Source organism: Mucilaginibacter rubeus, assembly GCF_014643835.1.
GTDB classification, from domain to species: Bacteria; Bacteroidota; Bacteroidia; order Sphingobacteriales; family Sphingobacteriaceae; genus Mucilaginibacter; species Mucilaginibacter rubeus.
Genome location: NZ_BMKD01000003.1, coordinates 807401 through 848457, shown reverse-complemented (window position 1 = coordinate 848457; position 41057 = coordinate 807401). Strand labels below are relative to the sequence as shown.

The following is a 41057-nucleotide window of genomic DNA, read 5'->3' as shown; positions in this document are numbered from 1 at the left end:
TGCCTTGCATGTCCTTAATATACAAAACAAATACCTGATTGTCAAATGTTTATAAAAAAAATAACCCAATCGAACTTTATTCGACTGGGTTATTTGAAAACCTCAGTTTAGTTGCGCAACGGCCACGAATATACCGGGCTTACTATTTCATATTTTGATGATCTTACCGCCTTTTTGCCCGGAAGGTTTAGGCGAATCAGGTTTGGGAATATGTTTTATAATGTAGATAAGCGTATGGGCTATTGCGCTTATAGCTTTCACACCAAAATGTACAAAAGGCTTCATCACTTGCCAGGCATTGCTATGCTGATGCTGTACCTGCGGACCGTTTTTGCCTATCCTTTTTATATCGTTGGTTGCCATAATCTTAGTTTTAATGTTTCATATAAAAAGCATAAAAACCTTGCCACAAATCAAGCCCGATAAATCAAATCCGTATTTTATAACGTTACTACCTTTTTCTTCAGCTCAATAACCGTAACCTCAGGCCAAATACCTAATCTTCCAGAAAATGCCAGGAAACCAAAACCACGGTTTACGTACAGATACCGGTTCTTTTCATTAGCTAGGCCGGCCCAGTCAACATAGCGGTATTTTACCGGGCTCCACCTAAAGCCGGGGACCTCCACCCCAAACTGCGCACCATGAGTATGCCCTGATAGGGTAAGATGGATGGTTGTTGGGTTATAACGAACCTGTTCTTCCCAATGGGTAGGGTCATGCGAAAGCAGGATTTTAAAGGCATCCGGAGGTACGCCCTGAAGCGCCTTATTCAAATCGCCTATCTGGATGAAACCTCTGCCCCAGTTTTGGATCCCGATCAGGGAGATCGATTGTCCGCCTTTTTCAATGGTTACATTTTCATCCAGCAGCAAACGATACCCTAAAGCTTTGTGATGTTGTTTAAGCTTATCGAGGTTGGCTGCTTTTTCCTGCAGGCTATCCCAATGGATATAATCACCGTAATCGTGGTTACCTAAAATGGAAAACTGTCCGTAGGGCGCTTTAATTTGACCGAACCTGTCGATATAAGGCTCTATTTCTGATGCTGCATTATTCACCAGGTCGCCGGTAAAAACAAACAGGTCGCTTTTTTGCGCTTTAGCCAGGTCGATACCGCGTTGCATAGCCTCGGTATTATCAAAGCTTCCCGAATGGATGTCAGAAAGCTGGGTGATGGTAAAGCCATCGAAGGCATCGGGCAAATCATCAAAATAAAGGGTGGTTTTATGCAGCTTATAATCGTACTTACCTTTAAGCATGGCATAAAAAAACGAAGTAAAAGGCACGGCAGCCGCCAGTACCGCTATTTCACTGATAAACTTACGCCGGCCCGGAAAAGCCGATTGCCCGACGCCCCCGCCCGAACCACTGATCAAATTGAATACACCTACGAAAAACCGCCCGAGATCGCCAAGGGATAATACGATTATGAAAACCAATTTGGTAATAAAAAACGTCAGGAACAGGCTTAGCATCCACTCATGAAACGGGCGCATGCCGCTTGCTGTGCTAAAAGCGCCAAAGCCAAATAAAAATAAAGCAGTTACGCCTACAGATATGATCAGGTACCCCCATAAAACAACATTGCGCCACAGGTTTGATGGCCAGTCGGCAGTTAAGGTTTTAAGGCCGGAATGGATGTACCAATCAAACAACAAACTAATCAACGCAATAATTGCGAATACCTTCAAAAAACCACTACTGTGCATATAAATCCATATAAGACTGCAATTTAAAAAAGTAAAGGTAATTAGAGGGTAAAATTGCAGATGCAGGCCAGGTTCAACGATTTTTAGAAAGACAGGAACTTACTTCATGCAAAAATAGAGACCAATAACTAATAGTAGTTGGATACAAATTGCCGCGAAAAGTCGTTTAAAGCCATTTATTTTGAGTGGGCCCAATACATATACCGCCCAGGATAGCAAAAATAAAGCCAGTGCCAAGCCTCCAACTATTAAAAGATTTGGGCCTTCAGAGTCATTAAAAAGAAAGAACAGCAGCCTGGAGCAAATGATAGCCGTTACCGCCAACATTATTAATGAAGTCTGTTTTGACCTGAAATATAAATTTGTTGTGTTATTACCCATAACCTTAAGATGAGTATTACACAAATATAACAATGTAAGCAGAGATTCTTCATCTGTTTATTTGTCAATGTATTTTAGTTTCAAACCGGGACGCTGCTGTAAAATTATGATCGCAATTGGTAAAGACTAAGTTCCTCTCATTCAATTTATCTACCTTTAAACCCTTATCTCACACACCACTAATGAAACTAAAACACCTGCTGCTGTCAGTTCCGCTTTTATTAACGTTACAGGCATTCGCTCAAACTAACACTAAAACCGATACTGTTTTTTTCGAAGATTTTAACAACCCCGCCCTCAACAGGAGCAAATGGAATGTTGAAGTTACAGGCAATACTGTTAACGACGAGCAGCAGGCCTATGTTGATTCGGCGGCTACCATTTATATGATAGATGGTAAAGCCGAAGGTGCCGAAAACGGCGCACTTGTTTTAAAGGCTTTATATAAACCCGGCTTTACCAGTAAACAGCAGCGTAAATATGATTTCATTTCAGGCCGCATTAATACCCGTGCTAAAATGGAGTTTACATATGGCACGGCCTCATGCAGAATGAAAATGGCGGCAGGCGCAGGCTTATGGCCAGCTTTTTGGTTGCTTGGAAACGGTAAATGGCCCAATTGCGGCGAAATTGACATAATGGAAACCGTAGGCGACTCAAGCTGGGTAAGCCACGCTTTGCATGGACCCGGCTATTTCGGCGATACGCCGCTTGCAAAACGGGTATTTTTCCCGGCAGGCATTGATGTTACCCTGTGGCATGTATATTCGGTAGACTGGTTGCCTGAGAGCCTTGTTTTTAAGGTTGATGGCAAAATCACCTATACGGTAACAAAAGCAATGGTTGAAAAATATGGCCGCTGGGCTTTTGATAACAAAAAATTCATCATCCTTAATTTTGCATTAGGCGGGGGTTATCCCGGTGGTGTTAACAAGGTTACCAAACCCTATCATGGTTTATCAGAAAATACAGTTAACAAAATCAAAACCGGAGATGCCAAAACCATTGTAGACTGGGTACTGATAACTAAAACCGTGAATTAATATTGTTGATACATTTGTAAAATAAAGGTTATTTAAATTTTACTTTCATAAAACATTGGGTAAATTTTATTACCATATTTTTGAATTATTAAAAATAACATCATCTACCCATGGCAATATTAACCGTACAAATACCCGACTCAGAGATCTTTACTTTATCAAGTATAGTTGAACAGATATCAGGCAGCATCATCAAAGTTACTGCCGAAGAAGACATCAATCAGGGCGATTGCATTTTACATAAAGACGACCTTATAATTAAAAACAAACTGGAAGGCAGCCTTCATTCACGGCACCTCTGGAACGATTGATCTGCCATAAACGATCCCGGTTTTTAAACGCCATAAACAAAACAGGCCGTGCTTCATCAGTGCGGCTTGTTTTGTTTTATTTACCTGTTTAATTATGTATAACTACGCGTTCGTGTACACGAACCCTTTCATCGTGTCGTCGCCTGTGTCGTTCCCGGTATTCGGCCGAACAGCTGGTAAAGCCCATTGCTGCTAATATTAATAATGAAATTGAGCGTGAAACAGTAGTTTTCATAGCAAATGATTTATTAGTTTTCGATAGATAAACTATGGCCAAACAGTTATCATGCCATAAGAGTGCGGCAACAAAGCCGTAAAAGGAATGTTACAGTAGGATACTCATCAGTCGACAACTATTTCAAGCGACAACTCAGGAATTCCGTGGCGCCATAACCCGGTTAATCCAAATAAACAAAAAACCGATGGACAGAAAGGCTATAAGCATCAATAATGATATTGCTCCATAGCTGTTTGCAGCGTTAAAACACTATAAAACGGCCCTGTAAAATACAAACAAACTATTATTATCCCTTAAATAAATAATAATCTGCAAAGGGCGGTAACATAAATTCAGTTTCATACGTATTATATTTTCATGGAGGATTTTATTCTCAATTAGCATTTTTTTAACTTTTGGGGATAAAATACGAGTACTTTAACAAGTTGATTGACCTGATAACTAATCGCAATTAAAAACTTAATTAAACGCCGGATGAAGTATGAGGGGCTATGTAAATATACCAGGATCGGTTGATTGTAACTGCTGCAAGGTTTGCGGTGCAAGACCAATAATTGTGCTGATTAAAGATATTGGATATGTAGTAAAATGCCCTGTTGATGACAGTCATTACAGGACCGATGCGGGCCTTATTGATATTAATGACTGGAATTTACACAATATCAATTGTATTAATCCCCTGGACGAAAGATTGATATTCAGTTTTCATTGAATGCTTGTGTAATTTATTTGTGCATTACTTTAACCATAATGCTAAACCTATATCTTTAGGCATTTAAATTACTAATCCTAACAATGAGATCTTTATCAATAATTTTTAAAACAGCCAAACTAACCACGTTGCTGCTGGCAATAACTGTGCTTTTACCTGTGGTTTGCAAAGCGCAAAACGGCACCGATATCTCACCGGTAATTGATCATATCGCCATTACTACCGGTAACCTTAAAAAAAGTACCGAATTTTATACCAAAGTATTACACCTTAAAAAAGTTGACAACCCCTTTGCCGATACCGTACACCAATGGTATAGTCTTGGCAATAATGTAAAACTACACGTTATACAGGCCGAACGGAACGAAAAACAGGTTAAAGGCGTACATCTTTGCTTCAGTGTTTCGTCGGTAAAAGAGTTTGCAAAAACGCTTGATCAAATGAATATCCCTTACTCAAACTGGAAAGGTGACAGTAAAGAACCTACCTACCGGGCAGATGGCGTATTGCAACTGTATTTCCAGGATCCGGATGGCTACTGGATTGAAATAAACAGCCCGGCCAAAAAATAAGCCGGGCTGCCAAACAATCACTTAACTAAATTTTTGTATTCTTTTTAAACCAATAGCCTTTCCACAGCCAGAAGCCCGAAAGTACTATTATTGGGAAGAATACCCATTTTACCGCCGCAGCCGCGTTAGGAATTTGAGCCACCGGGCCATAAATATACCCTACAACTGGGATGCTTAACAAGATATGGACCCATCGGATCAGCTTACGTTCAAGCGAGGCTGTCATTGTAAACAGGTATTAATAATCAAGCTCCTGGCAATGGATGCCGGCCTTTTGTAACAACGATTCGATATAACGTGGTGAAAGATCCTCAGCCTCCACCCGTAAAATATTATCGCAGTCTTCCAGGTCAAAGTTCCATTGGGCTATGGCAGGTATTTTGGTTAATAAATTTTGTACCCGGCTCACCTGCCGTCTCTGCCGTACACTTGTTGCAAATACCAGTACATCCATTGTTATGTTATTTGAGGTAGATAAATATTTATTTATAAAGCTGAAAGCGGAATGCACAAAGCTTAAAGCCGGACATGCTGATTGCTTACTCAGTCTTCTTTTCTTCGTTTGTGGTAGTCTTAAAATCGTCCCAGTCACGGCTAAACCTGCCATGCCCGTGGCCTTTCCATCCGCACATGCGGTCCTCCCACTGAGCGCGGAACTTATCTCTGTCTTCAGGGCTCATATTCTTAAAACGTTCGGCCATACGTCCGCGCATCCAGGGCGCTCCTCCTCCGCCTTTAGGGCCACCTTTCCCAAAACCAAACAAAATCTTGCATAAAATAAATATGCCAACGGCCTGCCAGTAAGTAATGGTTGTTACATGTAAAATATCCGGCAGTAAGTTGTTCCATAGCTGCATTACTATAAAGCTAATAATAGCCAGGCAAGCGACTACCCCAAGCGGGATGAAGAAAAATCGCCTTTTATAAAAAAATGGTTTCATGTTATATAATGTCTTAATTTTTAATATTCAGTAATTTCCGTGTAAAGCTGGGCAAGCCGTTTGCGCAAGTGTAGTACGGCGTAACGTTTTCTTGATACCAGCGTGTTGGTATTTAGCCCGGTACGTTTGGCAATTTCCTCAAAGGGGATATCTTCAAGCTCATGCCAAACAAATACCTGTTTTTGTTCTTCGGACAATTCATCCAGCGCAAAAAATAACTGCTCCCAAAAAAGGTTGCGCAAATACTCGGTTTCGGGAGTGGTAGCTTCGGTAAGGAGTATGGCTTTAAAGTCCGGTGCCTCATCGTCATAATCCTCATCATCGGCCAGCATATCATCAAGCAGGGTTTCCGTCTTTTTTTTATGCTTATCAGTTATTTTGTTCCGGGCCACCCGGTATAGCCAGGCGCTGGTTTGTTCAATCGGTTCAGAATTGATCACAGCGCTAAACTGGTACCAAACATCCTGGAGTATATCCTCGGCATCGGCATCGTTTTTTACCCTCCGGCGAATAAATCCCAACAGGCTTTTACCATACGAAGCAATTGTTTGTATGATGTGGCTGTTTTTGTCCTGGGGCATTATCGCTGTTGTCAATTTCTTTATCCTTTTTAAAGATAAAGACGATTGTGATTTAAAAACATTTTAATTTTTTTTCAAAAAAATCTATTGCGTATCAAAAAGTCATTTCAGACAGCTAAACAGTATTTATTTGATTGCAGAAGCGACTTAAGCAACTGATGTTTAAACATCATAAAGATAGTTTTGTCGAATTAAATTCATTTTAATTAAAAATATTTGAACTTTATTCAATTTATATCGAATATTACTGTATGATTAACGAACCGGAAATTATTTTAGATAAAACCGACCTGCATATTTTGCGATTGATGCAGGAAAATGCCCGGATCTCTAATGCCGACCTGGCCCGTGAGCTTGGCATGGCGCCATCCGGCATACTTGAGCGCGTAAAAAAACTGGAACAAAAAAATGTGATCCAACAATATACAACGCGCATCAATCCGGCGGCCCTGCAGCAAAAAATGCTTGCTTTTATATTTATGAAAGCGGCCGATGGGCCAGGAAGCGATGCTACATCAAGCGAACTGGCCAAAATACCCGAGGTGCAGGAAGTGCACCACATAGCCGGCGACGACTGTTATTTAATAAAAGTGCGTACTTATGATTCGGCATCGCTAATGAATTTAATGCGCACTCATTTCAGCAAGATCCCTAATATTTTGAGTACTCGAACCACTATAGTGCTCGAAACCAAAAAAGAACAACAACAACTGGTTATACCCGAAAAATAAATATATCATGGCACCTGCTACCGCAAAATCCACTTCGCCCATATTAGTTATTATAGCTTTCGCTATTGTTTATATAGTATGGGGCTCTACCTACTTTTTTATAAAAATTGCAGTAGCCGGTTTTCCGCCGCTGCTGTTGGGCGCGCTACGTTTCTTCACAGCGGGTTTGCTGTTAATGGCGTGGTGTGCAATTAAGGGTGAAAGGATTTTTGTAAGACAAAACATATTGCACGCGGCGGTAAGCGGTTTTCTGTTGCTGGTAATAGGTAACGGCGCCGTAATATGGGCCGAACAAACTTTACCAAGCGCTATGGTGGCCATTATGGTAACATCGCCGCCAATTTGGTTCGTGCTGCTTGATAAACCCAGCTGGAGCACCAACTTTAAAAGCAAAAGCACCATTATCGGACTTGTAATAGGCTTTATAGGTGTGATACTGTTATTCCGTGATCAGATTGCAGATGTATTGGGGTCATCGGCAGGCCCCTCAAAATTACCAGGGATGTTATTGCTTTTATTTGGTACGCTAGGTTGGGCATCCGGGTCGTTATATTCAAAACATTATAACACCAAAGGATCGGTATCGGTAAATACGGCCTGGCAAATGCTTGGGGCCGGCATATTTTTTATTCCCGCAAGTTTTTTAAACAACGAGGTACAAACCGTACAATGGCATGCTATACCGGCACAAAGCTGGTATGCCCTGGCTTATCTCATTATATTTGGATCGATAGCGGCATTTAGCGCTTATGTATGGCTTTTACAGGTGAGACCGGCCACCCAGGTTGGTACCTATGCCTATATTAACCCGGTGATAGCCGTATTATTGGGGGTAATTTTTGCAGGCGAACATGTAACGCTGATCCAGGTTATTGGACTGGTTGTAATATTGAGTAGCGTGTTGCTGATCAATTTATCGAAGTATAGGAAGGCGAAACATGGAGAGCTGGCAGTAGCGAAATGAGAGCTTAAACCAATGTGGTCATATCCATAAAATCATTTACCTTTATGGATATGCCTTTGCCATTTTTGATATCTTTCCGCCCCTGAAGTATCTTTGAAACAAATTTCTCGTTATAGTTTGATTCTATTTGATAATCAATCTCCATTAGTTTTAAGAAAGTCTTTAAAGCAACAAGCTGCTCTTTAGTTTTGGGTTTAACTGTAAAAACTTCCATCGTTTAGATAAATATAATTCATTTTAGATAAAGAACCGCCTATCAACTCTCCCACTTCCCAAATTCAAAATACTTACTGATACTAATGCTCACTTTACTACCAACGGGGTACTTACGCCTGTCGTAATTGAGTACCCGCAGTGTTAAACCACCTTTTTCAACAATAAGTTCTTCAAAAAAGCCTTTGAACAACACCATTTTCACCAGCCATTTGCTGCCCAGGCTACTTATTTTAATATGCTCCGCGTAAACCACTACTACGCTGCGTTTACTTTTTATGCCGCAAACTTTTGCCTGGGCCGATGTTAGCCGGGTACAACTGGCCAGTATTTGTGCTGTGTACAATAATTTAGGCGAATGATATAACTGCTCGGGACTGCCGTTCTCCACTATTTCCCCTTCTTTAAGTACAATAAGTTCATCGGCCATGGAAAGGATCTCGGCAGGATCATGCGATACTAATACTACGGTAACTCCCCATTCCTTTACAATATACCTGATATCGTGCTGTAAACCTTCCCGGTAGGTGGCATCTACCTGGTTAAAGGGTTCATCAAGCAGTAAAACTTCCGGGCGGCTAATCAATGCTTTGGCAATGGTTACGCGCTGCTTTTCACCACCGCTTAATTTACCAAAGGGCATTTCCCTAATGGTGTAGATATTTAAAAGGTTCAAGGCTTCGGTAACATGATGGATAGCCTGACTTTGATCTTCGGCAGGCAAACCTTCACATATAGTGTCCCATACCGATATTCGCGGATCAAGATCGTTATCGTGCTGCGCTACCATCCTCATAACCTTGTGGGCATGCTGAATACCTTTTTGCCTGCTTAATACCTGCTCTTCCTTAAAAAACACCTCGCCATGGTCGGGCTCCAGGGTACCATATAACAGATTAAGCAAAGTGGTTTTCCCGCTGCCGCTTTCACCTACTATCGCTGTTATCTTTCCTTTCGGAATAAAAATGGTAACGTTATTAACCCCCGAAGACTTATCCCCAAAAAAGTTTTTAGTAACCGATATGGTTTCCAGTATCAGATCATCTTGCATCTACGGTAATTAATTTTCAGGATGTTATTGGAAAACCATTCACCCCGGATCCAGGCTTCTAATCTAAAGAAAAGTTGAAAGCAAAAAAACTTAATATGCCAATCTGAACGACAAGCGCAAAACAAATAGTAACTAAACGCTATTTATTATAGATAACCAAATTATATAACCATGAACAAAGCCATAGGGATTGTACTCATTATTGTAGGTGCGGCCATGCTCATCTGGACAGGCTTTACTTACACCAAAAAAGAAAAGATCATTGATGCCGGCCCTATACAGGTATCGGCCGACAGGGAAAAAACTGTTAACTGGCCGCCCTACCTGGGCGGATTATTAGTTATAGGCGGTATTGTTGTAGTTGCTACTTCAAAAAAATAGGGGCTTATTTATTATCTGCAGCTTTAAGTGAGCTAATGTCCTTACCGGCAAGCAGTTGCTGATAATTGATCAGCTGAAACTTTTTACCCTTCATTGCTGCAAACTCGGGCGAGAGCAAGGCATTAAGTTCGGTTTGGCGGTGCAAACTGGTAAGGGGCTTACCCTCTTTTGAGTTCATCATGTTACTGTTCATATCAACCAGTACATCCATCTCGGGGCTCGGGGTAGCGGTATGCAGCACCATCATATTGGGCTTATAGGGATTTAGCTTGCTTATGTAAACTAAAAACGCTTCTTTTTTTGTAGCGATAGGCTCACCCCACATTTCTTTATAGGTTTCGCCGAAATAAGTTACACTGCTTAGGGTTGATATAGCCAGGTTATATTTACGAGCCAGTTTTTCGGTAAGGGCACGCAATTCGGGTGTTGAAAGCGCTATGCCCATATGCGGATCGATATAGGTTATTTTTAATCCTGATGCCTGCGCCCTTTCAATCTGGGCCGACAACTCGGTTTCAATTTCGCTAAGTTTATAGCCGCTTTTAGCAAACGCCCGCGTTGATTGCGGAAAATACCCGTTTGAATCAACCAGGCTCGGAACAGCCGTACGGCCGGTAACAGGCCCCCAGCGATAATTTTTCCATTCGGAGGTCAATGTAAGATGAACCCCAACCGTAACATTAGGATACTGCTTTAGTATTTCAACTGCTTCCTGATACCACGGGCACGCAAACTGCACCGAAGCCGAAAGCGGCATGCCTGTTTGAGCAGCCTTAAGCAAAGCCATATTTACAGAATGGTTCATGCCGATATCATCCAGCCTGATGAGTAACCGCGGCAAATTACCATTTAGTGACTGCGCGCGTACTTCCTTGCTTCCTAAACAAGTCATCAGCATAAGTAAACAAAACAATATCCGTTTCATCATTTTATCTTCAATAAAAAAATTCACAAACGTGAGGTCGGCAGGAAACCGGCTCCAACTCAACATTATAAATATCTTATTATGAGGCTTAATAAAACAAACTAAATTGAACATGATAGCATATTGTTACATACAGGCGAAGCGCTCTTAAACTCTAAAAGAAAGACCAGTCATATCAATAAAATAATTATAAAAAAGAAGGCCACATCATTTGTTTCATGATGGGGCCCCTGGCGTGCAGTACTCAGCAATTTAATATCATTGGGCCGAAACCAGGTCGGGATTATGGTTTACCTGGCTAATGGTGAGGGCCTGCTGAATGTTGAGCCCGGCACCCTGCTGGTCCGACATCCATTTTTGGATCAGTGCATTTAACGTGTTCAGCTGGCTGGCATAAGCATCGGGATTGGCGCCTTTCAGTTTTGCTAAATAAGCCACCGCGTCGGCTATTTTTTGCGCATCTGTTTTACCATCTTCCTGTACAGCCCAGTTTAAATCTGTAACCACTTTGGGCAGCCATAATTTAATGCCATTCACAATTACTGCTGATGCCGGCACCAGGGTTTCCAGTGTCGTTTCCAAAAACTGGCCAGCCTGGCTTGCTTCAAGGTTTTTGAGTCCGTTAGCAACTTTGTCGGCTACGGTAATGATTTCATGTACAACGTCTGAAGCGTTATGGAACAGGGATTTTACGTGATCCCACATTTTTGATAAAAAAGACATAGGTTGTAGTTTTAAGTTTATATAATTTGATTGTTGGTTCACAAACATTTAAAGCCATATACAGGCGGTCCGAACACTATAAATACTATTGCTTCAAGCTATTTGCTGATTCAGAAAACTGCAAATAGCCTCCGGGTTAAATGGCTTTAATTAGAGAAGATAAAATTGACGATAAAAACACCCGGGTAACATAGTGTTTATACGCTTTCGGGATGCGGTTTTTACGTTATTTAATGAATATCAGCCGTATTACCAATGTTTTATTGTGTTAAAGCCACGGCTTAGTTCGGGTTTTACCCTCTCATATTTATATTTTTCAAACTAAAAGCTCTATATTCAAATCTAAAACCCTCACTATGAAATATATAAAACGTAATTTTATTTTCGGCGCGTTGTTGTTTGCCGGCACCGGCAGTTACGCCCAGCAGGAAGTTATTGATACCGCGGCTTTCGGCCGTATCCGTAAGGCAGAACTTAGCAGCTCACAAATTCCGCAGATAGCGCATTATTTAACCGATGTATCCGGTCCGCGGTTAACCAACTCACCGGGTTATGCCCGGGCAGCAAGTTGGGCGGTTGCCACCATGAAAAAATGGGGAATGACCAATACAGCTACCGAGCCCTGGGGCACTTTTGGCAAACAATGGGAAGTGCAGGATTTCAGCATGATGATGCGCGCACCCTATAATGCACAGATCAGGGCTTACCCTAATCCCTGGAGTCCGGGCAGTAACGGCCTGCTGCAAGGTGAAGTTATGGTAATTACATCGGCACAGGCTATAGATACTACTTATCTGAATAGTCACGCTACCGGGTTTAAAGGCAAATTTGTGCTGGTTACCGGTGATGCGGCTGATTATAAAAAGGACTTTGAGCCATCGGCTGAAAGACTGGCCGACACCGCGTTAGCCAACCTGAAGGATACTTATATGGTGTCCCGCTCCATGATCGACATGTATACTACCAAATACCTGAAGATCTTTAAAACAGCAGACCGCATATTGAAAAACGCCGGTGCTCTGGCATTCATTAGCGCGGGCCGCGGTAATGTTAACGGAACCGTTTTTGTGCAAGGTCGCTACGGCTATAAATTAACTGATCCGGAAACTGTACCGCAAGTTAGCATGGCTTCAGAGGACGGGCAAAAGATCAAACGGCTGATCCAATCGGGTCAGAAAGTTGAGCTGGCCATGAGTTTTACAGGCAAAACATCTACCGAAGATACAAACGGCTACAACGTAGTAGGCGAAATCCCCGGTACCGATCCCAAACTAAAATCGCAGCTGGTGATGCTGGGCGGCCATCTTGATTCGTGGCAGGCAGCTACCGGTGCAACAGACAATGCCGCGGGCTGTATTGTGATGCTGGAGGCCGTTCGCCTGCTCGATTCACTTGGGCTTAAACCTAAACGCACCATCCGCATTGCACTGTGGAGTGGCGAAGAGCAGGGTTTGCTGGGTTCATTCGGTTACGTTAAAAAACATTTCAGGGATGGCGTTAAATTTACTGTAAAGCCCGAGCAGGCTAAAGTATCGGCCTATTTTAACCTGGATAATGGTACCGGAAAAATCAGGGGGATTTTTGCGCAAAACAACGAAAAAATGAAACCGATATTTGAACAGTGGCTAAAACCCTTTAATGACCTTGGCGCCACAACGGTAACTATGGCCAATACCGGGTCAACCGATCACCTGGCGTTTGATTGGGCTGGCATACCGGGTTTCCAGTTTGTGCAAGACCCTATTGATTATGAAACCCGCACACATCACAGCAATATGGACGACTACGACCACCTGATGATAGACGATCTGAAACAGGCCGCCATCATCGTAGCCTCATTTGTGTACCAGGCCAGTATCCGACCTGAAATGCTGCCAAGGAAACCGCTTGTAAACGAAACTTTTGTTTTTGATGGATTTTAGCAGAATAGCAAACGGCCGCGATTAAATAAGCGTACTGAGACGCAAAGGCAAAAAAATCTTTGCGTCTTAGCGAAAAATATTTTCCTCAACGTATATTTTAATACCGGCTTGTTTAAACTTCAAAAAAACGACGGGCGATAAACATTACATATAAGCATCAGGAGATCTCGATGCTTTGCAGAGCCGGCCCCGTTTTGATCACCGGGCCGGCCTTCTTAATGGGTTTGAAAAATAGTTAAGAACGGTTAACGGATTTCAGGATCCGCCGGTCTTCTGCTTTTTTGTTTAACCTGTTTTTAACAAATGAGTTGACCATAATAACCAGGATACAACAGGCAACTAATACGTAAATAATTAGGATGTGTTTTGGCATTTCAGTTTATAATTTCCTAAATGTAACAGGTTTGCTACTTAACCTGCAAGCGTTTTTTAAAATAAAGTTTCGACTAGTTTGGTACAAAAGTCAAAAAAATGTCATTTTCCAATTTCGGAATTCGGATGTTCGATTTCCGATTTATCCTGCGTGATTAAATCCATGGACTCTGAAGGTTAGATGACAAAGAGGGCCTGTCAGTCTGAGCCTGTCGAAGACTCGTGTGCAGAGAGGCCCTGTCCGCCATACTTCGACGGGCTCAGTATGACACCCATTTTTTAAGTTGTCATCGATAGGTTAAGAGGAATATTTTCCGATAAAATCTGTCGGTACAAAATCGGTAAGCCACACCTTGTTTTCTGACAGGTAGAATTTATGACCCAGCCGGTGCATTTCACCCGCCGCAACGGTTAACACCACAGGTTTACCATGGCGTTGACCAACTTTAACGGCCGTTTCAAGATCGCGGCTCAGGTGTACGTGCTGCCGGCTCCGCTTTTCGAGCCCGGTTTGCAAAATCGCCTCAACCGACTGGCTCCCTGTACCGTGATATAGCACATCCGGTGGTATTTGTGCTTCATAACCCAGCTCAACCTCAACCGAATGCCCCTGGCTGGCGCGGATCTTCTGCCTGGCACCATCAAATGCGAAACGCTTTTTGGCGTTAGTTTCAACTATGTGGTTTAGTATTTCAAGAGTTATGGCTTTACCATGTGCAGCCGCTTTCAGCAGCAACTCGTCAACGGCTACCCAGCCCTGCTCATCAAGTTTAATATTTATTGCTTCGGGCTGATGACGTAATACCAGGCTTAAAAATTTGCTTAAGCTGGTCGTTTCTTTTTCGCTTATCATTAATGCTAATATAAATGCTTTATGTCACGAATTTAACAACCTGCTCAAATTACCTCCTTGCGGGATGGGGCTATCCCCAGCATAATGCTCCAGTGATTTTCGGTACAGATCCTTCATTTGCTTAACCAGAATCCGCGGACCAAGCACTTTCAGTTTAGGCCCGAAACCGAGCAATTCCCGTTCAAGCTCAAAATTCAAAACCACTTTTATGCTGAATATTGTCCCATCTACTGTAACCTGCAGTATCTTTTGGGTGTGATGTAAAGGTTTCGTAACAACATAAGGAGCGTTTTTATCATCTACCCAAAAAGTAACCTCAACATCGCGCTGTCCCGCGGATTTAGTTACGCCTAATACATCATTATAATAAGTAGCCAGGTTAACCTGTGTATTTTCAATATAATTATCAGCGTGTACTTCGACAGTCTGAATCCTGTCAAGCGCCAGTGTAAGCAATTGTTTATTTCCTACATTCTTTACTCCCAGCATAAACCAGCGGTTACGGTACTCCTTCAGCAAATAAGCGCTGAAGCAAAATGTACTGGCCTCCCTTGCTTTGAATGACTGATAGCTAACACACAACGTATTCTTGCTTACAATAGCCTTGCGGATAATCTCAATCCATTCCAATCCCTTCAAGTTATCGTTCTTTTCAAAATCAACTACCGGCACACTGCGTGTTTTCTGGCTGTAGATCTTGTCTTCCAGTTTGGTTACCATTTCGTTAAGGTCGGCAAAATGCCCCAGGCCTTTAAACTGGCCCAGCAAACCGGCTACCTCGCTAAGCACCTGCATGTCCTGGTTATTGAGGGGGATGTTATTGATGCTGTAATTTTTGTCGGAGTAGGTGTAATACTTTTTATCAACCACTACAATAGGCGCTTCGTACCCCAACTTATTACTGCGCATCATTTCAATATCGGCCTGTACGGTGCGGCGGCTTACCCCGCTGTCTATCCCCTGGTATTCGTACAAAGCTTCGGAGCAGGCTTCAATCAGGTCGTCAAGCGTCCATTGCCTGCGGCGGTTTTGCAGGCAACTGTCGATGGTTCGGTAACGGATAAGGGCATTGCGGTTTACAGGCATATTTTGATTGGGATTTAGGATGTTTGTCAACACCCGTCATTGCGAGGTACGAAGCAATCCCAAACTTTACAGGGAGATCTGCATAGCTGCTCTACCTATTGGGGATTGCTTCGTACCTCGCAATGACGGTCTTAATAATGAATAGCGGATTAAATACCAACTCCTCATTTTTTTTATAATATTATTAAATTATTTTTTACTGCGCAAATACATTGCGCAGTTGCAATTTTACTTTGTATCGTTAAATAACAAAAGCAGCTAATTAAGAAACCCCTCCGCCAATTGGCGGAGGTTCAGGAGCGCTATGGAAAAGATAAAAATAAGCAACAACGAATTAACCTCATTAGGTATTAACGACGTAAAGATATTAGAGAACTTTAGCCGTGTGGCCAATGGCCTGTTAAAACACGGTGTAATGGATAAGGAGCAGATCCTGGCCAACCTGGAAGCCCTTATTGACGACCCGATGCCTTACGCCCTTAAAAAAGGCGGTAAGTTCAAGAACCTGGCCGAAGCGGTAATCGACTTACGAAAAGAAGGAAAATTTTTGAAACAGCCGCGAACCAATTTTGCCCTGAAACAGGAAATTGCCGATTTCCCGGTTTACGGCCTTGAGCATATTGAAGTGGGTGCGCTTGCGCAGATGAAAACCGCGGTTAAATTACCCATAGCCGTAGCAGGCGCTTTAATGCCCGATGCGCACCAGGGTTACGGCTTGCCTATTGGAGGCGTACTGGCTACAACTGCCAATACCATCATCCCCTTTGCCGTTGGGGTAGATATTGCCTGCCGCATGTGCCTGAGCATTTTTGATTTGCCTGCCGGTGTAGTTGATACCGAAACCGACATGCTTAAAGGCCTTTTGCTTGATCATACCAACTTTGGGATTGGCGGGGTTACCAAAACGCATTTTGATACCTCGCTGTTCGACAGCCCTGTATGGAGCGAAACCAAGACAATCCGGAACCTGAAGAATAAGGCTTATGCCCAATTGGGAACTTCAGGTACCGGCAACCACTTTGTTGAATGGGGTGAGCTTACCGTTGCCGAAGATACCCTCGAAGGCATCCCGACAGGTAGTTACCTGGCTTTGTTATCGCACTCGGGCTCACGCGGGTTTGGTGGGAGCATTGCCGATCATTACTCAAAAATTGCTATGAGCAAAACCAAGCTTCCGCATGAAGCCAAACATTTGGCATGGTTAAATTTAGATAATGACGAGGGGCAGGAATACTGGATTGCCATGAACCTTGCCGGCGATTATGCCAGTGCCAACCACCACGAGATCCATAATAAAATAGCACGTGCGCTTAACCTTAAACCGGTAATGATGATAGAAAATCACCACAACTTTGCCTGGAAAGAGCAGCTTGCCGATGGTACCGAAGTAATGGTTCACCGAAAAGGCGCAACACCGGCAGGTGAAGGTGTACTTGGGATCATTCCCGGCAGCATGAGCACACCTGGGTTTGTGGTACGTGGTAAGGGTGATGCTGCATCCATCAACTCGGCATCGCATGGTGCAGGCCGTTTAATGAGTCGAAGCGCCGCCTTTAAAACCGTGGATCCAAAAGCGGTTGCCGCTAACCTGGTAGATAAACGCATCACCCTGATGGGAAGTGACCTTGACGAAGCCCCGATGGTGTACAAGGATATCCATGCCGTGATGGCCGCCCAACATGATCTGGTTGATGTACTGGCGAGCTTTCAGCCGAGGATAGTGCGGATGGCTGATGCTAAGGAAAAGCCGGAGGACTAGACGCCCCCCGGCCCCCTAAAGGGGGAGTTTGAAGCTAAAATTAGAACTTACATTTACAGACAATTAAAGTTCCTGATCACAGGCCGCAGGCGTCTCCGCTTGTGGCTCGCTTTTAGGTAATCTTCACGAAAGACAACCATATCGGCTTAGCATAATACCCATAAGTGGGCACGCCTACGAGAGCGGAGTACTATACGCACAATATCCGTAGTTAAGAATAGTGGCTTGAGAGAAAATGTTTTACAAACCATCACAAAACTCTTTTTACCGGAATTTTCCTTTTTTTTCCTTTTGGGATCTTGTGTAGAATTTCCTTTTGCTTAAGTGCATAGCGCTGCTCATTTTCCTTTTTGATCTCACTTTGCAGGATGCGGAAATGCCTGGAAAGTTGTTTTTTAATCTCAGGTGAGTTAAATCCCTGTTTCGCTCTAACTCCCCGCCCGTAACTGATTGATGCGGCGCGATAAGCATACGTTACGAAATTATTGCGGCCAACATGGCTGTATTTATCAAATAGGCCCTTTGTCAACAGCTTTGGACCATTGGAATGCTTACCATAGGCTTTTATGAGAGTATTACGAATACCCGCTTTCATTTTCCTGAAATAAGCGGATAAACTTCCAGGCCTGATATAAACCCGTTGTCCGTCAAATTCAAATCCCAGGTATTGTAGTTTTTTATTTTTTTCACGTAAAGCCCCTAATGCGCCATCGAATGACCGGAGTTCTTTTTTTACAAAACGAAAGTCGATAATCTCCGTCTTTTTCGATTGTATTGTCAAACCATGAAATCGAATCTGCTCACATAGTTTGTTATGTAGATAAACCTTATCCTTAGTTTTGCAAACGATTAGGATATCGTCACAATAACGTCGGTAGAAACTATTCATATTACGGCAAAGATTGCTCATATGCAGATCAAATTGTAGCAGGTAAACATTGGATAGGGTCGCACTGATCGGCGAACCTTGCGGAATGCCGATCGACAATGATCCGATACCCAATGGATGATTGGCATCATCGATTTTTAATACTGCTTGATTTCTGACAATAAGGTTCCTGCTCCGTAAATAATCAAACGCATCGTGCCTGCTCTTGCCAACGGTCATTGCTACTGGTATCATATCCAAGAGGCATTTACCTTTGGGCACTCGACCATAGTTAAAATGCTTTTTCAAAGAATCAGCATAAGTATAGCTATAGGCTGTCAACGCTTTGAAAACAGCAAATGTATTGGCGTCTAATTGCGACCCGCCCAGCACGGTACACCAATGCCTTTTCAATTCTTCGTGCGGAATAGTATCAAAATAGCCTTTGATATCGAAACCAATAGCTGAGTATAGTTCGTTTGGCTTCGAATGGTTGGAGATCTGGTCAAAGATTTCCTTAGCGAACTGAATATTGCAGTTCCCGTCTAAATCATCCCTATAAGCCAGTATACTTTCAGAAAATCCGCCCGCGCGTATGTAAGTCTGATAACGTCTTTTTAGCAACAGGTCAAAATAGCCGATAATGAGCGCATCAAAATGTGCAGCAAATGAAATGGGCCGCTCTTTGGTTTTAAGAGCGTACTTACCCAATTCATCTTCATAGCGAAAACGAGGCGTTTTGATGATAACTTTTAAAAAAGGAAGAAAGGAGTGTTTAGCGATACCACGGCCGGAAATGTCTTGCAGTAGGGCTTTAAGTTGTATGAGAGCTGGTTCGATATTGATCGGCCTATCGAAATGAACATACTTTTTCGGGGAAGATTCTCTTGCCTTTACTTCAAATTCTGACCATATAATGGGATCGAATGACATGAGTTGTTCTTTTAATGGGACGTTAGCCGGAAAATACCATCAGTCTTCATTTTCCGGCTAACGCACAATGTCTGAGCACTGCGAGGTAAATGACCGCTCCGATCACCGGGGACTTGCACCCCTTCCTACCTTTTCCACACTTGGCCAACAAAAAATTCTGTCGGCACTTACAGATCTTACCAGCGTTCTAATAAAATCCTCCGGGTCATTTTACGGTTTGACTGAACCATTTTCACCTCCCGGACTTCGAGTTTCTGCTTAGAGACCCCTTCGGTTTTACTGTTTCCAGCGGAGCATTTTTAAACACATAATTACTATGATTGCTAAACACATCTTAACGAATGAAGCTTCACACAGCATCGCGGCGCATCAGTATTACCTGAACTTAGCCATTATTGCCTTGCTTCTGACCAAGAAATTGCTTAACTTTAATCGTTTCCCCGCGGCCTGATCATTGCGACCCCCTTGGGCGTTATAAAGGTAACAAGAGCTGTGACTATTTTTAGCCTGTATTTTTCAACATCGAGCTTAGTTATAAACAATATAGAGTAATATAGTGCTTTTGTGCCATAGTAGAGATCCGAATTCTTGACTTCATTATCCGTATGCATATAGACTGTGTCTACATATATCCCAATCACTATTTTTATCACACATGGAAGCTAAACCTTTTCTTCAGGAGATTCAACTGAAACGCGATACGGTACCATCTTTTGATGCCTATCCATTTCACATCCCTTCCATCAGAAGCCTAAAGTCATTAAAGTTCCATCGCGATGTTACTTTTATCATTGGCGAAAATGGTTCGGGGAAATCAACGCTGGTAGAGGCCATCGCTTTGCATATGGGTTTCAGTATCGAGGGAGGCTCAAAAAACGCGCAGTTTCAAACGCATAATAATTCGTCGCAACTTTTCAATTATTTAACCGGTATAAAAAGCTACAAAAAGCCAACCGATCATTTCTTTCTTCGGGCCGAAAGCTTTTATAACGTAGCCACCTATATGGAAAATGTTTATGAAAACGACAAAGGCAGGTTTGAACGGCAATACGGAGTAAGGTCGCTTCATGAATGCTCACACGGCGAATCGTTCATGGCTACGCTAACCAATAGGCTTACCGGCAACGGGCTTTACATATTTGATGAGCCAGAGGCCGCATTATCGCCAAACAGGCAGATGGCGGCACTCTCGCTCATCAATACGCTCGTGAATGAAAACTCACAGTTCATTATAGCCACCCACTCCCCCATTTTATTAGCCTACCCGGGTGCGACCATTTACCAGTTAGACGATTCGGGCATAAAACAGATTCGTTACGAAGAAACGGAGCATTATATGGTTACCAAACATTTCCTGAATAATTATGAGGAAATGACGCGGATCCTTTTTGGGGAATGAGCAACTGCCTCCAAAATCTTTTAAGCTCCCATATTACCGGTCTTAACCTCCCCGGCGCGTTTGTAATTAACAAAGATCACTCCGCTTGGTGTAACGGTGCTTTCTGTTACCTCCAAAGTAGTAGGCACGGTGTCCTCACTGAATATGGTTTTTCCTTTGCCAAGCAGTACCGGGTATATTTTAAGCCAAAGCTCGTCTACCAGGTCATGTTTCAGTAACAGCTTAACCAGTTCCCCGCTGCCCCAGACTTTGATGTCCGAACCTTCTGAATCTTTCAGTTTTTTAATATCATCTACACTTGTAAGGAACACGCTGTTGTTCCAATCGGATTTATCCTTTGTATTGGATAGCACATATTTTGTTACCTCATTAATACCAGGCCAATAATCTGCATGCTTAGGCCAATACTCCTCAAAAATGTCGAACGTTTTCCGGCCCAGCAGAATGTCTGTGGCTTCCATCTGCTGCTGCATGAGTTTACCAGAAACCTCATCCATAAAAGGTGCCGACCAGCCGCCATATTTAAAACTGCCTGATTGATCTTCTTCCGGGCCGCCCGGTGCCTGCATTACGCTATCTAAACTCATGAATGTTAAAACGATTATCTTTCTCATAAGGATTTTAATTTGATGTTTAACTTATTGTTTTTGTGATGATACAAATCTCCATAATAAGCCTATAATACCTGCGGTTCAGATGCGACAAATGATAGGGCGAATGCGACAGAAAATGATGCATTCTTTTATAAAGGATTACCAGAAAACTGTAGCTTTATATAAACTGTACCAATCATAAATGGGTCAAAGAGCAAATTATATACTTATTGAAAACTCCCTGCAAACTATTTATTATAACCATTGGAGAGCTAATTGTATAACCTCTGATCTTTATCTTGGAGAAAAGCGCTTTATAAATTTTGTAAGATCGTGTAAGGTGGTGACTGTATTCCTGGATGAAGTTTGGGTAGAAGGATTTGTAATTGTTAATATCGATAAAAAGACACTCTATTTCTGGAGTTTAGAATTCGGCACAACATCAGCAACCAGTTTTTACTTAAAGAACCTTCAAGGCAAATGGAAAAATTGGTCAGTAAATTTACTTTACAACAAAATGTATGATATCGAACAGATTTTAAATATCGATTATATTTCACAGCAAAAGCAATTTCCTCTATTAATAAACACGGCAGATGAGGTAATTAATGATAAAGTTGGCGAATTTGGCAATACCATAATAATTATAACACCAATTGCAACACATACAACTCAATTAGGAAATGTTTCTTTAGCTGGTATATTAAACTTTGGAGAAGCTGTTGTGGATATTTTATTACATAAAAAAGAGTATCCACTGCCAAAAGAAGAAGAAGACAAAGTATTTGTGACCTTAATAATAGATACAGTTCATAAAGCGATAATTATCGACAACAGCGAATTTGGGTTGTGGGAACAATGTCAAGGCAAATGGAATGGATATAGTTTTAAAATGGGAGACTTTGGTTACATTGGAGCCTTAGAACTTGCTAATATTAATACTGACCAATTAGCTATGACTCCCGAACAGATCAAAATTGCCTTCAATGGCCTGATCAAGCCCTCGAAAAACTTTGATCCTGTTGGATTTGCGGGAAAGTTATTAAACGAAAACAACGATATAAAATTTAGCGCAGGCTTTTTCGACTCCGTACAACCTCGGCCTAACTTAATTGAAAAGCTCAATAGAACTATCGGTAAATTATTTAGTACAAAAAAGGATCAGTAATATAAATGGCAATGGAGTTTTGTGAGGCCGAAGAGAGACTCGAACTCTCAAGAGGCAAGAATTAACATTTATGAAGCACCTGGGTATCTTTAAGGTGTGCTCCCGACGAGATTCGAACTCGTACATCTATGAATCCAACTTCATCAAGAATCAAACAGTAGAAATATTCCTCATATTTAAATTACAAATTTCCCCTTTACAAACATCTTTAAACAAAGATTTTATAATTTCTTTACCCCGGTTATATCAGCTGTTAATTATATTGCAGGCATCATATGAAAAAGAACTATATCGATCTGCTCGAAAACATCTATGCCTTGGCGCAAACCGGGATCAGGTATACCAAAAGCCCTTTCGATATGGAGCGCTATCAAAAGCTGCTTGATATAGCCACACAGGAGTACAGCGAATTTACCGGCCTGGAAACCGAAGTTTTAAAAGAACGCTTTCGTAACGATCTGGGATATGCCACACCCAAAGTAGGCGTTAACGGTATCTTGTTTGATGACAATGGCCGCCTGCTGGTTGAACACCGCAGCGACGATTTTTTATGGGGATTGCCCGGCGGTTGGGTCGACGTTGGCGAAGACCCGGAAACAGCCATGAAACGTGAGTTTTGGGAAGAGGCCCGGCTAATTGTTGAACCGGTTGAGATCATTAAATTCTTCGCTATCCCCGCCGGGCAATTTCAGCAGCCTCATAGTTCGGTAGTAGTGCTTTATTTATGCAAATACGTTAGCGGCAATATCGAAACATCCATAGAAAGCCTCGAAATAAAATTTGTTGATCCGGCCGAAATAACCAGCTGGCATAAAAACCACGGGGAATATGTAAAAGAGGCCTTACTTCATCGAAAAAAAGCCTTATCGCAAATGTAAACAAACTTATTTCTTCACTTTCATTCCTCCTCCTGTATGAGCTGATTCCTTCATCTTTTTTCAGTCTCATTTTACAACATTCAGCTAAACGGGCAAATACCCCGCATAAAATAGCACAGCATTTCACATAATGCGTAAATATTTGACCATCAGCAAAATATAAATGTATATTTATATACTGCTCGCTTAGCAATTAACTGAACTCAAACTGATTTTTAAACATTAAAGCCATGAGTACATCAACCAAAGCATTCGACAAAAACACCTCTATGGGTTTTAGGGACAAAAATACTTCAATGGGATTTGCTGATAATGAAACAGGCGCTGAGCCCGAAGATGAAGCCGCCGAGGGATTTGTAGCTTCGCCCGACCCGGATGATGCAACTGAAGAACCATCGATAGATAGTTAATAACTGTTTTATCCGGCTGGTACCATTGCCCTGTATATCTATCCCCTTCCTAAGATGGGGACTTTGTTTTATTTTATAATTTATGCTAAACCACATACTAAAGGGAATGGTTTGCTTATGCCTTTTAACCGGCATCGCCCCGGATACCTATGCTCAAAAAAACGTACTAAACCAATTAAAGATACAAGCGGCCCGGCATAAAAATGATACCGCAGGTGTTGAACCTTTACGCCGGTTAAGTTTACAATTGCAGGCTACCCGGCCAGATAGCGCGCTGATTTATGCGCAGCAGGGGCTTGAGCTGGCCCGCAAATTTTCGTTCAAAAAAGGCGAGGCCGATTGCATGAACCGCCTGGGTGTGGTTTTATGGAAAAATGGCAAATATGACCAGGCCCTTTCTTTTTTACTCAACTCACTAAAAATACGCGAAGAAATTAACGACCGTCTGGGTATTTTAAAAAGTTTGAGCGACATAGGCATTGTTTATTCCGACCAATTGGATAATGTAAAAGCTTTATCCTACCATTTTAAGGCTAAAGCTGTTGCCGAAGAACTGCATGAAACAGCACGCCTGGGAATTATCCTGGCCAATATCGGCAACTGTTACATCAAGCTTAACAAGGTTGATTCAGCTTTAAACTATGAGATGCAGGCTTACACCATAAAGCAGACGTTAAAAGATACGGCTACCATGCCAAACACCTTATCCATTTTAGGCGATATCAACTATAAAATGGGGCACACCGCCCTGGCGCTTGATTATTACCGGGTGAGTATAAGTTATGCTGCAAAAGTAAACGACCAAAACAGCCTTGCCGACAGCTATAACAGCGTAGCGCAACTCTATAAGCAAAAAGGCATGGCCGATTCAAGTATCTATTATGCAACGCTGGCCCTTAATGCCGCAAAAGCCGCGTTATATCCTGAAGGGATTTTTCATGCCGGCAACCTGCTTACCGGTGCCTATCGCGGCAAAAACGATCATCTCGAGCTGCAATATCTAAAAACCTCCATAGCCGCAAAAGACAGTATGTTTAATGCCGAAAAAATAAGGCAGATCCAAACGCTGAGCTTTAACGAGGCCGCCCGGCAGGAAGAAATTGCCGAAGAGAAGCACCGCGAAGAAGAAGCGCGCATTGTTAATCTGCAAATGGTAGGCATCGCTGTGTTTATCCCCACGTTTTTCCTGATTGTATTGCTCCTAAGCAAAAGCCGAACCCATCGCAAGGTGATAGAATTTATGAGTGTATTGGCACTTTTACTGGCATTTGAGTTTCTTACCCTGTTTATTCATCCTTTTGTGCAACGCATCAGTAACCATTTACCCGTACTTGAACTGGTGATCCTGGTATGCCTGGCTTCTGTATTGGTACCTTTTCACCACAAGCTCACCCATTTTATGCACGAGCGACTGGTGCACGGACATCAGCGTCAGCATCCTCCGGCTAACAACACGCCGGTACCTGTACCGTCGCCAGAGAAAAAGGGAAGTAAAGCGGCTGCAGCAAAGCGTAAACCTGCACAAGGGTAGATACAATCTTATTTTTCGCCACATTACTCCCCCGGTTAAAATCACGGTTAAAAATTGGGTTAACGATTTTTTGTTGGTTAAAACCTTAGTCAACATACATTTTTTAGCCTATAATTGCTTCGCCGGCGATCAATTAACCAGTAATTAAAAACCTTATTACACCACCAACTATAGCCAAACCCGTTATCAACCAACATTTATAATTATGAAAAAACCAATCTGCTTTTTAGCCCTGAGTTTGTTTATTACCATGGTAAGCTGCGGTAAGGGCAAAGAAGTTACACCCGCTGCATCGAAGCCTGATACGAATACGACTACCCCAACCGATAACAGTACCGGCTTTAGCAGCGCCGATGCCGATCTTGCTTACGCAGCCTTTAATAATGCCTTTTACGATCCAAACAATAAACTATACTTCAGCACCACAAAAAAAGGGGGCGTAGCTGCCATCTGGACACAAGCCATTTACTGGGACATGGCCATGAACGTATATGAACGAACCAAAGCTCCCACCCAGCTTACCAAAATAGCCGACATATATCAGGGCAACTACAATCATTACGACGGCTACAACTGGAACAACACTACCGTTTGGTTTATTTACGACGATATGATGTGGTGGGTTATTGCACTGGCCCGCGCCAACCAGCTTACAGGCAATGCTACCTATCTTGAAAAGGCAAAAGCAGGGTTCGACAGGGTTTGGAACGGATCATATGACCCTATAGATGGCGGCATGTTCTGGGATTTTCAGCACAGCGGAAAAAACTCATGTATCAACTTCCCTACCGTTATAGCAGCTATGAAATTGTATAATATCACTAAGGATGTCTCTTATCTTAATAAGGCCAAGTCTATCTATGCCTGGTCGAAAACTAATTTGGTGGATGCATCGGGCAAAGTGAACGATAACAAAATAGGCAACAACCCTCCGGGTGGTCAGGACTATACCTATAATTCTGGTACCGCTATTGGTGCAGCCATGGCCTTATACAAACAAACCAACGATGCAGCTTACCTTAACGACGCCAAACTATATGCCGATTATGTAAAAAACAATATGTGCACCAACGGTATATTACCTGCCGAAGGGGATTTTAACGAACAGGGTGTTCTGAAAGCTATTTTCGCGCAATATATAGTGCAACTGATCAACGAGGGTGCCCAGAGTCAATACCTGAGCTGGATCCAAACCAACGTTAACACCGGCTGGAAAAACCGCGATGGCAGGAACCTTACTTATCGTAATTACGCCGTGCCTACCCCAACCGGCGATATTCAATCATATGAGGCCAGCAGCATTGTAACTTTTATGCAGTTGATACCTCCAACTAAGAAATAAGCATTACGCTCTGCTATTTCCCACAAAACACGAATGCGCTAAAAATCATTTAGCGCATTCGCGTTTGTCCGCGTTTATACATAATTTAAATAATCCACAATTGCGGCGTATCCCTGAAATGATTGATCTCCTCAATCACTTCCAGTACCTCATCGGGCGATAGCTCATTTTCGCCGTCGGCAACGTAACTAAAAACTTTTCCGGGTTGCTCAAAAGTAATATACCCCAGGTAATCGGGATTATTCTTTTTATTTACCTGCAAAAGCTTATCAGGCTGGTTAAGCTTGCCTAAAGTTGATTTATCGCGGCGATAAATACTATAAGTATAGGTTAACACCGGGTGACCGTCTGCATGGGCATCACTGTCCGGTATTATAAGAAGAGTTAAATTTTTAGCTATAGTAATAAAGAATGGTTTCATATGTAGCGTTAAGTGCAGCATCAAGATATAGCAAGAGAGATGCCATAATCCTTATTTCGATAAAATTAATTTACTTTCAATATAAATAATATTTTTCAATAAAGATTGAATTATGGCACGATTTTTAAAGTGTTATATATAACAAACTAAATACATCAAACTATGAGATCATTATTGTATATCATCGCAGTTATCCTGATAATAGGATGGGCGATCAGTGTGTTTGCCTATTCGGCAACAGGTTTAATTCATGCTTTATTGGTAATTGCCGTAATTTCATTTTTGCTTGGCATTATCAGAAGCCCTTCAACAGTTTAAAAACTATTTTTCTATAAGAAAACAGAACGCGGGCCGCAAGCCCGCGTTTATTGTTTTGGATTTAAGCTAAAAATATCACACAAACTTTCATAACGTTTGTTTAGTGTTACTATAAGCTTTACGACGATGACATTAAGCGACGAAGAATTCAGGGAAGAATATAAACCACTGCACATCCCCTCACATTTTGACCCACTGGATACCCAGCAAAATAAAGCCATATATGCGCTGGCACAAATTGGCGAAGGTACGGCGGATAGTGTACTGAAAGAACTGGAAACCCTGCAGCCCGGCGTTGTGAACGAACAGGTCGCCGCGCTGGTTAAAACCACCCTTGTCAGCCTTTACAATAAAGGTCTTATTAAAGGCGAAGAACATAACGGGCAGATGCATTACAACCTCAGCAAGATCACCGAGGCTAATGACGGCTCAACGAGGCACGAATAGTTAATCTTCCTCGCCGTTTACATTTGCAGTGAGCACATCGCTCATATAATCAAAAAAGGGGCGCATATTCTTAAAAGTATCAGAAGCTTTTATGATGAAATCCGGGCGTAAAGCCTCCTCATCGGTAAAGCGCCGTCTTACTAAAAACTGTTTATAACGCAACAGCTCAATAGCTTCATGATCTGCAGCATAACCTTGGGGGGCTGTTTTCAGCTGTTCGCCTTCCAAAACACCAAAAGTTTTTGTAAACTCCTTACTGCCGATGATTTGCTTCAACGGCGAGGCATCAAAAGCGATATCATCGCGGATCCGCTTAAGATCGGGCGTATCCGGAGCCCAAAAGCCACCTGCTATAAATGTATTACCCGGTTCCAGGTGAAAATAATAACCGCCGCGGCGGTGCTTTCCCGCCCGTTTAAAATTCCCGCTCCAGTTAGTTTTAAAAGGCGTTTTATCTTTTGAAAAACGGATATCCCGATAAATGCGGTGCAGGGCCTTTTTTGCGTTGGGCGTTTCGATAACGTCATGCGTATTGAGCAGGTTCAGTAGCCCGACAGTAAAAGCCTCCACCAGTTCAAGCTGCTGTTGATATGCCTCTTTATGTTGGGCAAACCAGTCGCGGTTATTGTTCTGTTTCAGTTGCCTCATAAAATCAAAAGTGGAGGCGGGTAGTATTAGCTGGCTCATAATTAAAAATAATCTGCAAAAAGCAGGAAAGCCAAATTAGAGAAATTTGCAGGCTGTCCAAAATCGAATCCGCCTGCACTGTTTAATAATACATTCGGATGATGCTTAAGCACCGGATTTCCCCTCAAAACAAAAATGTGACACTTGTTTTTTGCCGAAAAACCTATCTTAGCCAAACAATCAAACCTGCTATGAAAAGGCGCTCCTTTGTTAAATCAACCCTGTTAACCGGTGTAACCGCAACTGTTTTACCTGCCATGAGCAAAGCTACAGAAACTTCCCCCAAAGCTGCCGAATACTATGAACTAAGGGTATACAACCTTAAAAATTCGGAACAGCAAAAACTGGTAGAGGATTTCCTGAAAGATACTGCTATCCCTGCCTTCAACCGGTTAGGTGTAAAACATGTAGGCGTATTTACCGAAATGAAGCACGAAGGCCAAACCAGGCTTTTTGTGCTGGTGCAGTTTAACAGTCTTGCCCATTTCGCAGCAGTGACCGATAGTTTCGCCGGCGATGCAGAACTGCAGGCCAAAGGCGCTGCTTATCTTAATGCCCCGGCCGCTGCCCCGGCTTATGAACGGATAGAAAGCTCTTTGTTAAAAGCGTTTGTACACATGCCGCACCTGGAAGCACCCGAAAATAAAACGAGGATCTTTGAGTTGAGGCAGTATCAAAGCGCAACTGAAGCCGCAGGTAAAAAGAAAATTGAAATGTTTAATGACGAAGGCGAAATAGATGTATTTAAACGCCTCGGTTTCAAGCCCGTTTTTTGGGGTGAAACCGTAATAGGTTCACAAAGGCCTAATCTTACCTATATGATCACCTTTGATGATCTTGATGCCAAGAATGCTCACTGGAAAGCTTTTGGTAGTGATCCGCAATGGAAAAAAATCAGCGCTATGCCCGAATATGCCGATGCGCTGCTGGTGAGCAAAATAACGTCAACTATGCTGATGCCAACACCTTACTCACAGATTTAATTTTTTACAGACTTACGAAGTTTTGGAAACTTCGTAAGTCTTGCTTATCAACGGCCTTTTCGAATTTCATCATACAGCTTATTTTTCATAAATTTATTAGCCACGATATGGAGGCAAACAGGCAAACACTCAGTGAGGCTGAGATTGAACTTCTGAAAGAAGGCTTGAAACGAGGTTATAAAGAGCGTTTTCAAATGGCCACCCGTTTGTACAAGATACAACAAACCATGAGCAAGACTTCGATAGTACATAAACCAGTTATCAGCAAATAATCTGTGGATGTATTTGACGAGGAAATATTAAGCCTTTCCAAAACCATATTCCCCCTTAATTTCTCTACTGCCTGTCTCAACGTTTGTTTTAAATAGATATTGCCTTAATTAAGATCAAAAGCCCCTGGTTTTGAGAAAGGCCAAAGGTGCGCAATTCTTATTGAGACTTATAACTTCCATCAACTATCACAGAAGCTAAGAAATACTCAGCAAATATCATAAAAAATACTATTAAATAAGTAAAAACAATAGTTATCCATACCCGGCTCTGCGCCGGGATTATGAAAGTTAAGGCCCGGGCGTAATGCTATTACGCAGGCAAAAATAAAAGAGGCCGGTACAAGATTCGAACTTGCGGACATTCCTTTTGCAGAGGACTCCCTTGAACCACTCGGGCAACCGGCCATGTTGTGGAAATAAAAGGACTTGAACCTTTAACCGACACCGTATAAGGGTGCTGCTCTTACCATTGAGCTATATTTCCAGCTGTAAATCAGTAGGGTAACCCGAACTTGAACCGGGAGCCTCCACATCCCAAATGTGGTAATCTGACCAATTGATATACTACCCTGTAAAGCAAAAAATCCCCTTAGTTTTTATCTAAGAGGATTTTTTAATGTTGTTATATACTTACTATATATACACAGCTATCTCCTCTGATAAATCAGTATGGGTGATGGACACTGTATACATATTGTTGTTTTCATGATGCAATTATACAAACAATATTTAAATTAAAAAATAATTATGAAAAATATTTTTTTTTCAATTACCCCAAGCTCCGCGTTAGCGATAGTAGCGGATACCGGCCAATGTGGCTAATACCTGTGCAGTATGAGCGTATAGCGCGGGCCGCAGGTAACGCCATAATTGATTTCGGATTTGGAATTTTTGGAATTTTCGGTTTCGGATTTGTTTATATCATCTCCCAATTAAGGGATTAAGATCTTTTTCAATTAGTTTAGCATTCAGTCAATTCTCAAATTATGTAAATTCTGATTCGGACAATGGCGTTGCCTACGGCCCGGGCTTTCCGTTGCAAGTCCTCGCCTTTCCGACCCACAATTCACCCCTCGCTGTGGGCTTTACACTACAATCCCTAACGCTGGCTTGCGCACCGAAAGTTGAAAACCTAAAATATTCTTCGTTTATGCCCACTTTTTTAAGGTTGTAAGAAGCTAACAACTGCCCAGCGTAATAATAAATTCAAAAAAAATAAAAATATTTTTCACTGCGCAAATACACTGCGCAGTAGCCTCTAACCTTTGTATCAACAAAACAAAATAAAGGAGGTTCAAAATGAAATTCAACCTGTTAAGCAGAGTAAAAACCAAAACGGTAAACCATGAAGGTGCAAAAGCCTTTACCATGAGTGCCGAACTGGAATTGTACACCACGGTAGTAACCTGGAGCTTAAACGACACCTTTTATGAAAAAGACCAGGCACGTATGGAGCGCCTGCGTAATTTGATAGCTAAATGCAACCCGGTATTTGTTGGTAAACTGGCAGTTTATGCACGTACCAAAATGTATATGCGTTCGGTACCGCTGGTGCTGGTTACCGAATTGGCTAAGCTGCACTCGGGCAACGATCTGGTTGCCCGGGTTACCGACGGGGTTATCGGTCGCGCAGATGAGATCACCGAGCTGCTGGCCTGCTACGAAACATTAAACCAGCGTAAGGGCACTAAAAAGCTCAACCGCTTGTCAAAGCAAATGCAAAAAGGTTTATCACAGGCTTTTAACCGCTTTGACGAATACCAGTTTGCTAAATATAACCGCGATGGCGCTATTAAAATGCGCGACGCTTTGTTCCTGGTGCACCCACGTGCTAAAGATGAGCTGCAGCAGTTGATCTTTAACAAGATAGCCACAAACGAGCTGCAAACGCCTTACACTTGGGAAACAGAACTCTCGGCCCTTGGTCAGCTGAATTTTGACAGTGCTGAAGCAAAAGCAATAGCGTTCCGCGCCAAATGGGAAGAACTGATTGATAGCGGTAAAGTTGGCTATATGGCCTTGCTGCGTAACCTGCGCAATATACAGGATGCAGGCGTAAGCTATGCACACTTTAAAAAAGTATGCGCAACCATTGCCGACGGCGAACAGGTGGCTAAAGCCAAACAGTTTCCATTCCGCTACCTGGCTGCTTACCGTGAGCTGATAACGCCAACCTCGGCGGTGCAAAACATTGCAAGGGCAGCCAAAGCAGCTATAACTGGCAACAAAGGCTACACCGGAGAACTGCTGGATGCATTGGAAAAAGCGGTACAGGCAAGCGCAGCCAATATCAGGGGTTTTGATGAAAATACCCGTGTATTGCTGGCCTGCGACGTGTCCGGATCCATGCAGCAACCGATCTCGGCTAAGTCAAAAGTACTATTGTACGATATTGGTTTAATGCTGGCGATGCTGCTGCAATCGCGTTGTAAAAATGTGGAGGTAGGTATGTTTGGTGACCGCTGGAAGACCATTACTGTACCACGCGGCAACATTTTGGGCAACGTGCAGGAGTTTTATCGCCGCGAAGGTGAAGTGGGTTACTCTACCAATGGTTACCTGGTTATCCATGACCTGAGTACCCGCCGCGTACAAATGGATAAGGTAATGTTATTTACCGATTGCCAATTGTGGAACAGTAACGGAGGTAGCAACCATATCCAGGAGCAGTGGGTTTACTACAAACAACACATTGCACCACAGGCAAAACTGTACCTGTTTGACCTGGCGGGCTATGGACAGGTACCTTTGCAGTTACTGCAAAACGATGTGCATTTAATTGCAGGCTGGAGCGATAAAGTTTTTGATGTGTTAGCAGCAATTGAAAACGGGAGCTCGGCGCTGAACATTATTAACAATATAGATTTATAAACGTGCAGGGAGGCTAACATCCCTGCATTTAAAAAATAAAGATGCCGTAGGCAAGGGTTACTTCGCAGCCAATAATGGGGAGGGCATTGTGGCGAAAGCCGTGATGGAGGTTCGAGTCCTCGCATGCAAGTCCCCTAAGTCTCTTGCCGACCTTTGCTCTTTATAAAAGGAGGTGTCGTAAATAAGTAATACTTCGTCACGGACCCGTTGTCGGGCTTGTCTACGAGCGGGAGAAAAAGAGACTTATTGATTTTTACCCTCCTTTAAAATATTGAAAATAAATAAGGTGCCGTAAATGTGCGCTACTTCGTGTCGCCGGTTCGAGCCCGGCTTCCGGAGCAACCCGGAGTAGCTCAGTTGGTTAGAGCAGAAAACAGCATTGCTGAACGTATGTTGACAGTAGCCCTTATTTTTAAAATGAACAACAGGTTAAAGTGCCGTAAATAAGTATTACTTCGCTTTTTAACCCCAGGGTCGCCGGTAAAAATCCGGCCTTTAGCCGCAAGCTAAGGTAGCTCAGACAGTTTGGAGCATGGGACGACTGAACCACTTGTTAGCCATTGCCTTTGGCCTGTTGTTCATAAATTTCTTTTACCTAAACCTGTTGCAATCAGGAATAAAGATGCCGTTGGTAAGCGTTACTTCGCCTGTCAAGCCAAGCGCTACCATTCATCGCTCTTTACTCCCTGATTTTAAACAAAAAAACTTCACCCTTCGGGGGTAAGTAATGAAAGATGCCGTAAGTGGGTGCTACTTCGATGGTTGAAAACATGTAGCAATACATGAGTGCCGGTTCGAATCCGGAATACACCTGCTACCTGTAGCTCTTTCATTTTTTACTTTAACATTAAATCTCATGACTGAAACTATACAACAAAAGTTTCTTGAATTAGAGCAAACTAAAAAAAGCTATCTTATTGCAAATAAGAGCTGAATTTTATGAAAACAGCCCGCTATAGTCCACTGCCATATTACATGTAAAAGCTGTTTAAAACATGGAAGCACGAAACGATCCCGATTTGCAAACCGCTTTGTAGAGTTTGGCATTGCTTCGTGCCCAGCAATAACGTTTCTTTGGCATGTTGCAATCGTGAGCTATCCTTCAATAAACACAAAAGGGCCTTCCAATGCGGAAAGCCCTTTTTTAACTCCGAAATCGGAAATCCGAAATCAAAATCAATCTCTACTTATGCTTCGAGCTCATGTAAAAAGTAATCTCACCTCCGTTCATGATCTCATCATGGCTAATGAATAGCTTATCAAGCGGTTTGCCATTCAGTGCCATCTTTTGCACATAAACATTTTTGGCACTTTGATTTTTTACATTGATGGTAAACTTTTTACCATTATCCAAATTAATAATCGCATGGTCAATAGCCGGACTACCGGTTGAATATTGATCTGAACCCGGAGCAACCGGGTAAAAACCAAGTGAGGTGAATATGTACCAGGCGCTCATCTGGCCTGTATCATCATTGCCTCCTAAACCATCGGGGGTTGGCTTGTACATCATTGGTAAAATCATGCGTACGCGTTCCTGCGTTTTCCAAGGTTTATCGGTCCAGTTGTACAAGTAGGCTACGTGGTGCGATGGCTCGTTGCCGTGCACGTAGTTACCGATAATACCGTCGCGGGTAATATCCTCTGTTTCGGCAAAATATTTATCGGGCAAGTTCATGGTAAACAATGAATCCAGGTAACGTACAAAGCGCTTATCACCGCCCATCAGTTTGATCAGGCTTTCAGGATCCTGAGGCGCAAATAGCGTATAGTTCCAGCTGTTACCTTCAATAAAACCTTCGTTAATGGTGCTCAACGGGTCAAACTTAGTCCTGAATGAACCATTGGCCAGTTTTGGGCGCATGAAACCTATTGAGGCGTCATAAACGTTTTTATAGTTTTCTGAACGCTTGACAAACTCCTCGTAGATATCGTTTCTGTTTAGTTTTTTTGCAAGCTGAGCAATTGCCCAGTCGTCAAAGGCATACTCCAGGGTTGAAGATACAGACACACCACTTTTCTCATCAGAGATGTATCCTTTATCCATATACTCACCAATACCTTCATAATCGCGGTGGCGGGCGGTGGTAACGCAGGCATCAAGCGCTTTATTAGCATCAAAATTCACATTACCTTTTATTACAGCATCGGCAATTACAGCAACGCTGTGGTAACCGCTCATACACCAGTTTTCGTTACCGGAGTTTGACCATACCGGCAGCATATGCTCCGGACTTTGATCAAAATGGGCCAGCATCGACTGGATCATATCCGCGTTACGTTTCGGCTCAATGATATTGAACAGCGGGTGTAATGCCCTGTAAGTATCCCAAAGCGAAAATGTAGTGTAATTGGTAAAACCATCAGCCTTATGTACATTTTGATCAAGGCCTTTGTATTGACCATCAGCATCCATGTACAACGTAGGATTGATCATGGTATGGTACATGGAGGTATAGAAATTTTGTTTGGTTTCCTTACTTCCGGCTATCTCAATTTTATGCAGTTCCTGTTCCCAAAGCTGCTGACCATCGTTTTTCACCTTATCAAAGTCCCAACCCGGTGCTTCGGTACGCATGTTATTTAGCGCGCCGTCCATACTTACGGGAGATATGGCAAACTTAATTTTGATCTTCTCCCCTTCTTCTGTTTTAAAGTCAAAGTAGCTGCGGATCTGCCTGCCGGCAATTTCAGGAAAGTTTTTGGTTTGATTGAATTTACCCCAGAAACCACCGTACACCTCGCGTTTATCGTACTTTTTATAGCCATGCTGATAAAAAGGTTTTGAAAAACTCATAGCGAAATACAGTGTACGGGTGCGTGCCCAACCATTGGTTTGACGGTAGCCTACAACTGTTGAATCGTTAACAACTTTAACGTAAGTCCATATGTTTTTGTCGGGGTAGTTATAGATCCCGGCCATGAGGTCGAGTATAATGTGCGACTGATCAGACTTGGGGAAAGTATATTGATGAAAACCAACCCTTGCTGTGGTAGTTAGCTCGGCAGTAATATTATTAGCGTCAAGTTTTACTTTATAATAGTTGGCCCCGCTAACCTCATTCTGGTGCGAAAACCCCGAACGGTAGCCGCTACCGGGTTTATCGGCCACACCAGGATTGAGTTTCAAAGCACCAACGGTTGGCATAATTAAAAAGTCGCCCAAATCTGAGTGACCGGTACCGCTGAAGTGGGTATGACTAAAGCCCACTATCGTTTTATCGTCATATTGATATCCTGCACAATATTTGTATACATCCGGATTGTAATGACCGTCCTTTTCATAGCTGGCAGTGTCTGTTTCGGGGCTTAATTGCACCATACCAAAAGGCACCGTTGCTCCCGGATAGGTATGCCCCATGCGTTGTGTACCTATAATAGGGTTAACATAATCAACCAGCTTTTCTGTTTTGTTTTGAGCCTGGCTATAAACGGCCGTACCTATTAATAATGCTGTAAGTATTCTTCTCATTGCAATCTTAAGTATATTCATTGTTTCCTCTCATATATAAGGAAATTCTGCGTCGCGGCCCCTGGCCTGTAACCTCTTTTTTAACAAAGCAACTAATTTATGTAAAGCAGCCCGCTAAATATGGGAGTACGTGGTATTTGTTACAGATACCTGTAACAAACGGTTTAAACCGCGGGATTTGAAGCGTAAGCGGCCCACAACTCATCCACTGTTTTACCGGTAAGGCTTTTCCAGCTGTCGTTGGTGAAAGTATGTTCACGCAGTTGCTTATCAAGTATTTTTACCAGATCGGGCTTTGCGTTTTTTTCCGCCCAAAGCAAAAAACGTGCAGTTACACGGTAAGCATTATCATAATTTTGGGTCGATTTAAATGCGGGTAATGCCCATTTGGCCCCGGCGTTGTCAACACCAAATTTAAAACGGGCATAATCGGCAATCCCCTCGGTTAACCAGCCGGGGCCGTCGCTGTTGCCATAAGCCTGCACAATATGCATTACTTCGTGGGTAACCACGTCAATATCGCCGGGATGTTTGGTCATATACTTCGCGCTGAATACTACGGTGTCATTTCCGGTAGCAGCCACGCCGTCATAAGCGGTATCGATAACAAACGTTACTTTTTTAGATGTTTTTTTGTTGTACTCCTTGGCAAGCTTTGGATACACTTCAAAAAAGGTTTTGATCAGCCTGTCTTTCAAATCTGTGCTAAATGCAGCATCCTTACTGATAAAAGTTACCTGGTAGCCTTTTTGTTTAAAAACTTCCTGTGCATTGGCATTCAAACCCATGAACAAGCCCGAAATTAAGAATAGTGAGAAAATAAATATTTTTTTCATGAATAGTTTTGGTTTTTGCGATTGATAATGATAAACCAGCCAAATATAGATAAAACGTTTTATCATTAAAACATAATCCTCTGTAATATTATTAATAGTTTCCTTTCAATTTGTTCAAAAACAAACGCCTGTTGCTCTTCAAACAACAGGCGTTTTTTAATTAAACAATATTATCAAAAAAGAACTATGAAGCAGTTGAACTATTGTGGAGTTAGCCCCCTACTACCCCAACCGGTTCTAACTAACCAGGTGAGCAGCATCAGTGTTCAAAGCTAATTAAATAAAACGTTTTACCAAATGATTTTGAGGATATTCGTGTACCCAAATAGTAAACTATTGTCACGCCGTAGCCTTCGACAGGGTCGATCCCCGCTCAATCAGTTTCGACGGGATTTTCAGATCAATTTTTGAAGCATCAAGTTTATGGGTGTTGATCTGCGCCATTAAAATATCAATTGCCGATTTTGCAATATCGTAAGTAGGTTGTTGTATGGTAGTGATACCCGGTGGGTATAAGCTAAACACTTCATTATCATCAAAACTTATCACGGCCAAATCATCGGGGATACTAAGCTTAAGATCTTTGATGGCCTGCAAACCCATGGTACCCAAATAATTGGTGGTAAAGAAAACAGCATCCATTTGTTTTTGCTTTTCAATAAATGCTTTAACAGCCTCAACCCCGTCATTCTTGTCCATATCAAAGGGAACCTTTAAAACCATCTTACTGCTCTCTTTCAGGTTATTATCTTTTAAAGCAGCTTTGTAGCCCAGGCTCCGGTCGTTTAGCTGGATCAGCCCGAGGTCGGCAGTCACCATCCCGATATTTTTATATCCCGATCGTACAAAACAATCAACCGCGTTGTAGGCGCTTGTATAATTATCAACCAGCACATGAGGGATGCTTGTCCCGGGGAAATATCCGTCAATAAGCACTACAGGTTTTTCATTATCAACCAGGTTCTGGATATCTTTTTCCAGCCCTTTCATCGGGGTAATAATATAACCATCAACCAGTTGCTGGCTTAGCATCCTGATCATATCCTTACCTTTTTGCAAGTTATTGTTGGTGCTGCAATAAATAATACGATAGCCGTCTTTTTCAGCCTCCTCTTCAATAACCTTTGCCATCTCTCCAAAAAACGGCCCGCCAATGCTCTCCACTATCAGCCCGATAACTTTTGAAACACCCGTACGCAAACCAACCGCCATACGATTAGGTTCATAACCATTTTTTTTGGCCACATCCAATATCTTTTTACTGATCTCTTTGCTGATACGGCCCTTTCCATTTAAAACAAATGAAACAGTAGTTATTGACGTATCGGTAAGTTTGGCTATATCCTTAATGGATATCTTTTTTTTCATCATCGTTTTTTAAATTCAGGTTTAAGGTTTAGTATGCCCGACATCTTAAAGTGTTATCAATTTTCATGTTAAACCGGTAATTAGTCAAACAGATATCTGTTAAAATTTAACTTTTTGCTTTTTTTCAATCAAACCCGGCAAGTTAATTTTGCTAATTGCCAATATTTTAACCTTGTAATATAAACATTTAAAACCGGACTGGTAAATATAGCGTATGGCTTGCATTTTCGACCTTTTCAACAACAATTTATTGCAAAACAGTTATAAACTTTCATTAAGATCATTAAAAATCAAAATAGAAGACCTGTGTATAAAAGCTTTCATCGTATCAATTGCTGACAAATTAATGCTAAATTTAGATTTTGTGTTTTCCCTGATTAATTGGTATTTTAAAACTTCATGAGTATAACGCCGAAACTCAACCGCTTTGATCTTTCAATGATTGTTGTGAGCCTCGTAATAGGCATGGGCATTTTTGCAGCACCGGCAGAAGTGGCAAAAAACTCAAGCACACCTCTTTTGTATTTCGGAGCCTGGCTGCTTGGGGGAGCAGTAAGCCTGTGCGGGGCGCTCACCTTTGCCGAAATTGGTGCCCGCTACCCTACCACAGGCGGTTTCTACAAAGTGTTTTCATATTGCTTCCACCCTGCTTTTGCTTTTATGATTAACTGGGTGCTGGTGATCAGCAACGCTGCTTCGGTAGCTGCCGTAGCATTGATAGGCGCGGAATACATTAACCCCATTATTATGCCACAAAGCCTGCAAAACGATGCGGGCATCAAAATCATGACCATCACTTCCGTGGTTGTTTTATATATTATCAACTACCTGGGCATTAAAATGAGTGCCCGTACTCAAAACGTACTTACGCTTTTTAAAATAGGCATGATCCTGATTTTGTGTGCGGCAGTATTTAAAGGTAACATCAATGCTACCAAAGAAGTTATCGCATATCATAATAATAACAATATAAGCGCGTTCGGAATAAGTTTGGTAGCTGTATTTTTTACCTATGGCGGTTATCAGCAAACTATAAATTTTGGAGGCGATATTATAAACCCGAAGATCAATATCCCCAAGGCTATATTTTTTGGAATAGCTACCGTGATATCATTATACATGCTTATCAACTTTGCCTATTATTCGGTTTTAGGTATCAGCGGGCTACAGCATAAAACTACGTTAGCGGCAACCCTTGCAGGGGTTTTGTTTGGTGCTGCGGGATATAAAATAGTATCGCTGCTTATGTTTGTTTCGGTACTGGCTTTCGTTAACGTTAATATTATGGCCAACCCGCGTGTTTATTACGCTATGGCCGAAGATGGTATATTACCAGCCCGCTTTAAACGTGTAAACAGCCAAACCCAGGTACAGGAGTTTGGATTGAGCTTTTTTGTTGGTGCGGTGCTCATTATCCTGTTTTTTGCCAATTCGTTTCAAAACATATTAAATTATGTAATGTTTTTTGACACCATTGGCCTTTCAACTGCAGCTATAACGATCTTCATTTTACGGCGCAAAACCAAACATCTCAATAATACAGGCATCTATATCATGAAATGGTACCCTGTTATACCTATCATATTTATTACAACCTATTGGTTTGTCACTATCAGCATTTTTATTGAAAACCCACAGGCTGCTTTAATATGCATCTGTGCTTTTATTGCCGGCCTTATTATCTACTATATCACAAAACGAAGCCAAAAACCTAACACTATACTTTAATTATGGATTTGTCATTTATTTTAAATGAGCTTGGGGAGGAAAGAGAGAACTACTTTAACGCCGTTTCGCCGCCAATTATGCAATCAAGCAATTTCTGTTTTAAAGACGTTGCAGCACTTAGGGGGGCAATGAATGATGAATTTGAAAGCAGCCTGTACTCAAGGGGACAAAATCCCACACTCACTATACTCAGGAAAAAACTTGCCGCGTTAGATGGCGCGGAAGACGCCCTGCTGTTCAGCAGCGGTATCAGTGCTATAAGTGTCCCCATTTTATCGCTGTTAAAATCCGGTGATCATATTATTGCCGTCGATAACCTGTACAGTTGGACAATTAAATTATTTAAAGACTTTTTACCCAAATTTGGCATTACAACCACATTTATTGACGGAACAGTTTTTGAAAATTTTGAACAAGCTGCAACTCCGCAAACCCGCTTAATTTACCTCGAAAGCCCTAATACATTTTGTTATGCCTTACAGGACATCAGAAAAGTGACCGGCTTTGCCAAATCAAGGGGCATCACAACCATGATTGATAACAGCTACTGTAGTCCCCTTTATCAGCAGCCCATATCAATGGGGGTTGATCTTGTGGCGCAATCAGCAACAAAATATATCGGCGGCCATTCGGATGTTGTGGCAGGTGTGCTTACCGGCAGCAAGGCTATGCTTAAAAAAATCTTTGAGCACGAGTTCATGAATACCGGTCCGGCGCTGTCGCCCCACTCGGCATGGCTGCTTTTGCGGGGATTAAGAACGCTCCCGCTGCGGCTGCAGCGCAGCTTTGAAAGTACCCGGATCATTACAGAATGGCTTGTCTCTCATCCGGCTGTACAGGATGTGATCTGGCCTTTTAGTCCCAAATTCAATCAGGCCGATTTGGTTAGCCAACAAATGCAGGGCTGCGGAGGTTTATTTAGCCTCGTATTAAAGCACAGTTCATTTAGTAAAATTGAAAAGTTTTGTAACAGCCTGCAACATATTTTACTTGCTGTGTCGTGGGGAGGCCATGAAAGCCTTGTTGTGCCGGCCATCGCTTCTTTTAGTGAGGATGAGTAT

Annotated in this window: 42 protein-coding genes and 3 tRNA genes (1 of these 45 cut by a window edge); 22 read left to right on the top strand and 23 right to left on the bottom strand. The window is 42.3% G+C overall.

Going from position 1 to position 41057, the window contains the following annotated elements; translation table 11 throughout:
- Positions 1-147: 147 nt before the first annotated feature.
- Positions 148-363, bottom strand: coding sequence for a hypothetical protein (locus IEX80_RS13850; RefSeq protein WP_090524337.1), 216 nt, complete (start codon positions 361-363; stop codon positions 148-150).
- A 77-nt stretch (positions 364-440) separates the two neighbouring features.
- Positions 441-1694: a metallophosphoesterase gene (locus tag IEX80_RS13845; RefSeq protein ID WP_229701629.1), complete on the bottom strand. Its 1254-nt coding sequence runs from the start codon at positions 1692-1694 to the stop codon at positions 441-443.
- Positions 1695-2275: 581 nt separating this feature from the next.
- Between IEX80_RS13845 and IEX80_RS13840 the strand changes: the two genes are divergently transcribed.
- Both IEX80_RS13840 and IEX80_RS13835 read left to right on the top strand, forming a co-directional pair.
- Positions 2276-3136, top strand: coding sequence for a glycoside hydrolase family 16 protein (locus tag IEX80_RS13840; protein ID WP_188833224.1), 861 nt, complete (start codon positions 2276-2278; stop codon positions 3134-3136).
- Between the two features lie 110 nt (positions 3137-3246).
- A complete protein-coding gene (locus IEX80_RS13835; RefSeq protein ID WP_090524329.1) occupies positions 3247-3447 on the top strand; it encodes a hypothetical protein in 201 nt (66 codons plus the stop codon).
- Positions 3448-3535: 88 nt separating this feature from the next.
- On the opposite strand, the gene IEX80_RS13830 is transcribed toward IEX80_RS13835, so the two are convergent.
- Positions 3536-3682 carry a hypothetical protein gene (locus IEX80_RS13830; RefSeq protein WP_167516182.1) on the bottom strand — a complete coding sequence of 49 codons (147 nt, stop codon included), beginning with the start codon at positions 3680-3682 and terminating at the stop codon, positions 3536-3538.
- 798 nt (positions 3683-4480) lie between these two features.
- Between IEX80_RS13830 and IEX80_RS13825 the strand changes: the two genes are divergently transcribed.
- Positions 4481-4969, top strand: coding sequence for a VOC family protein (locus IEX80_RS13825; RefSeq protein WP_188833223.1), 489 nt, complete (start codon positions 4481-4483; stop codon positions 4967-4969).
- A 25-nt stretch (positions 4970-4994) separates the two neighbouring features.
- On the opposite strand, the gene IEX80_RS13820 is transcribed toward IEX80_RS13825, so the two are convergent.
- The 4 genes from IEX80_RS13820 to IEX80_RS13805 form a co-directional block, all read right to left on the bottom strand.
- Positions 4995-5195 (bottom strand): hypothetical protein, encoded by a 201-nt coding sequence (locus IEX80_RS13820; protein WP_188833222.1) that lies wholly within the window; start codon positions 5193-5195, stop codon positions 4995-4997.
- Positions 5196-5207: 12 nt separating this feature from the next.
- Positions 5208-5423, bottom strand: coding sequence for a hypothetical protein (locus IEX80_RS13815; RefSeq protein WP_090524321.1), 216 nt, complete (start codon positions 5421-5423; stop codon positions 5208-5210).
- An 85-nt stretch (positions 5424-5508) separates the two neighbouring features.
- Positions 5509-5910 carry a hypothetical protein gene (locus IEX80_RS13810; protein ID WP_188833221.1) on the bottom strand — a complete coding sequence of 134 codons (402 nt, stop codon included), beginning with the start codon at positions 5908-5910 and terminating at the stop codon, positions 5509-5511.
- Positions 5911-5930: 20 nt separating this feature from the next.
- On the bottom strand, positions 5931-6491 hold the full coding sequence (locus tag IEX80_RS13805; protein ID WP_188833220.1) for an RNA polymerase sigma factor: 561 nt from the start codon (positions 6489-6491) through the stop codon (positions 5931-5933).
- Positions 6492-6742: 251 nt separating this feature from the next.
- Between IEX80_RS13805 and IEX80_RS13800 the strand changes: the two genes are divergently transcribed.
- Both IEX80_RS13800 and IEX80_RS13795 read left to right on the top strand, forming a co-directional pair.
- Positions 6743-7222, top strand: coding sequence for an Lrp/AsnC family transcriptional regulator (locus IEX80_RS13800; protein ID WP_176623659.1), 480 nt, complete (start codon positions 6743-6745; stop codon positions 7220-7222).
- Between the two features lie 7 nt (positions 7223-7229).
- Positions 7230-8186, top strand: a complete 957-nt coding sequence (locus IEX80_RS13795) for an EamA family transporter (RefSeq protein ID WP_188833219.1) — start codon at positions 7230-7232, stop codon at positions 8184-8186.
- A 4-nt stretch (positions 8187-8190) separates the two neighbouring features.
- Here IEX80_RS13795 and IEX80_RS13790 read toward each other — a convergent pair whose 3' ends face one another.
- Both IEX80_RS13790 and IEX80_RS13785 read right to left on the bottom strand, forming a co-directional pair.
- A complete protein-coding gene (locus tag IEX80_RS13790; RefSeq protein ID WP_188833218.1) occupies positions 8191-8400 on the bottom strand; it encodes a DUF2683 family protein in 210 nt (69 codons plus the stop codon).
- A gap of 42 nt (positions 8401-8442) precedes the next feature.
- Positions 8443-9450 carry an ABC transporter ATP-binding protein gene (locus IEX80_RS13785; protein ID WP_176623653.1) on the bottom strand — a complete coding sequence of 336 codons (1008 nt, stop codon included), beginning with the start codon at positions 9448-9450 and terminating at the stop codon, positions 8443-8445.
- A gap of 171 nt (positions 9451-9621) precedes the next feature.
- Here IEX80_RS13785 and IEX80_RS13780 point away from each other — a divergent pair, with 171 nt between their 5' ends.
- The gene (locus IEX80_RS13780) at positions 9622-9831 is read left to right on the top strand and encodes a hypothetical protein (protein ID WP_090524308.1); all 210 of its coding nucleotides are present in this window, start codon (positions 9622-9624) and stop codon (positions 9829-9831) included.
- 4 nt (positions 9832-9835) lie between these two features.
- Here IEX80_RS13780 and IEX80_RS13775 read toward each other — a convergent pair whose 3' ends face one another.
- Positions 9836-10723 (bottom strand): ChbG/HpnK family deacetylase, encoded by an 888-nt coding sequence (locus IEX80_RS13775; RefSeq protein ID WP_229701628.1) that lies wholly within the window; start codon positions 10721-10723, stop codon positions 9836-9838.
- Positions 10724-11014: 291 nt separating this feature from the next.
- On the bottom strand, positions 11015-11479 hold the full coding sequence (locus IEX80_RS13770; RefSeq protein ID WP_139159911.1) for a hypothetical protein: 465 nt from the start codon (positions 11477-11479) through the stop codon (positions 11015-11017).
- A gap of 356 nt (positions 11480-11835) precedes the next feature.
- Here IEX80_RS13770 and IEX80_RS13765 point away from each other — a divergent pair, with 356 nt between their 5' ends.
- On the top strand, positions 11836-13401 hold the full coding sequence (locus tag IEX80_RS13765) for a M20/M25/M40 family metallo-hydrolase (RefSeq protein ID WP_188833217.1): 1566 nt from the start codon (positions 11836-11838) through the stop codon (positions 13399-13401).
- A gap of 670 nt (positions 13402-14071) precedes the next feature.
- On the opposite strand, the gene IEX80_RS13760 is transcribed toward IEX80_RS13765, so the two are convergent.
- Entirely contained in the window at positions 14072-14626 is a 555-nt protein-coding gene (locus tag IEX80_RS13760; RefSeq protein ID WP_188833216.1) for an RNA 2'-phosphotransferase, read from the bottom strand.
- A 24-nt stretch (positions 14627-14650) separates the two neighbouring features.
- The gene (locus IEX80_RS13755) at positions 14651-15712 is read right to left on the bottom strand and encodes a helix-turn-helix transcriptional regulator (protein WP_188833215.1); all 1062 of its coding nucleotides are present in this window, start codon (positions 15710-15712) and stop codon (positions 14651-14653) included.
- 304 nt (positions 15713-16016) lie between these two features.
- On the opposite strand from IEX80_RS13755, the gene IEX80_RS13750 reads away from it, so the two are divergent.
- A complete protein-coding gene (locus tag IEX80_RS13750; RefSeq protein ID WP_188833214.1) occupies positions 16017-17471 on the top strand; it encodes an RtcB family protein in 1455 nt (484 codons plus the stop codon).
- Positions 17472-17721: 250 nt separating this feature from the next.
- Here the strand turns inward: IEX80_RS13750 and IEX80_RS13745 are convergent, their stop codons facing one another.
- Positions 17722-19272, bottom strand: a complete 1551-nt coding sequence (locus IEX80_RS13745) for a reverse transcriptase domain-containing protein (protein WP_188833213.1) — start codon at positions 19270-19272, stop codon at positions 17722-17724.
- 316 nt (positions 19273-19588) lie between these two features.
- On the opposite strand from IEX80_RS13745, the gene IEX80_RS27920 reads away from it, so the two are divergent.
- Together IEX80_RS27920 and IEX80_RS13740 are read left to right on the top strand one after the other, a co-directional pair.
- Positions 19589-19723, top strand: a complete 135-nt coding sequence (locus IEX80_RS27920; RefSeq protein ID WP_262892448.1) for a hypothetical protein — start codon at positions 19589-19591, stop codon at positions 19721-19723.
- 204 nt (positions 19724-19927) lie between these two features.
- Positions 19928-20671 (top strand): AAA family ATPase, encoded by a 744-nt coding sequence (locus tag IEX80_RS13740; protein WP_176623641.1) that lies wholly within the window; start codon positions 19928-19930, stop codon positions 20669-20671.
- Between the two features lie 20 nt (positions 20672-20691).
- On the opposite strand, the gene IEX80_RS13735 is transcribed toward IEX80_RS13740, so the two are convergent.
- Positions 20692-21285, bottom strand: coding sequence for a dihydrofolate reductase family protein (locus tag IEX80_RS13735; protein ID WP_188833212.1), 594 nt, complete (start codon positions 21283-21285; stop codon positions 20692-20694).
- A gap of 181 nt (positions 21286-21466) precedes the next feature.
- Here IEX80_RS13735 and IEX80_RS13730 point away from each other — a divergent pair, with 181 nt between their 5' ends.
- From IEX80_RS13730 to IEX80_RS13710, 5 genes are all read left to right on the top strand, one after another.
- Positions 21467-22432, top strand: coding sequence for a hypothetical protein (locus IEX80_RS13730; protein WP_188833211.1), 966 nt, complete (start codon positions 21467-21469; stop codon positions 22430-22432).
- Positions 22433-22707: 275 nt separating this feature from the next.
- A complete protein-coding gene (locus IEX80_RS13725; RefSeq protein ID WP_188833210.1) occupies positions 22708-23310 on the top strand; it encodes an NUDIX hydrolase N-terminal domain-containing protein in 603 nt (200 codons plus the stop codon).
- A 230-nt stretch (positions 23311-23540) separates the two neighbouring features.
- The gene (locus IEX80_RS13720) at positions 23541-23720 is read left to right on the top strand and encodes a hypothetical protein (RefSeq protein ID WP_188833209.1); all 180 of its coding nucleotides are present in this window, start codon (positions 23541-23543) and stop codon (positions 23718-23720) included.
- A gap of 82 nt (positions 23721-23802) precedes the next feature.
- A complete protein-coding gene (locus tag IEX80_RS13715) occupies positions 23803-25251 on the top strand; it encodes a tetratricopeptide repeat protein (protein WP_188833208.1) in 1449 nt (482 codons plus the stop codon).
- A 205-nt stretch (positions 25252-25456) separates the two neighbouring features.
- Positions 25457-26593 carry a glycoside hydrolase family 76 protein gene (locus tag IEX80_RS13710; protein WP_229701627.1) on the top strand — a complete coding sequence of 379 codons (1137 nt, stop codon included), beginning with the start codon at positions 25457-25459 and terminating at the stop codon, positions 26591-26593.
- An 85-nt stretch (positions 26594-26678) separates the two neighbouring features.
- Here the strand turns inward: IEX80_RS13710 and IEX80_RS13705 are convergent, their stop codons facing one another.
- On the bottom strand, positions 26679-27014 hold the full coding sequence (locus IEX80_RS13705) for a hypothetical protein (protein WP_090524273.1): 336 nt from the start codon (positions 27012-27014) through the stop codon (positions 26679-26681).
- Between the two features lie 162 nt (positions 27015-27176).
- Between IEX80_RS13705 and IEX80_RS13700 the strand changes: the two genes are divergently transcribed.
- Together IEX80_RS13700 and IEX80_RS13695 are read left to right on the top strand one after the other, a co-directional pair.
- Positions 27177-27332 carry a lmo0937 family membrane protein gene (locus tag IEX80_RS13700; RefSeq protein WP_112652139.1) on the top strand — a complete coding sequence of 52 codons (156 nt, stop codon included), beginning with the start codon at positions 27177-27179 and terminating at the stop codon, positions 27330-27332.
- Between the two features lie 126 nt (positions 27333-27458).
- On the top strand, positions 27459-27779 hold the full coding sequence (locus tag IEX80_RS13695) for a hypothetical protein (RefSeq protein ID WP_188833207.1): 321 nt from the start codon (positions 27459-27461) through the stop codon (positions 27777-27779).
- Here the strand turns inward: IEX80_RS13695 and IEX80_RS13690 are convergent, their stop codons facing one another.
- On the bottom strand, positions 27780-28466 hold the full coding sequence (locus tag IEX80_RS13690; protein WP_188833206.1) for a DUF2461 domain-containing protein: 687 nt from the start codon (positions 28464-28466) through the stop codon (positions 27780-27782).
- 191 nt (positions 28467-28657) lie between these two features.
- Between IEX80_RS13690 and IEX80_RS13685 the strand changes: the two genes are divergently transcribed.
- Entirely contained in the window at positions 28658-29449 is a 792-nt protein-coding gene (locus tag IEX80_RS13685) for an NIPSNAP family protein (protein WP_188833205.1), read from the top strand.
- Between the two features lie 107 nt (positions 29450-29556).
- Positions 29557-29721, top strand: a complete 165-nt coding sequence (locus IEX80_RS13680) for a hypothetical protein (protein ID WP_176623620.1) — start codon at positions 29557-29559, stop codon at positions 29719-29721.
- 331 nt (positions 29722-30052) lie between these two features.
- On the opposite strand, the gene IEX80_RS13675 is transcribed toward IEX80_RS13680, so the two are convergent.
- From IEX80_RS13675 to IEX80_RS13665, 3 genes are all read right to left on the bottom strand, one after another.
- A tRNA-Cys gene (locus tag IEX80_RS13675) sits at positions 30053-30126 on the bottom strand.
- Positions 30127-30132: 6 nt separating this feature from the next.
- Positions 30133-30205: transfer RNA gene (locus IEX80_RS13670), tRNA-Ile, on the bottom strand.
- 13 nt (positions 30206-30218) lie between these two features.
- A tRNA-Pro gene (locus tag IEX80_RS13665) sits at positions 30219-30292 on the bottom strand.
- A gap of 728 nt (positions 30293-31020) precedes the next feature.
- Here IEX80_RS13665 and IEX80_RS13660 point away from each other — a divergent pair.
- Positions 31021-32592 (top strand): TROVE domain-containing protein, encoded by a 1572-nt coding sequence (locus tag IEX80_RS13660; protein WP_176623618.1) that lies wholly within the window; start codon positions 31021-31023, stop codon positions 32590-32592.
- 1183 nt (positions 32593-33775) lie between these two features.
- On the opposite strand, the gene IEX80_RS13655 is transcribed toward IEX80_RS13660, so the two are convergent.
- The 3 genes from IEX80_RS13655 to IEX80_RS13645 form a co-directional block, all read right to left on the bottom strand.
- Positions 33776-36085 (bottom strand): GH92 family glycosyl hydrolase, encoded by a 2310-nt coding sequence (locus tag IEX80_RS13655; RefSeq protein ID WP_188833204.1) that lies wholly within the window; start codon positions 36083-36085, stop codon positions 33776-33778.
- Positions 36086-36228: 143 nt separating this feature from the next.
- A complete protein-coding gene (locus IEX80_RS13650; protein WP_176623610.1) occupies positions 36229-36900 on the bottom strand; it encodes a basic secretory protein-like protein in 672 nt (223 codons plus the stop codon).
- A gap of 339 nt (positions 36901-37239) precedes the next feature.
- The gene (locus IEX80_RS13645; RefSeq protein ID WP_188833203.1) at positions 37240-38271 is read right to left on the bottom strand and encodes a LacI family DNA-binding transcriptional regulator; all 1032 of its coding nucleotides are present in this window, start codon (positions 38269-38271) and stop codon (positions 37240-37242) included.
- Positions 38272-38667: 396 nt separating this feature from the next.
- On the opposite strand from IEX80_RS13645, the gene IEX80_RS13640 reads away from it, so the two are divergent.
- A complete protein-coding gene (locus IEX80_RS13640; protein ID WP_188833202.1) occupies positions 38668-39996 on the top strand; it encodes an APC family permease in 1329 nt (442 codons plus the stop codon).
- A gap of 2 nt (positions 39997-39998) precedes the next feature.
- On the top strand, positions 39999-41057 hold the 5' portion of the coding sequence (locus tag IEX80_RS13635) for a trans-sulfuration enzyme family protein (protein WP_176623608.1). It continues 99 nt past the right edge of the window; the window shows 1059 of its 1158 coding nt (coding positions 1-1059); its start codon is at positions 39999-40001; the stop codon falls past the right edge of the window.

Bases quoted from the DNA above. Each gene is read 5' to 3' on its own strand.
- IEX80_RS13725 (WP_188833210.1), top strand. From the start codon at position 22,708: ATGAAAAAGAACTATATCGATCTGCTCGAAAACATCTATGCCTTGGCG.
- IEX80_RS13840 (WP_188833224.1), top strand. From the start codon at position 2,276: ATGAAACTAAAACACCTGCTGCTGTCAGTTCCGCTTTTATTAACGTTA.
- IEX80_RS13755 (WP_188833215.1), bottom strand. From the start codon at position 15,712: ATGCCTGTAAACCGCAATGCCCTTATCCGTTACCGAACCATCGACAGT.
- IEX80_RS13790 (WP_188833218.1), bottom strand. From the start codon at position 8,400: ATGGAAGTTTTTACAGTTAAACCCAAAACTAAAGAGCAGCTTGTTGCT.
- IEX80_RS13745 (WP_188833213.1), bottom strand. From the start codon at position 19,272: ATGTCATTCGATCCCATTATATGGTCAGAATTTGAAGTAAAGGCAAGA.
- IEX80_RS13735 (WP_188833212.1), bottom strand. From the start codon at position 21,285: ATGAGAAAGATAATCGTTTTAACATTCATGAGTTTAGATAGCGTAATG.
- IEX80_RS13820 (WP_188833222.1), bottom strand. From the start codon at position 5,195: ATGACAGCCTCGCTTGAACGTAAGCTGATCCGATGGGTCCATATCTTG.
- IEX80_RS13750 (WP_188833214.1), top strand. From the start codon at position 16,017: ATGGAAAAGATAAAAATAAGCAACAACGAATTAACCTCATTAGGTATT.
- IEX80_RS13850 (WP_090524337.1), bottom strand. From the start codon at position 363: ATGGCAACCAACGATATAAAAAGGATAGGCAAAAACGGTCCGCAGGTA.
- IEX80_RS13645 (WP_188833203.1), bottom strand. From the start codon at position 38,271: ATGATGAAAAAAAAGATATCCATTAAGGATATAGCCAAACTTACCGAT.
- IEX80_RS13695 (WP_188833207.1), top strand. From the start codon at position 27,459: ATGACATTAAGCGACGAAGAATTCAGGGAAGAATATAAACCACTGCAC.
- IEX80_RS13835 (WP_090524329.1), top strand. From the start codon at position 3,247: ATGGCAATATTAACCGTACAAATACCCGACTCAGAGATCTTTACTTTA.
- IEX80_RS13720 (WP_188833209.1), top strand. From the start codon at position 23,541: ATGAGTACATCAACCAAAGCATTCGACAAAAACACCTCTATGGGTTTT.
- IEX80_RS13700 (WP_112652139.1), top strand. From the start codon at position 27,177: ATGAGATCATTATTGTATATCATCGCAGTTATCCTGATAATAGGATGG.
- IEX80_RS27920 (WP_262892448.1), top strand. From the start codon at position 19,589: ATGATTGCTAAACACATCTTAACGAATGAAGCTTCACACAGCATCGCG.
- IEX80_RS13765 (WP_188833217.1), top strand. From the start codon at position 11,836: ATGAAATATATAAAACGTAATTTTATTTTCGGCGCGTTGTTGTTTGCC.
- IEX80_RS13710 (WP_229701627.1), top strand. From the start codon at position 25,457: ATGAAAAAACCAATCTGCTTTTTAGCCCTGAGTTTGTTTATTACCATG.
- IEX80_RS13685 (WP_188833205.1), top strand. From the start codon at position 28,658: ATGAAAAGGCGCTCCTTTGTTAAATCAACCCTGTTAACCGGTGTAACC.
- IEX80_RS13770 (WP_139159911.1), bottom strand. From the start codon at position 11,479: ATGTCTTTTTTATCAAAAATGTGGGATCACGTAAAATCCCTGTTCCAT.
- IEX80_RS13780 (WP_090524308.1), top strand. From the start codon at position 9,622: ATGAACAAAGCCATAGGGATTGTACTCATTATTGTAGGTGCGGCCATG.
- IEX80_RS13795 (WP_188833219.1), top strand. From the start codon at position 7,230: ATGGCACCTGCTACCGCAAAATCCACTTCGCCCATATTAGTTATTATA.
- IEX80_RS13825 (WP_188833223.1), top strand. From the start codon at position 4,481: ATGAGATCTTTATCAATAATTTTTAAAACAGCCAAACTAACCACGTTG.
- IEX80_RS13785 (WP_176623653.1), bottom strand. From the start codon at position 9,450: ATGCAAGATGATCTGATACTGGAAACCATATCGGTTACTAAAAACTTT.
- IEX80_RS13810 (WP_188833221.1), bottom strand. From the start codon at position 5,910: ATGAAACCATTTTTTTATAAAAGGCGATTTTTCTTCATCCCGCTTGGG.
- IEX80_RS13805 (WP_188833220.1), bottom strand. From the start codon at position 6,491: ATGCCCCAGGACAAAAACAGCCACATCATACAAACAATTGCTTCGTAT.
- IEX80_RS13690 (WP_188833206.1), bottom strand. From the start codon at position 28,466: ATGAGCCAGCTAATACTACCCGCCTCCACTTTTGATTTTATGAGGCAA.
- IEX80_RS13705 (WP_090524273.1), bottom strand. From the start codon at position 27,014: ATGAAACCATTCTTTATTACTATAGCTAAAAATTTAACTCTTCTTATA.
- IEX80_RS13775 (WP_229701628.1), bottom strand. From the start codon at position 10,723: ATGACTTGTTTAGGAAGCAAGGAAGTACGCGCGCAGTCACTAAATGGT.
- IEX80_RS13660 (WP_176623618.1), top strand. From the start codon at position 31,021: ATGAAATTCAACCTGTTAAGCAGAGTAAAAACCAAAACGGTAAACCAT.
- IEX80_RS13655 (WP_188833204.1), bottom strand. From the start codon at position 36,085: ATGAATATACTTAAGATTGCAATGAGAAGAATACTTACAGCATTATTA.
- IEX80_RS13730 (WP_188833211.1), top strand. From the start codon at position 21,467: ATGGGTCAAAGAGCAAATTATATACTTATTGAAAACTCCCTGCAAACT.
- IEX80_RS13715 (WP_188833208.1), top strand. From the start codon at position 23,803: ATGCTAAACCACATACTAAAGGGAATGGTTTGCTTATGCCTTTTAACC.
- IEX80_RS13740 (WP_176623641.1), top strand. From the start codon at position 19,928: ATGGAAGCTAAACCTTTTCTTCAGGAGATTCAACTGAAACGCGATACG.
- IEX80_RS13640 (WP_188833202.1), top strand. From the start codon at position 38,668: ATGAGTATAACGCCGAAACTCAACCGCTTTGATCTTTCAATGATTGTT.
- IEX80_RS13680 (WP_176623620.1), top strand. From the start codon at position 29,557: ATGGAGGCAAACAGGCAAACACTCAGTGAGGCTGAGATTGAACTTCTG.
- IEX80_RS13650 (WP_176623610.1), bottom strand. From the start codon at position 36,900: ATGAAAAAAATATTTATTTTCTCACTATTCTTAATTTCGGGCTTGTTC.
- IEX80_RS13760 (WP_188833216.1), bottom strand. From the start codon at position 14,626: ATGATAAGCGAAAAAGAAACGACCAGCTTAAGCAAATTTTTAAGCCTG.
- IEX80_RS13830 (WP_167516182.1), bottom strand. From the start codon at position 3,682: ATGAAAACTACTGTTTCACGCTCAATTTCATTATTAATATTAGCAGCA.
- IEX80_RS13815 (WP_090524321.1), bottom strand. From the start codon at position 5,423: ATGGATGTACTGGTATTTGCAACAAGTGTACGGCAGAGACGGCAGGTG.
- IEX80_RS13800 (WP_176623659.1), top strand. From the start codon at position 6,743: ATGATTAACGAACCGGAAATTATTTTAGATAAAACCGACCTGCATATT.